Origin of the sequence: Arthrobacter sp. B3I4, from assembly GCF_030816855.1 — a bacterium.
GTDB lineage: Bacteria > Actinomycetota > Actinomycetes > Actinomycetales > Micrococcaceae > Arthrobacter.
The window spans coordinates 1412071-1469441 of the sequence record NZ_JAUSYK010000001.1; the positions used below are offsets into that span (position 1 = coordinate 1412071).

Annotated in this window: 49 protein-coding genes and 2 pseudogenes (2 of these 51 only partly in view); 35 read left to right on the forward strand and 16 right to left on the reverse strand. The window is 67.1% G+C overall.

Annotated features, from left to right (window positions below; all coding sequences use genetic code 11):
- On the reverse strand, nt 1-243 hold the start of the coding sequence (locus QFZ61_RS06645) for a LysR family transcriptional regulator (RefSeq protein WP_307034478.1). 690 nt of this gene lie to the left of the window's left edge; only the first 243 of its 933 coding nucleotides appear in the window; the start codon lies at nt 241-243; the stop codon falls past the left edge of the window.
- A 205-nt stretch (nt 244-448) separates the two neighbouring features.
- On the opposite strand from QFZ61_RS06645, the gene hisD reads away from it, so the two are divergent.
- The 8 genes from hisD (at nt 449) to QFZ61_RS06685 (ending at nt 8659) form a co-directional block, all read left to right on the forward strand.
- On the forward strand, nt 449-1702 hold the full coding sequence (hisD, locus tag QFZ61_RS06650) for a histidinol dehydrogenase (RefSeq protein ID WP_307034480.1): 1254 nt from the start codon (nt 449-451) through the stop codon (nt 1700-1702).
- 26 nt (nt 1703-1728) lie between these two features.
- On the forward strand, nt 1729-2550 hold the full coding sequence (locus QFZ61_RS06655; protein WP_307034482.1) for an ABC transporter substrate-binding protein: 822 nt from the start codon (nt 1729-1731) through the stop codon (nt 2548-2550).
- A gap of 88 nt (nt 2551-2638) precedes the next feature.
- A complete protein-coding gene (locus QFZ61_RS06660; RefSeq protein ID WP_307034484.1) occupies nt 2639-3292 on the forward strand; it encodes an amino acid ABC transporter permease in 654 nt (217 codons plus the stop codon).
- A gap of 61 nt (nt 3293-3353) precedes the next feature.
- Complete coding sequence (locus QFZ61_RS06665) at nt 3354-4121, forward strand: amino acid ABC transporter ATP-binding protein (RefSeq protein ID WP_307038036.1); 768 nt, start codon at nt 3354-3356, stop codon at nt 4119-4121.
- A 132-nt stretch (nt 4122-4253) separates the two neighbouring features.
- Nucleotides 4254-5069: an MBL fold metallo-hydrolase gene (locus QFZ61_RS06670; RefSeq protein ID WP_307034486.1), complete on the forward strand. Its 816-nt coding sequence runs from the start codon at nt 4254-4256 to the stop codon at nt 5067-5069.
- A gap of 167 nt (nt 5070-5236) precedes the next feature.
- On the forward strand, nt 5237-6598 hold the full coding sequence (locus QFZ61_RS06675; RefSeq protein WP_307034488.1) for a MinD/ParA family protein: 1362 nt from the start codon (nt 5237-5239) through the stop codon (nt 6596-6598).
- 15 nt (nt 6599-6613) lie between these two features.
- Entirely contained in the window at nt 6614-7348 is a 735-nt protein-coding gene (locus QFZ61_RS06680; protein WP_307034491.1) for a GAF and ANTAR domain-containing protein, read from the forward strand.
- Nucleotides 7349-7444: 96 nt separating this feature from the next.
- On the forward strand, nt 7445-8659 hold the full coding sequence (locus QFZ61_RS06685) for an MFS transporter (RefSeq protein ID WP_307034493.1): 1215 nt from the start codon (nt 7445-7447) through the stop codon (nt 8657-8659).
- Here QFZ61_RS06685 and QFZ61_RS06690 read toward each other — a convergent pair.
- The gene (locus QFZ61_RS06690) at nt 8561-9727 is read right to left on the reverse strand and encodes an NAD(P)/FAD-dependent oxidoreductase (RefSeq protein ID WP_307034494.1); all 1167 of its coding nucleotides are present in this window, start codon (nt 9725-9727) and stop codon (nt 8561-8563) included. The two genes, QFZ61_RS06685 and QFZ61_RS06690, sit on opposite strands and share 99 nt — an antisense overlap.
- A gap of 72 nt (nt 9728-9799) precedes the next feature.
- Here QFZ61_RS06690 and QFZ61_RS06695 point away from each other — a divergent pair, with 72 nt between their 5' ends.
- The gene (locus QFZ61_RS06695; RefSeq protein WP_307034496.1) at nt 9800-10414 is read left to right on the forward strand and encodes a TetR/AcrR family transcriptional regulator; all 615 of its coding nucleotides are present in this window, start codon (nt 9800-9802) and stop codon (nt 10412-10414) included.
- Nucleotides 10415-10459: 45 nt separating this feature from the next.
- Here the strand turns inward: QFZ61_RS06695 and QFZ61_RS06700 are convergent, their stop codons facing one another.
- Nucleotides 10460-11413, reverse strand: a complete 954-nt coding sequence (locus tag QFZ61_RS06700; protein ID WP_307038038.1) for a phosphatase PAP2 family protein — start codon at nt 11411-11413, stop codon at nt 10460-10462.
- Nucleotides 11414-11554: 141 nt separating this feature from the next.
- On the opposite strand from QFZ61_RS06700, the gene QFZ61_RS06705 reads away from it, so the two are divergent.
- The 4 genes from QFZ61_RS06705 (at nt 11555) to menD (ending at nt 18569) form a co-directional block, all read left to right on the forward strand.
- Entirely contained in the window at nt 11555-12565 is a 1011-nt protein-coding gene (locus QFZ61_RS06705; RefSeq protein WP_373427192.1) for an o-succinylbenzoate synthase, read from the forward strand.
- Nucleotides 12566-12724: 159 nt separating this feature from the next.
- Nucleotides 12725-14803, forward strand: coding sequence for a PhoX family phosphatase (locus QFZ61_RS06710; RefSeq protein WP_307034500.1), 2079 nt, complete (start codon nt 12725-12727; stop codon nt 14801-14803).
- 176 nt (nt 14804-14979) lie between these two features.
- On the forward strand, nt 14980-16746 hold the full coding sequence (gene argS / locus QFZ61_RS06715) for an arginine--tRNA ligase (RefSeq protein ID WP_307034502.1): 1767 nt from the start codon (nt 14980-14982) through the stop codon (nt 16744-16746).
- Between the two features lie 65 nt (nt 16747-16811).
- Nucleotides 16812-18569, forward strand: coding sequence for a 2-succinyl-5-enolpyruvyl-6-hydroxy-3-cyclohexene-1-carboxylic-acid synthase (gene menD / locus QFZ61_RS06720; protein WP_307038040.1), 1758 nt, complete (start codon nt 16812-16814; stop codon nt 18567-18569).
- Nucleotides 18570-18899: 330 nt separating this feature from the next.
- Here menD and QFZ61_RS06725 read toward each other — a convergent pair whose 3' ends face one another.
- From QFZ61_RS06725 to QFZ61_RS06740, 4 genes are all read right to left on the reverse strand, one after another.
- A complete protein-coding gene (locus QFZ61_RS06725; RefSeq protein WP_307034504.1) occupies nt 18900-19676 on the reverse strand; it encodes an amino acid ABC transporter ATP-binding protein in 777 nt (258 codons plus the stop codon).
- The gene (locus tag QFZ61_RS06730; protein ID WP_307034506.1) at nt 19673-20632 is read right to left on the reverse strand and encodes an amino acid ABC transporter permease; all 960 of its coding nucleotides are present in this window, start codon (nt 20630-20632) and stop codon (nt 19673-19675) included. The genes QFZ61_RS06725 and QFZ61_RS06730 overlap by 4 nt, the downstream gene beginning before the upstream one ends.
- Before the next feature lie 38 nt (nt 20633-20670).
- Entirely contained in the window at nt 20671-21627 is a 957-nt protein-coding gene (locus QFZ61_RS06735) for an ABC transporter substrate-binding protein (RefSeq protein WP_307034508.1), read from the reverse strand.
- Between the two features lie 183 nt (nt 21628-21810).
- Nucleotides 21811-23256 carry an isochorismate synthase MenF gene (locus QFZ61_RS06740; protein ID WP_307034510.1) on the reverse strand — a complete coding sequence of 482 codons (1446 nt, stop codon included), beginning with the start codon at nt 23254-23256 and terminating at the stop codon, nt 21811-21813.
- An 87-nt stretch (nt 23257-23343) separates the two neighbouring features.
- On the opposite strand from QFZ61_RS06740, the gene QFZ61_RS06745 reads away from it, so the two are divergent.
- The 4 genes from QFZ61_RS06745 (at nt 23344) to QFZ61_RS06760 (ending at nt 27356) form a co-directional block, all read left to right on the forward strand.
- On the forward strand, nt 23344-24147 hold the full coding sequence (locus QFZ61_RS06745; RefSeq protein ID WP_307034512.1) for a demethylmenaquinone methyltransferase: 804 nt from the start codon (nt 23344-23346) through the stop codon (nt 24145-24147).
- Nucleotides 24148-24159: 12 nt separating this feature from the next.
- The gene (locus QFZ61_RS06750; RefSeq protein ID WP_307034514.1) at nt 24160-25500 is read left to right on the forward strand and encodes a geranylgeranyl reductase family protein; all 1341 of its coding nucleotides are present in this window, start codon (nt 24160-24162) and stop codon (nt 25498-25500) included.
- The gene (locus tag QFZ61_RS06755; RefSeq protein WP_307034515.1) at nt 25497-26597 is read left to right on the forward strand and encodes a polyprenyl synthetase family protein; all 1101 of its coding nucleotides are present in this window, start codon (nt 25497-25499) and stop codon (nt 26595-26597) included. The genes QFZ61_RS06750 and QFZ61_RS06755 overlap by 4 nt, the downstream gene beginning before the upstream one ends.
- 357 nt (nt 26598-26954) lie before the next feature.
- Complete coding sequence (locus QFZ61_RS06760; RefSeq protein ID WP_307034517.1) at nt 26955-27356, forward strand: hypothetical protein; 402 nt, start codon at nt 26955-26957, stop codon at nt 27354-27356.
- A gap of 68 nt (nt 27357-27424) precedes the next feature.
- Here the strand turns inward: QFZ61_RS06760 and QFZ61_RS06765 are convergent, their stop codons facing one another.
- Nucleotides 27425-27853: a hypothetical protein gene (locus QFZ61_RS06765; RefSeq protein ID WP_307034519.1), complete on the reverse strand. Its 429-nt coding sequence runs from the start codon at nt 27851-27853 to the stop codon at nt 27425-27427.
- Between the two features lie 14 nt (nt 27854-27867).
- Nucleotides 27868-28539 (reverse strand): trimeric intracellular cation channel family protein, encoded by a 672-nt coding sequence (locus tag QFZ61_RS06770; RefSeq protein WP_307034521.1) that lies wholly within the window; start codon nt 28537-28539, stop codon nt 27868-27870.
- 206 nt (nt 28540-28745) lie between these two features.
- On the opposite strand from QFZ61_RS06770, the gene QFZ61_RS06775 reads away from it, so the two are divergent.
- Nucleotides 28746-29912, forward strand: a complete 1167-nt coding sequence (locus tag QFZ61_RS06775; RefSeq protein ID WP_307038042.1) for an RtcB family protein — start codon at nt 28746-28748, stop codon at nt 29910-29912.
- A gap of 224 nt (nt 29913-30136) precedes the next feature.
- The gene (locus QFZ61_RS06780; protein WP_307034522.1) at nt 30137-30433 is read left to right on the forward strand and encodes a putative quinol monooxygenase; all 297 of its coding nucleotides are present in this window, start codon (nt 30137-30139) and stop codon (nt 30431-30433) included.
- 44 nt (nt 30434-30477) lie between these two features.
- On the opposite strand, the gene QFZ61_RS06785 is transcribed toward QFZ61_RS06780, so the two are convergent.
- Nucleotides 30478-31047, reverse strand: coding sequence for a cupin domain-containing protein (locus tag QFZ61_RS06785; protein WP_307034524.1), 570 nt, complete (start codon nt 31045-31047; stop codon nt 30478-30480).
- Between QFZ61_RS06785 and QFZ61_RS06790 the strand changes: the two genes are divergently transcribed.
- The 3 genes and pseudogenes from QFZ61_RS06790 to QFZ61_RS06800 all read left to right on the forward strand — a co-directional run bounded on the left by QFZ61_RS06790 (nt 31046) and on the right by QFZ61_RS06800 (nt 34584).
- Nucleotides 31046-31657 carry a TetR/AcrR family transcriptional regulator gene (locus QFZ61_RS06790; RefSeq protein ID WP_307034526.1) on the forward strand — a complete coding sequence of 204 codons (612 nt, stop codon included), beginning with the start codon at nt 31046-31048 and terminating at the stop codon, nt 31655-31657. The two genes, QFZ61_RS06785 and QFZ61_RS06790, sit on opposite strands and share 2 nt — an antisense overlap.
- Before the next feature lie 313 nt (nt 31658-31970).
- Nucleotides 31971-33422, forward strand: coding sequence for an FAD-dependent oxidoreductase (locus QFZ61_RS06795; RefSeq protein ID WP_307034529.1), 1452 nt, complete (start codon nt 31971-31973; stop codon nt 33420-33422).
- Between the two features lie 171 nt (nt 33423-33593).
- Nucleotides 33594-34584: pseudogene (locus QFZ61_RS06800) on the forward strand (DNA topoisomerase IB).
- 14 nt (nt 34585-34598) lie between these two features.
- On the opposite strand, the gene QFZ61_RS06805 reads toward QFZ61_RS06800, so the two are convergent.
- Both QFZ61_RS06805 and QFZ61_RS06810 read right to left on the reverse strand, forming a co-directional pair.
- Complete coding sequence (locus tag QFZ61_RS06805; protein ID WP_307034531.1) at nt 34599-35180, reverse strand: hypothetical protein; 582 nt, start codon at nt 35178-35180, stop codon at nt 34599-34601.
- 189 nt (nt 35181-35369) lie between these two features.
- Complete coding sequence (locus QFZ61_RS06810) at nt 35370-36239, reverse strand: DUF1206 domain-containing protein (RefSeq protein WP_307034533.1); 870 nt, start codon at nt 36237-36239, stop codon at nt 35370-35372.
- Between the two features lie 161 nt (nt 36240-36400).
- On the opposite strand from QFZ61_RS06810, the gene QFZ61_RS06815 reads away from it, so the two are divergent.
- A complete protein-coding gene (locus tag QFZ61_RS06815) occupies nt 36401-36940 on the forward strand; it encodes a hypothetical protein (protein ID WP_307034535.1) in 540 nt (179 codons plus the stop codon).
- A gap of 120 nt (nt 36941-37060) precedes the next feature.
- Here QFZ61_RS06815 and QFZ61_RS06820 read toward each other — a convergent pair whose 3' ends face one another.
- Nucleotides 37061-38503 (reverse strand): PucR family transcriptional regulator, encoded by a 1443-nt coding sequence (locus QFZ61_RS06820; protein ID WP_307034537.1) that lies wholly within the window; start codon nt 38501-38503, stop codon nt 37061-37063.
- A 174-nt stretch (nt 38504-38677) separates the two neighbouring features.
- Between QFZ61_RS06820 and QFZ61_RS06825 the strand changes: the two genes are divergently transcribed.
- The 3 genes from QFZ61_RS06825 to QFZ61_RS06835 all read left to right on the forward strand — a co-directional run bounded on the left by QFZ61_RS06825 (nt 38678) and on the right by QFZ61_RS06835 (nt 42620).
- Nucleotides 38678-40108: an aminobutyraldehyde dehydrogenase gene (locus QFZ61_RS06825; protein WP_307034539.1), complete on the forward strand. Its 1431-nt coding sequence runs from the start codon at nt 38678-38680 to the stop codon at nt 40106-40108.
- Nucleotides 40109-40138: 30 nt separating this feature from the next.
- Nucleotides 40139-41494 carry a 4-aminobutyrate--2-oxoglutarate transaminase gene (gabT, locus tag QFZ61_RS06830; RefSeq protein WP_307034541.1) on the forward strand — a complete coding sequence of 452 codons (1356 nt, stop codon included), beginning with the start codon at nt 40139-40141 and terminating at the stop codon, nt 41492-41494.
- Nucleotides 41495-41747: 253 nt separating this feature from the next.
- Nucleotides 41748-42620, forward strand: a complete 873-nt coding sequence (locus QFZ61_RS06835; protein WP_307034543.1) for a universal stress protein — start codon at nt 41748-41750, stop codon at nt 42618-42620.
- A 22-nt stretch (nt 42621-42642) separates the two neighbouring features.
- Here the strand turns inward: QFZ61_RS06835 and rarD are convergent.
- A pseudogene (gene rarD, locus QFZ61_RS06840) lies at nt 42643-43699 on the reverse strand (EamA family transporter RarD).
- A gap of 162 nt (nt 43700-43861) precedes the next feature.
- On the opposite strand from rarD, the gene QFZ61_RS06845 reads away from it, so the two are divergent.
- The 9 genes from QFZ61_RS06845 to QFZ61_RS06885 all read left to right on the forward strand — a co-directional run bounded on the left by QFZ61_RS06845 (nt 43862) and on the right by QFZ61_RS06885 (nt 54698).
- Nucleotides 43862-45307: an FAD-dependent oxidoreductase gene (locus QFZ61_RS06845; RefSeq protein ID WP_307034545.1), complete on the forward strand. Its 1446-nt coding sequence runs from the start codon at nt 43862-43864 to the stop codon at nt 45305-45307.
- A gap of 296 nt (nt 45308-45603) precedes the next feature.
- Nucleotides 45604-47025, forward strand: coding sequence for a GAF domain-containing protein (locus tag QFZ61_RS06850; RefSeq protein WP_307034547.1), 1422 nt, complete (start codon nt 45604-45606; stop codon nt 47023-47025).
- 132 nt (nt 47026-47157) lie between these two features.
- Nucleotides 47158-48681, forward strand: coding sequence for an aldehyde dehydrogenase family protein (locus tag QFZ61_RS06855; RefSeq protein WP_307034549.1), 1524 nt, complete (start codon nt 47158-47160; stop codon nt 48679-48681).
- Nucleotides 48682-48767: 86 nt separating this feature from the next.
- Nucleotides 48768-49175: a DUF779 domain-containing protein gene (locus QFZ61_RS06860; protein WP_307034551.1), complete on the forward strand. Its 408-nt coding sequence runs from the start codon at nt 48768-48770 to the stop codon at nt 49173-49175.
- Nucleotides 49176-49392: 217 nt separating this feature from the next.
- Nucleotides 49393-50955, forward strand: a complete 1563-nt coding sequence (locus QFZ61_RS06865; RefSeq protein WP_307034553.1) for an amino acid permease — start codon at nt 49393-49395, stop codon at nt 50953-50955.
- A 246-nt stretch (nt 50956-51201) separates the two neighbouring features.
- Complete coding sequence (locus tag QFZ61_RS06870) at nt 51202-52188, forward strand: ABC transporter substrate-binding protein (RefSeq protein ID WP_307034555.1); 987 nt, start codon at nt 51202-51204, stop codon at nt 52186-52188.
- An 83-nt stretch (nt 52189-52271) separates the two neighbouring features.
- Nucleotides 52272-53027: an ABC transporter permease gene (locus QFZ61_RS06875; protein ID WP_307038044.1), complete on the forward strand. Its 756-nt coding sequence runs from the start codon at nt 52272-52274 to the stop codon at nt 53025-53027.
- The gene (locus QFZ61_RS06880) at nt 53024-53797 is read left to right on the forward strand and encodes an ABC transporter permease (protein ID WP_307034557.1); all 774 of its coding nucleotides are present in this window, start codon (nt 53024-53026) and stop codon (nt 53795-53797) included. Before QFZ61_RS06875 ends, QFZ61_RS06880 begins: the two co-directional genes overlap by 4 nt.
- Nucleotides 53787-54698 (forward strand): ABC transporter ATP-binding protein, encoded by a 912-nt coding sequence (locus QFZ61_RS06885; protein WP_307034558.1) that lies wholly within the window; start codon nt 53787-53789, stop codon nt 54696-54698. The genes QFZ61_RS06880 and QFZ61_RS06885 overlap by 11 nt, the downstream gene beginning before the upstream one ends.
- Here the strand turns inward: QFZ61_RS06885 and QFZ61_RS06890 are convergent.
- Together QFZ61_RS06890 and QFZ61_RS06895 are read right to left on the reverse strand one after the other, a co-directional pair.
- Entirely contained in the window at nt 54695-55888 is a 1194-nt protein-coding gene (locus tag QFZ61_RS06890) for a polysaccharide pyruvyl transferase family protein (RefSeq protein WP_307034560.1), read from the reverse strand. The two genes, QFZ61_RS06885 and QFZ61_RS06890, sit on opposite strands and share 4 nt — an antisense overlap.
- 106 nt (nt 55889-55994) lie before the next feature.
- On the reverse strand, nt 55995-57371 hold the 3' portion of the coding sequence (locus QFZ61_RS06895; protein WP_307034561.1) for a catalase. It continues 135 nt past the right edge of the window; 1377 of the gene's 1512 nt are visible here — the last part of the coding sequence; its start codon lies off the right edge, out of view — the gene reads right to left on this strand; its stop codon occupies nt 55995-55997.

Genomic DNA, 57371 nt, shown 5'->3' on the forward strand with positions numbered 1-57371 from the left:
GGCCTCCGTGCCGTTATCGAAGGAGGTGACGGACTGCAACGCGTGCACCTGCAATTCCACAGCCGCAGCGGTGGGGATGAGCCGCCGGCCCCCGCGGATGAAGAGGTTGTGGTCGAGTTCGTGCTCCAGCCGGATGATCAGCTCGGACACGGCGGCTTGGCTTGTCTTCAGCTTTCCGGCCGCGGCCGTGAAGGAACCGAGTTCATAGGCGGCTAAGAAGGCCCGAAGTTGCGCGAGTGTCATGGTCCACCCTGGCTCTCAGAAGAGGCTCGGCCGAAGTCCCGAAAGCGGTTTCGGCCAGCGGAAGCATAGGGCAAACCTGTGCCTGACACCGGTCTGGCCCCCGTTGTGCGATGTTAAGGCCGTCAGTAGCTTTTAGTCCATGCACCTCAGTGAACATGACGCATCTCGCCTCCGGGGCAGTTTTGTGACGCTTAAAGGACCTGAAGTGGACGAAGTCCCGGCCCAGCGACTTCCAGAGGTCGTCGCGACCGTTTCCGCCATGCTCGCCGAGATCGAAACCAACGGCATGGACGCGGTTCTTAAGTACGCCAAAGAGCTGGACCGGTGGCAGGGAGGGCCGGTCGAAATCAGCCAGGAGCAGCTGGCCAAAACCGGTGACTCGCTCTCCGGCGAGCTGCGGGAGGCGCTGATGGCAAGCGCCGAGCGGACCCGGCTTTTCGCTATCGAGCAGCGCGAGCACCTGACCGATTTCGAGGTGGAGCTCATCCCAGGGGTCTTCACCGGACAAAAGTATGTTCCGGTGTCGCAGGTGGGAGCCTACCTTCCGGCGGGCCGGTTCCCGATCCTGGCCAGCGCGTTCATGACAGTGGGGGTCGCGAAGGCTGCGGGCGTCCAGAATGTCCTGGCCTGCAGCCCGCCCACCGCTCAGGGACGGCCGGACGACGGCGTGCTGTACGCCGCCTACCTCGCAGGGGTGGACCGGGCGTTTGCGCTCGGCGGTGTGCAGGCGGTCGCCGCCATGGCTTTCGGGCTGCTGGACGAACAACCCGCGGACATCCTTGTCGGCGCTGGAAACGCCTATGTCACCGAGGCCAAGCGGCAGCTGTTCGGACGCGTCGGCATTGACCTGTTGGCGGGACCGTCCGAGGTTGCGGTGATCGCCGACGAATCCGCTGATGCTGAGCTCGTCGCTGCTGACCTCCTCGGCCAGGCCGAGCACGGCCCGCAGTCGCCGGCGTCGCTGGTGACCACTTCGCGCCAACTGGGAGAAGAAGTCATCCGCCACATCAACAGGCAACTGCGGGCGCTGGCCACCAGGGAGATTGCCGGAGCGGCGTGGCGCGATTACGGCACCGTCTATGTCGCCGACAGCCGGGAAACTGCCGTTCGCATCATGGACCTGCTCGCGCCGGAACATCTGGAGATCCAGACTTCCGACGACAGCTACTACCACGAAAACTTGCAGAACTACGGGTCCATCTTCTTAGGTCCCTGGTCCACGGTGGCCTACTCGGACAAAGGATCCTCCGGGACGAACCACGTGCTTCCAACCGGAGGGGGTGCCCGGTCCTCGGCGGGGCTGTCCGTGTCCCGGTTCCTCAAGCCCTTAACTTTTCAGCGCGTCGAAAAAAATGCCACCCCGCGCCTGGCCAACTACGTCACCACGATCTCGGACACGGAAGGAATGGCGGCCCACAAAGCGACCGCCGTCCTCCGCCTTGAGCGCTTTAACAGGTAGAAATCCATCTCTAGCAAAGGCACCTCATGATGACTAGAAAGTTCCTCCGCAAGCGTTTCGCTGCACTGGTGCCCATGGGCGTCGCCGTGGCCCTCGCCATGACAGCCTGTGGTTCAGGGGGTGGTAGTTCAGGCGGTGGCGGGGCCAGCGGCGGCGACCAGAAGACCATCACAATCGCCACTTCCAACGACGCGCCCTTCTCCTTTACCGAGCAGGGCTCCGGCGAACTCAAAGGCATTGACGGGGAGATGATCAACGCCATCGCGCAGGCCAAGGGCTGGAAGATCAAGGTCTTCACCTCGGAGTATGCGACGTTGATCGCCGCACTCAACGCAAAGAAGGCCGATGCGATCGTCGACGCCATGTACATCACCGACGAACGGAAGAAACAGATCAACTTCACGGACCCTTGGTACACCGAGGGGGAAGCCATGGTGGTCCCGGCCGATTCAACGCTGGCGTCCCGTGACGACGTGAAAGGGAAGGTTCTCGGCGCTCAGACCGGCACCGTGTTCAAGGACCTGGTTGACAGCCTCGGCGGCAGCCAGGTGAAGCTGTTCGACTCCCAGGCTGCCCTGCTCGCCGCCGTCGAAAACAAGCAAGTCGACGCGGTGTTCACCGACAGTGCTGTTATCGGTTACAGCCTGGTCCAGAAGCCGAACCCGAAGCTGAAAGTCGTCACTCCTTACAAGCCCTTCTACCCGGGCATCATCGGCGCCGGTGTGCGTAAAGACGACACGCAACTGCTTCAGGATCTGAATTCCGGTCTTGCGGACCTGAAGAAGACGCCCAAATACGTCGAGATCCTCAAGAAGTACGGGTTGACGGAAGACAACGCCATCAAGTGAGTACCGGACTCTTCAGGGACCGGCGGGCATGAGGCTCGCAGCCGCCATGCCGGCCGGTCCGTGCCCGACCCGAGCGTAGGGATATCCAGTGGACTTCATTACTAACACCCTGGCGGTGTTCCCGGCCCTCCTGCAGGCCGTTCCCGTCGTCGTCCAACTCGCGCTCGGGGCCATGGCGATGGCCCTCGTGCTGGGTCTCCTGGTGGCCCTGGCCCGTATCTCCTCGAGCAAAATCCTCCGCGGCATTGCCACGTTCTACCTTGAGGTGATTCGCGGTACTCCGCTGCTGGTGCAGCTCGTCTATATCTTCTTTGTCCTTCCCAGCATCGGCGTGAGTATCGAACCCGTGCCGGCCGGCATCCTGGGCCTGGGCCTCAACTACGCCGCATACCTCTCGGAAGTTTTCCGGTCGGCGATCCTCTCCGTGGAACATGGCCAGACCGAAGCGGCCTTGTCCCTCGGCTATACACCGAGCAGAACCCTGTGGAAGGTGGTAATTCCGCAGTCCTTCGTGGTCTCCATGGGGCCCATCGGCAACTACTTCATCGCCATGATCAAGGACACCGCACTGACATCGGTGATCGCCGTAACCGAGATCCTGAAGACCGCCAACATCCTCAACAGCCAGACCTTCCAAACCACCGCCATCTATACGGCGGCAGCGGTTCTTTATCTCATCATCAGCCTTCCACTCTCGCGCGTTGTGGTTGTGCTGGAACGAAAGGCACGGGCCAGTGGCTGAGGAAACAATTATCGACGTCCGGGACGTCCACAAAACGTTTGTCTCCCAGACAAAGCCGGGCCTGTGGCGGAGGCTTCTCGGCAAGCCCCACGTGCAAAAACGGGTGGAGGTCCTCAAGGGCGTAGACCTCGTAGTCCACCGTGGCGAGACGATCGCGATTCTGGGGTCCAGCGGGTCCGGCAAAAGCACCCTGCTGCGCTGCATCAACAAGCTTGAAACCATCGATGCCGGCCGCATCTACGTCAACGGCCACCTGATCGGCTACGAGGAGCGTGGCGGTGAACTGTTCGACGAGAAAGCGTCCATCACGGCCCAGAAACGAACCGACATCGGGTTTGTCTTCCAGCACTTCAACCTGTTCCTGAACAAAACGGCACTGGGCAATGTCATGGCGCCGTTGCGGGACGTAAAGAAACTCTCTGCGGCGGACGCCAGGAAGGTCGCCGTTCCCAACCTCGAAATGGTGGGCCTCGGGGACAAGATGGATAACTTTCCCAGCAAGCTTTCCGGAGGCCAGAAACAACGCGTCGCCATCGCCCGTGCGCTCGCGATGGAGCCCAGCGTCATGCTCTTTGACGAGCCAACCTCGGCCCTGGACCCGGAGCTGGTGGGTGAGGTCCTGTCCGTCATCAAGAAGATAGCCCAGCAGGGAACCACCATGGTGATCGTCACGCACGAGATGCAGTTCGCGCGGGACATCGCCGACCGCATCGTCGTCATGGACCAGGGCGTCATCGTGGAAGAAGGTCCACCCAGCCAAATCTTCACCACTCCGCAGCACCCGAAAACGCGGGCGCTGCTGAGCCGCTCGGGAATCCTGCCGGCATAACAGGGGACCAATGGGTGACCGCGACGCCGTACCGGTGCCGTTACCGGGGATTCACTGGTCCCGGTAGGTAGAATCGAGGCCTGAACATCGCACCAAGGACGGCGGCCAAGCGCGCCGGAATACGGAGATTTCATGTCACGATGGCTCGAAGTCGGCCAGGGCAACTATGTGCTGACCACCCAAGGCTCCCTGCTCAATACCGGGCTGATTGTGGGCACCGAGCGGGCCATGGTGATCGACACCGGCGGCGGGCCTCGACAGGGCCGGGAGATCCTCGCCGCCGTGCGGGAAAAGACGCAGCTGCCGCTCGTGGTCGTCAACACGCACGCCCACTATGACCACTTCTTCGGCAACGCCGTGTTCGCCGACGACGGCGTGACGGAATTCTGGGGGCATGAAAACTGCGCGGCGGAGATCGAGGAGAACGGGGACGGCCAGCGGCGGCTCGTGACGGCGGACGAGCCCGAGATGGCCGCCGGTGAAGGCGACGGGGTGGACCTCGTGGTACCCAACGCCATCGTCAGGGACCAACCCGTCCTGGTGGATCTGGGCGGCCAGAGCGCCACCTTGTTCTATCTCGGACGCGGCCACACTGACGGTGATCTGCTGGTGGGAACCGGCACCACCTTGTACGCCGGCGACCTGGTGGAACAGGGGGCGCACCCGTCCTTCGAGGACTCCTTCCCGGAGGAATGGGCCGGTGCCCTGCGGCATATTTCCGCACTGCGGCACCGCTACGAATTTCTGATCCCCGGCCACGGGGAACCCTGCAGCGACCAGTTCGTCAAGACCATGGCCAGCACCATGAACACTGCGGTCCGGCAGGCCACCCAGGCAACCCGGGAAACCCCGGACGACGCCACCAAGGCCATCCCGATCCTGCCCTATGGGCCGGAGCAGTCCCGGTGGTTTATCCGGCGCCTGCAGGAGACCCGCGCGCATCAGTAAGCATGGTCAGGACTGGCGGCGGAACCGCGGCCCACTCCCGCGCGGACGCAGTGCAGAAGTGGCCAAAGATAAGGGTGCTCCCTACTGCGCCTAGACTTGGTCCTTGAAAGAAGTTCCATCAAGCGCCGCAGCGTGCTCCGCTGTGAGTCCTGGGGGAGAACCAACACATGCCCGAACCGGTGGAAGACAACGCAGCTGCCACTGCTGAACACTCAGGACAGCCTGAACTCCGCCGCCGCCGCGACTTGCGTCGCGTCGACGGCGAGGACCCGGCTGCCCGGACAGGAACCATGCCGGTCATCAACCCGCGCAGCGTCCCGGCGGACGCTGCCGAACCGCCCGCCCGCCCCACACAACGCAGCAGTTCCTGGGCGCAGGCCGCCGAAGCCGCCGACGAGCGGTTCGGCAACCCCGCCACCGGCACCACGCCGGTGATCAGCCAGGTGCCGGCCGCGCCCCCGCAGCCCGCCGCTGCGCCGGCCTCGGAGCAGCCCGCCCGCCCGGACCGCCCGGCTGCCCCCGGATCGGCGCCCTCGGTCCCGGCCCTGCCTACCCGGTCCGCCCGGTCGGCGACCCGGGCCGCGGCCCTCAGCGCGCCGGCACCGGATTTCATCAGCTCACCGGGGCTGTTCGTCCGGGAGCAAAAGCCGCGCCCGGTCGGCGGCCTTCGGGGCGCGCTCTACAAAATGACGGGCGGCAGCCTGAACCTCGGCCCCAGCGCCCGGCAGCGCGAAGAGGACGAGCTGGCCCGCCGGATCTCCCGGCAGCTCCAGGGCAGCTACAACACCGCCGTGTTGAGTCTCAAGGGCGGCATCGGTAAGACTTCCACCACCGTCGGCGTCGGCCTGACGCTGGCCGAATACCGGGGCGATCCGCCGTGCGCCATCGACGCGAACCCGGATTCCGGGGACCTGGTGGAGCGCGCCCTCGGGGAGGGGATTTACCAGCAGCAGGCTCCGAGGACCATCAGCGACCTGCTGAAGAACGTTGACTCCATCGACTCGCTGACCGCGCTGGCCCGCTACATGCACCACGCGGGCCGGCTGCACCTGATCGCCGGAGAACAGGATCCGGAGGTGTCCGATTCGCTCACCGCGGAAGAGTACCTGCGCATCCGCAAGCTAATTTCGGGCTACTACTCCGTGGCCCTCACCGACTGCGGCACCGGCGTCACGCACAACGCCATGAGTGGAATTCTGCAATCCGCGGACAACCTCATTATCGCCGCAGGCTATGCCGTCAGCGGGGCCAAACGGGCCCGCAGCACCCTGCACTGGCTCGCAAGCCATGGTTACGAGGACCTGGCGCGCAACGCCGTCGTCGTCATCACCGACAAAGATGAAGTCTCCTCCCGGGTGGACAAGGACGCCATCGAGGACCACCTCGCCGGCATCTGCCGCCAGCTGATCGCCGTCCCGCACGACCGCGGGGTGGCCGACGGCGACCTCGTCACGCTCGACGCGTTGCGGCCGGAGACCCGGCGGGCGTACCGCGAAATTGCCGCCGCAATCGTCGATGGCTACGTTTAGGCGCTACCTTTAGGGATGAGCAATTACACCGCGGACGACGCTGCCCTTCAGCTGCAAGACCTCATTATGGGCACAGACAGCGTCGAAGACTTCCTTGCCCGCCTGGCGAAATTCTCTGCAGCGACCCTGAGCCACTCCATCGGGCAGGACATCGAATGCGGTGTGACGCTCCAGCGCCGGAAGAAATCCACCACCGTGGCCGGCAGCAGCGATGACGCCGTGATGCTGGACCGGATCGAACACCTCATGGGTGACGGGCCCTGCATCGAGGCCCTCCGAACCCAGGCGGTCGTGCTCCTTGCCGATGTCGGCACAGACCCGCGCTGGCCGAAATACCAGGCCGAACTCGCCACCCACGGCTGCCGTACCACCCTGGGCGTTCCGCTGGTCATCGGCGACGGCTCCGCCGCGGCGCTGAACTTCTTTGCCTTCGCACCCGGGGTGTTCACCCCCGACGTCGTGGCCGAAGCCGCTGGGTTCGCCGATCTCGCCGGGCGGGCCCTACGCCTGGCGGTGCGGATCGGCACCGCCCAGACACGCGCCGAAGACCTGCAGGCGGCCATGGAACACCGCACCACCATCGACCTGGCCTGCGGAGTCGTGATGGCGCAGAACCGGTGCTCGCAGGACGAAGCCATGCGCATCCTTACCAGGGTTTCCAGCAACCGGAACCAGAAGCTCCGGGTGGTGGCCGGGGATATCCTCGCCAACCTCACCGCCGGGGAAGTCCGCACCCACTTCGACGCCTGATCCTTCCGGCGGCTGCTGCTGGCGCCGGCTTTCCCGGCCCGACGTTCCCGGCCCGGCCTGCTCCGGCGCTCCCCGCCCGGCCCTAGGATAAAGGGGATGACCACCACAGACACGGCTGCCTTCAGCCTCCGCAGTATCGCCGTCCCCGCCTTCGGCCCGGCGCTGCTGTTCAGCATCGGCGAGGGCGCCATCCTTCCTGTGGTGGCCCTGTCCGCCCGCGACCTCGGTGCCTCCGTGGCCGTCGCCGCGCTGATCGTCACCCTGATCGGCCTGGGCTCGTGGTTCTTCAACCTCCCTGCCTCGGTCATCACCCTGAAGTTCGGCGAACGCTGGGCGATCGTAGGCGCGGCAGCCGCGAGCGCCGTCGCCCTGGCCGCCGCGGCAGTGGCTCCGCTGATACCGGGGGGGATCTGGCTGCTGGCCGCGGCGATGGTCGTCGTCGGCATGGCCGCGAGCGTCTTCAGCCTGGCCCGGCAGAAGTACTTGACCGAAGCCGTGCCGGTCGCCCTCCGAGCGCGGGCACTGTCCACGCTGGGCGGAGTGAACCGGATCGGCATCTTCATCGGTCCCTTCATCGGTGCGGCCGCGATGCATTTCGCCGGGCTGTCCGGCGCGTACTGGGTGGGCGTTGTCGGCATGGCTGCGGCCGCCGTCGTCTCCATCCGCATCCCTGACCTCGTGGCCAGGCCGACGGCAGACGGCGGCGTGCCCGTCCAGCAGGCCACGTTGCGCAGCGTCGCCGTCTCCCACGCCGGGGTGTTCCTGAGTCTGGGCATGGGGGTGCTGCTGCTGAGCGCGCTGCGGGCTTCCCGGCAGGTGGTGATCCCGCTCTGGGCGGATCACCTCGGGATGGACGCGACGCAGGCGTCCCTGATTTACGGGCTCTCCGGCGCCATCGACATGCTCGTGTTCTACCCGGCCGGCAGGCTGATGGACCGCAGGGGCAGGCAGTGGGTGGCCATCCCGTCAAACCTCATCATGGGCGCGGCCATGCTGCTGATCCCGCTCAGCACCGGCTTTGTCGGCTTGTTGCTCGCCGCCCTCCTGATCGGGTTCGGCAACGGCATCAGCTCCGGGTTGAACATGACCCTGGGTGCGGACTTCTCGCCAGACAACGGCCGCAGCCAGTTCTTAGGGCTCTGGCGGTTCCTGGCCGACGCCGGGGCCACCGGCGGCCCGGTGCTGCTCTCCGGCGTCACTGCCGCCGCCTCGCTAGGTGCCGGGGTAGCCGCCACCGGGGTGCTGGGGTTTGCCGCCGCCGTCGTCTTCGCGGTCACCATTCCCCGCCTTAGGCACCGCCGCAACTACTGAGCCGGCGCCGGTACGTCCTGCGAGATGCCGGACCACGTAAGCCGCGTCCCGGCCCACCCCGCCGATGAGGCCTGAAGTGAGGGCGTACTGGAAGGGCATGCCGACGAAGTACAACCCCGGTATCCGGGGGACAACGCCTCTTTTGGTCTCTGGCCAGCCCCATGGCGTCAACTCCAGCCCTTCGATCCAATCCAGGTCCGGGCGGTACCCAGTGGCCCAGATAACGGTCCGCACGGACGCGGGCCCGCCGCCATCGACCATGGGCCGACCCCCAGTTGTGCCAGACAACCGCGGAACGCGAACCACGCCGGCCGCGTCGAGGTCCTTCGGAGAAATCCGGATAAGGGGCGCTCCACGCTTGTGGAACTCCGATGCCACCTTGCGCCCAACGGGCGTGCGAAGCGTCAGGACTGAGTGGAGGAAGCTCCAATACACCCCGCCGGCATAGCGGAGCAGCAGGTCCGGAATGTGCGGGGTGGGCCGGCCTGAAAGCAGCACCCGGTGCGTCGCGGAGAGCTCCAGGGCGATCTCGGATCCTGAGGTTCCCGCTCCCACCACAAGCACCTCACCGTCTGGCACGTCGTCCGGGCCGCGGTAATTGGAGCTGTGAAGCTGTCGAATGGCGGGCTCCAGCCCGACCGCAGTCGCAGGAATCCGGGGGAGTGCGTTGGCGCCGGTGGCCACGATCACGTTGGCCGCCCGCACACTGCCTTTCGAGGTGCTCAGGGCAAATTCGTCCCCCGCCGAGGCGACTGCCTCCACCCGGATGCCGGTCCGAACCGGCAGGCCGAAATGCGCGACGTAGCTCTCGAGGTAGTCCGCGAAGTCGTTCTTGCCCGGGTACGTATTACGCGCCGCCGGGTAGGTGAGCCCAGGGAGTGCGTCGTGCTGCGCAGGGGTAAACAGGCGCAGGGATTCCCAGCGGTGGCGCCAGGACTCGCCGACCCGCGGGCCGGCCTCGAGGATCTCAAAGCGCTGACCAGTCCTGTTGAGCTGGTAACCGGCGGCAAGGCCGGCCGCACCTGCGCCGACAACCACGGCATCGAGACTTTCGCTGGACTGGTTCATCGTGGGCTCCTAGTAGTCTGCCCCCCAGTAATTAGAATACCGTTCTAATGACTGGAGCGGTAGTCTACCTTTATGGAAAGGACCACGAGGCGGGCGGTTCAGGCGGCCGCCACCCGGGCCGCCGTCGTCCAAGCAGCGGGACGACTGTTCGCCGCTGATGGGTACGTCCGCACGACGGTGGACGCGGTCGCCGCCGAAAGCGGCGTCGCCGTCCAGACCATCTACAACTCGGTGGGAAACAAGGCGGCGCTCCTCTCCGCAGTGCTCGACGAAGCCGCGGCAGGGCCGGGCGCGCGGGCCAGCGTGCTGGAACTCATGCGAGAGCGAACTCGGAACGCCGCCGACCTTCCCGCCCTGATCGCCGTGCTCGCAGACTGGTTCGTCGAAGTGCACCCGCGTACCGCCGGTATTAACGCGGTCATTGCCCGGGCAGCGGCTCTCGACGACGCCGCCGCGCGTCTGGAGAAGGAACGCGGGCAACAGCGGTTGCGGCGCTACGAGGAGGCCGCAGCGGCAGCAAGGGCGCGCGGCGGGCTCAGTTCCGGAATGACCGACGCCGAGGGGGCTGCCGCCATCTGGTCGCTCGGGCACCCGCAGGTCTACCGTGCCATGGTGCAGGACACCGGCTGGCCGGTGCCGGCCTACCGTGACTGGATGGCCGCAGCCCTTGCCGCCGTCCTTGCCTAACGGCACCGGCCTCAGGCGCCTCTCCCAGGGAAGCGCTACCGGGAGCTACCGGCGCCGTCGGGCGGCGTGGCCGAACAACCACACGCCGGCAACGGTGGCCAGGTAGCCGGTAATGACGATGAGCGAGGTGCCGGCCCAGAAGTAGTTCGTCGTGCTGCCCTCCTGCCAGGGTCCCGGCGCAATCTTCAGCAGCGAGTACGCGGCCACAGCAGCGGAGGCAAGGCCCGCCAGCACCGGGAGGGCAACCCACAGCCGGGCGGACGCCCAGTGCCGGTTGTAGCCCTCCCAGACATTCCAGCGCTGGCCGGAGCGCATAATCAGCCAGCCCGCGGGGAGAGTGAATGCTCCCACCATAAGGAAGGCGGCCACGACGTCGGCGGGACGGTGCCACTGATTGATGAGCGTTGACACCCCAGTGGCGACGGCGAAGCTGCCACCCAGGAAGCCGGCCAGCGGACGCCAGCGCGGTGAGACCATCAGGAAGACCGCCGCCGCGGCAGACGCAGCCAGGGTGGTGTGGCCGGAGGGAAGGGAGTTGAGTTCCAGGGTTTCAATTCCGCGGAACGGCCGGTCCGGGACGAGGTTCTTCAGGAGCTGGGTGGCAATGTTCGCCCCGGCAGCGGCCGCGACGGCGATCCCGGCCGCAGCCCAGCGGCGCTTAACCACGGTGACAACGGCGACCACCAGTGTGCCGATCAGCAGGGACAGCGCTGGCAGCCCGTCGAGGAGCTCGGTAGCGGCCTTGCCCGCGGTGCCATACATCCCAACGGCCTCCACCAGCGCCGATTCATCAATGAACTGGCCCGTGGTGGTGCGCACGAAGAAGTAATAGGTGGCAGCGACGCCCACAATGCAGCCGAGGGTGCCCAGCAGGAAAAGCAGACCGGAGGCCCAGCCCGGTCCGCGAGGGCCCGAAACCGGGCTCGCTGCGGCGCGGCCCCGGGGGTTCCGGTCCGGTGGCGCCTGTCGGGTGCTGCGTTCTTCTTGCCGAGAATTCATCGTCATACAGGGTCCCACAGAACACTGCGAGCCTGCTGAAGGGCCCGCGGCTTCGGTCCGTCTGCCACTGGTCATCCGATACCGCCTGTGCGCCGCAGGTAGAGTGAATCCATGCCACCCAGTGTCCGTCCTTTGCTCCCGATGCTCCCGACCGGGGCGCTTCCTGGCATTCAGGAAATCCTGGACACAGCCCGCGTGGTCAGCCTGCCGATGCGGGTAAAGTTCCGCGGCATCACCCGGCGCGAGGCCCTGCTGCTGGAGGGCCCGCTGGGCTGGGGCGAGTTCTGCCCGTTTCCCGAGTACGGCGACGCTGAGGCTTCCCGCTGGCTGGCCGCCGCCGTCGAGGCCGGCTGGCAAGGCTTCCCCGAGCCCCGGCGCTCGGTGATCCCGGTCAACGCCACCGTTCCCGCTGTCGCCGCGGACCGGGTCCCGGAGGTACTGGCACGTTTCGGCCGGGTGGATGCCGTCAAGGTCAAGGTTGCCGAGGCCGGACAGACGCTCGACGACGACGCCGCCCGCGTCGCCGCGGTGCGCCGAGCCCTGCCGGACGCTGCGATCAGGGTCGACGCCAACGGCGGCTGGGACGTTCCGGCGGCCGTGGAGGCGCTGACCCGGCTCGCCGCCGTCGGACTCGAGTATGCCGAACAGCCCGTGCCGGACATTACCGGTCTGGCCGAAGTCCGGCGCCTGCTGCGCGCCGCCCGCGTGCCGGTGCTGATTGCCGCGGACGAAAGCGTCCGCAAGGAGGACGACCCGCTCAAGGTGGCCCGGGCCGGCGCCGCCGACCTCATCGTCGTGAAGGTGGCGCCGCTGGGCGGAGTGCGCCGCGCCCTGGACATCGTGGCGCAAGCCGGCCTGCCCGCCGTCGTCAGCTCCGCGCTGGACACCTCCGTGGGCATCCGCGCCGGGCTGGCGCTCGCCGCGGCCCTGCCGGACCTGCCCTACGCCTGCGGGCTGGGCACCGTGTCCCTGTTGGCCGCCGACGTCACCCGCGACTCCCTGGTGCCCGACGACGGCGCGATCCGGCTCCGCTCCCTGACCGCCGACCCGGAGCTGCTCGCCGAGCACGCCGCCCCTGGCGAACGCCGCGACTGGTGGCTGGACCGGCTGCGGCGGGTCCACGCCGTCCTCGCCGCATCGACTGCTCCGTAACGGCCCCTCTGGACGCCGAGAACGGTGTTTACGGAGCAATGGATGGGTTTGAGCGGCATTCCTGGCGTTCACCCGGTCTTCATCTGGGGGACCGCTGTGCGTCGTCCGGCGCTGTCAGGGTGGCGGGGAAGCATCCCTCTGCCTTGGAAGGTCTCACCCATGTCTGTCTCCTCCGGACGCAAGTTCTCCCTGTTGCCCATGTTGGGCCACACCAAGGGCAAGCGCAGCCCTGTGACCTGCGCCCTCAAGTGCGACAACGCCTGCTCAGGTGAGGTCTGCAACAGCAGCTCCAACGGCTACTTCCGTGACATCGCCTCCGCCACCATGTCCCGCCGCACCGCCCTCGGGTTCGGCGCCGCCGGTGCGCTCGCCGTCGTCTTCGGCAACGCCGTGACCTCAGCGGAACCGGCAGCCGCGGGCGGCGCGGGCCTGTCCGCCGCAGCGAAGACCGGCTTTGGCAAGTCCAAGCTGAAGTTCACCGCGATCGCCCCGGTCGATGCCGCCGTCGACGCATTCAGCGTCCCGGCAGGCTTTGCCTGGCATCCGGTTATCCGCTGGGGCGACCCGCTCTTCAGTGACTCGCCTGCCTTCGACGTGGACCGGCAGAGCGCCGCCGCGCAGGCCCGCCAGTTCGGCTACAACAACGACTACACCGACATCCTGCCGCTGGACGGCAAGGACCGCCGGGCCGTGCTCTTCACGAACCACGAATACACGAACGAAGACATCATGTTTCCGGCCGGCTTCGACCCCGCGGAAACCCGGGCCATCGGCCGCGCCGCGCACGGCCTCACCGTCGTCGAACTGGAACGCAAGAACAAGAACAAGCCGTGGAATTACGTCCAGGGCGCGGCGCTGAACCGCCGCTTCCTGACCGACACCAGCTACGAACTGACCGGCCCGGCCGCAGGATCCGCCCTGGTCAGCACCGTCGCCGATCCGTCCGGCCGGACGATCAAGGGCACGCTGGGCAACTGCTCCGGCGGCACCACCCCTTGGGGCACCATCCTCTCCGGTGAGGAAAACTTCAACGGCTACTTCGTCTCGGCCGGAACCTCCGCCGCGGACAGGCGCTACGGCCTGACGAGCAAGCCCACCGCCCGGCAGTGGGAGCTTGATGACCCCCGCTTCGATACCCGCAACCCCGGCTACGCCAACGAAAGCAATCGCTTCGGCTGGATCGTGGAGGTGGATCCGTTCGACCCGACCTCGACGCCGCTGAAGCACTCCGCGATGGGGCGCTTCAAGCACGAGGGTGCCAACGTCATCGTGGCAGCGTCCGGACACGTCGTCGCCTACATGGGCGACGATGAGCGCTTCGACTACCTTTACAAGTTCGTCTCCGCCGGCAAGTACCGTGAGGGCGACCGGAAGCACAACATGACGCTGCTCTCCGAGGGTGACCTGTACGTCGCCAAGTTCACCGGCGACTCGCCCGCGGCGGACATCGACGGTTCCGGCAAGCTGCCCGCCGACGGCGCGTTCGACGGCGCCGGGGAATGGCTCGCGCTGACGGCGGGCGGCCGGTCCATGGTTCCCGGCATGTCGGTCGAGGAGGTCCTGGTCTACACGCGGCTCGCCGCGGACAAGGTCGGCCCCACCAAAATGGACCGCTGCGAGGACGTCCAGCCCAGCCTGCACACCGGCAAGGTCTACGTGGCCTGCACCAACAACACGGACCGCGGCAAGACCGGCAAGGAAGGCGCCACCGAGGTCAACCCGCGCACCCTGAACCGCGACGGCCACATCGTGGAAATCACCGAGGCCGGCGACCAGACCTCCACCAGGTTCAACTGGAACCTGCTGATGGTTTGCGGTGATCCGGCCAGGAACGCCTCGACCTACTTCGCAGGCTTCCCGGCCGACAAGGTCTCGCCGATCTCCTGCCCGGACAACGTGGCGTTCGACTCGGTGGGCAACCTGTGGATCTCCACGGACGGAGCCCCCTCGAGCACCGGCTACGCGGACGGGCTGTTCAAAGTCACGCTGGACGGGCCGGAGCGGGGCCGCGTGGAGCAGTTCCTCGCCGTGCCGCGCGACGCCGAAACCTGCGGGCCGGTCATCCACGATGAGGACCGGCACGTCTTCGTCGCGGTCCAGCACCCGGGCGAGGAGGGCTCCTTCGAGGCCCCGCACTCGGCCTTCCCTGACTACGTGCGCGCCGGGGCGACGCCGAAGCCGGGGCAGGCCCGCATCCCGCGCCCGTCCGTAGTCCAGGTCTTCCGCGCCGGCGACTAACCCGTCTCCTTTCCTGACGCTCTCGCAGATTTGGCGGCTTCCGGATCGACGCTCCCGCACATCTCGCCGCCGGACGGTGAGAGGTGCGGAGCGTTTCCGTTGTGGCGGCAGGAGCTGAGGGAGCGTCGGGGGTGGGCGGAACTGATAATTTGAACAGTGTGAATAATCCGGCTGAAATGGTTGTCCCCAGAGTCCAGGAAGCTATCGCGTCCGCGTTCGGCGAGGAGTACCGCCACACGGATCCGGTGATCAGGCCCTCGCAGTTCGCGGACATCCAGATCAACGCGGCCATGGCGCTCGCCCGGAAGGTCGGGCTGCCGCCTCGCGACGCCGCAGCCAAGATTGTGGAGGCCCTGGACCTCGACGGCGTCTGCAGCCTCGTGGAGATCTCCGGCCCCGGCTTCATCAACCTGACGTTCGACGGCACTTGGATCGAGGAACTGCTGAATGCGCCCGAGGCTGCCGGTGCCCAGCCGGGGCCGCTGCACCGCGTCGTCGTCGACTATTCCTCCCCGAACGTGGCCAAGGAAATGCACGTCGGGCACCTGCGCACCACTGTTGTCGGCGACAGCATCGTGCGGGTCCTCGAGGCGACCGGCCACACCGTCATCCGGCAAAACCACATCGGCGACTGGGGCACCCCGTTCGGCATGCTGATCGAGCACTGGCTTGAGGTGGGGGAGGACTCGCCCGAGGCAGCCCTGCTGGTCGATGACCCCAGCGCGTTCTACCAGGCAGCGCGCGCCAAGTTCGATGCCTCCGCCGAGGACCCGGACGGTTTCGCCACCCGGGCCAGGCTGCGCGTGGTGGCGCTGCAGGGCGGGGACCCGGAAACCTTCGCCGTATGGGAGCGGCTCGTGGCCCAGTCCAAACGTTACTTCAACGCGATCTACACCATGCTCGGGATCAGCCTCACCGACGACCACATCGCCGGCGAAAGCTCCTACGACGCGCATCTGGCACAGCTGTGCCAGGAGCTGGAGGAACGCGGCATCGCCCGGATCAGCGAAGGCGCGCTCTGCACCTTCCCGGCCGGTTTCACCGGACGCGACGGTGACCCGCTGCCGCTGATCATCCGCAAGTCCGACGGCGGCTACGGCTACGGCACCACCGACCTGGCCACCATCCGCTACCGGGTTCGCGACCTGCGGGCCGACCGGGTGCTCTACGTGGTGGGCGCGCCGCAGAACGTACACCTGCGGATGGTGATGGCCACCGCCCGCGACGCCGGGTGGCTGCCGGAGACGGTGGAAGCCACGCACGTGCAGATCGGCAACGTGCTCGGCGAAGACGGCAAGATCCTCAAGTCGCGGGCCGGGAACCCGGTCAAGCTGATGGCGCTGCTCCAGGAGGCCGTTGACCGGGCGCGGTCCGTCATCGACGCCAGCCGGCCCGAGCTCAGCGAGGAGGAACGGGCGGTCACGGCCCGGCAGGTCGGCATCGGTGCCGTCAAATACGCGGATCTCTCAACCGGCCACGACACCGAATACGTTTTTGACTTCGACCGGATGCTTGCGCTGACCGGCAACACCGGTCCATACGTTCAATACGCGGCTGCGCGGATCCGTTCCATCCTGCGTAAGGCAGGGACGCTGGAACAGCATCTCGCGGCGGCCCCGGGCAGTACCGCCGCGGCCCCCGCCGCCGGCGCGGTGCCCGCCGCGGTGATCGCCGTCGTTGAACCCGCCGAACGCGCGCTGGCGTTGCACCTGCTCGAGTATGACGCCACGCTGCGGAAAGTCGGTGAACTGCTCGAACCGCACCGGCTCTGCGCCTACCTGTTCGAACTCGCGCAGCTGTTCACCTCCTTCTATGACCAGTGCCCCGTGCTCAAGGCCGAGGAGACGGTGCGGGAGTCCCGGCTCGCGCTGTGCGGGCTGGTCCTGCGCAGGCTCTCCAGCGGCCTCGACCTGCTGGGCATCGAGACGCCGGAGAACATGTGAGCTCCGACGAGCCGTCCGCAGCCCGGACCCGGGACGGGGGGCTCGGCGCCGTCGAGGCCGCCCGGATGGCCGTCGCGGCGCTGATCGGCGCGGGGGTCCGCTACGTGGTGGTGGCCCCGGGATCCCGGTCGGCGCCGATGGCCTACGCCCTCGCCGAAGCCGACGCCTCCGGCCGCGTTGAACTGCTGGTCCGGATCGATGAACGCGACGCCGGTTTCACCGCGCTGGGTCTGGCCTTGGCCACCGGTGGCCCCGCGGCTGTGCTGACGACGTCGGGTACCGCCGTCGGGAACCTGCTGCCGGCCGTGATGGAGGCCAACCACGCCGCCGTGCCGCTGGTGGTCCTGTCCGCGGACCGGCCCGAGGAACTGCGCGGTACCGGCGCCAACCAGACCACCATCCAGCCGGACCTTTTCGGCGAACACGTCCGCTTCGCCGTCGACGTCCCGGCCGGCGAGAACCCGGTGCGGGCCGTCGAGACCGCGCTGAGCGCCGCCACGGGTGCCTTCGAGGACATCCCGCCAGGACCGGTGCAGCTGAACCTCGCCTTCCGCGACCCGCTGGTTCCCGCAGCCGCTGAAGGCCTGAACGACGCTGCCGGCCGCCGGGTCCACCACGCGCCGCGGCAGCCGCTCGTGCTGGACTTTCCCGCAGCGTCCGCCGCGCTGCCCGAACGGCGCACCGTGGTCCTCGCCGGGCACGACGCCGGGCCTGTCGCCGAGGCCTTCGCGCGCGCGCACGGCCTGCCGCTGCTCGCGGAGCCCTCCTCCAACGCCCGCTTTGGCCCCAACGCGGTGGGCCCGTACCGGCTGCTGCTCGAGCACTTCGGCCCCGAATCCGGCCAGCCGATCGAACGGGTGGTGCTGTTCGGCCGGCCCACCCTTTCCCGCCCGGTGTCCGCCCTGCTGGCCCGCGCCGACATCCCGTCCGCCCTCTACCAGCCGGTCCCGGTGGCCTGGTATGAGCCGGGCCGGCGCACCGAACTGCCACTGGAAACCCTGGCGGACTTGGCTGACTTCGCCGGCCGGGGCCCTGCGGCGTGGCTCGATGCCTGGTTGCTGGCCGGCGCTGCGGCCCAGCACGCCCTGGACCAGGTGCTGTCCGGGACGGCTTCAGGGCCGGAGACCTCGGGGCCGGAGACCTCGGGGCCGGCCGCCTCCAGCCCGGAGGCGCAGGCGTCCGCAGGGGCCTCGGCTTCAGGACCCGCCGCTTCCGGGCCCGCGGTAGGTGCGTTGGTCTGGCAGCACGCGCGCGGGCAGCTCGTCCTGGGCTCGTCCAACGGAATCCGTGACGTCGACTTGGCCGGAGCGCCGCCGCAGGAACCGCAAGCCACCGTCTTCGCCAACCGGGGACTGGCCGGAATCGACGGCACCCTGGCCACGGCCACCGGCATCGCCGTCGGCGGCCGGCAGGAAACCACCGTGCTGCTGGGCGACGTCACCTTCCTGCACGACGCCGGCGGCCTGCTGCTGGGCGCGGGGGAAGCGGATCCTCCGTTGCGGATCGTGGTCCTCAACGACGCGGGCGGTGCGATCTTCGGGCTCCTGGAGCACGGCGCCGTCGAACAGTCGGGCCGTTACGGCACCGCCGTCGAACGCCTCTTCGGCACTCCGCACACCGTGGACCTCTCCGCGCTGGCCGCCGCGTACGGCGTCGGGCACCGCGCGGTCAACAGGACGGCGGAACTCGCTGCAGCACTGGCCGAACCGGTGCAGGGGCGCAGCATCATCGAGGTCCGCACGGAGCGGCAGGGCCTGCGGGAGCTGCACGGACGGATCCGCGCCGCCGTGGCGGCCGCCGTCACCGGGGCCCCCGGCGGCTAAACCCAGCGTCGCCGCCCGGTCGACTGGCTCAGCGCTTCGTCGCGGGATAGGTCCGACGCTCCTGCCCAGTTACCTCGCCGGAACCGCCGCCCGGCCGCCCGGCACACCGGGCTTTCCCGCGTGTCGGTCCACCCTCGGCCGGAGGAACTGGGCGGGAGCGTCCCGCCCGGCCGTCTCCGCTCCCAGTCCGTCCTGCCGGCGCCGCTTTCCACGCCTGGCCGTCTCCGCGCCGCACCTGGTCTCCGCGCCGCACCTGGAATCTGGGGCGCAAAAAGACAGCCGCTACGTGGATCCACGTAGCGGCTGTCTGAAGTCGGTGCAGTCCCGACTCTAGAGCACCCGGCTCAGGAACTCCTTGGTGCGGGCGTGCTGCGGGTTGGACAGCACCTCGCGCGGGTCGCCGGACTCGACGACGACGCCGCCGTCCATGAACGTCAGCCGGTCCCCGACCTCGCGGGCAAAACCGATTTCGTGGGTCACCACGATCATCGTCATGCCGGACTTCGCGAGGTCCTTCATGACGTTCAGGACGTCGCCCACCAGCTCCGGGTCGAGGGCCGAGGTCGGCTCATCGAAGAGCATCAGCTCCGGATCCATGGCCAGGGCCCGGGCGATGGCGACGCGCTGCTGCTGCCCGCCGGACAGCTGTGAGGGGTAGTGCCCGGCGCGGTCCGCCAGACCTACCCGGTCCAGCAGCTCAAGGGCCCGTTTCCGGGCCGTTTCCTTTGACTGGCCCTTGACCTGGACCGGGGCTTCCATGATGTTCTGCAGCGCGGTCTTGTGCGGGAACAGGTTGAAGCGCTGAAACACCATGCCGATTTCGCGGCGCTGGGCCGCGATCTCCTTGGTCTTAAGGTCATGCAGGCGGCCGTTGACCTCACGGTAGCCGATCAGGTCGCCGCCCACCGAGATCCGCCCGGCGCTGATGGTTTCGAGCAGGTTCACGCAGCGGAGCATGGTGGACTTGCCGGAACCGGAGGGCCCGATGACCACCGAGACTTCGCCTTGGTTGACGGTCATGTCGATGCCGCGCAGCACATGGTGCTGGCCATAGAACTTGTGCAGGCCTTCGATCTTGACCAGCGGCTTTTCTGCGGTGATCGTCATCGTGCACTCTCCTCGGGGAAGTCCGTCTCAATCGAGCGCTTGACGTCAGCGCCTCCACCGGCGGCCTTGGCGGCACCGGGGTTCACCGCCGCCGGAGCCAGGTTGTCCACGCCCTTGCCGTAGTAGGCCTCAATGAAGTGCTGGCCGACCATCAGGATGCTCGTGATGACCAGGTACCAGATGGCGGCCACGATGAGCAGCGGTACCGGCAGGTACGTCCGGTTGGCCAGCGTGTTGGTGGCGAAGGTCAGGTCCAAAGTGAACGGCACTGCCAGCACCAGCGAGGTGGTCTTCAGCATGCCGATGGTCTCGTTGCCGGTCGGCGGGACAATGACACGCATGGCCTGTGGCAGGATGATCCGCCACATGATCTTGGTCTTACCCATGCCCAGTGCCTCGGCAGCTTCCATCTGGCCGCGGTCCACGGACTTCAGGCCTGCCCGGAAAATTTCCGCGAGGTACGCGGACTCGTTCAGGCCCAGACCAAGGATGGCAGCGACCGTGGCGGTGACGATGACGCTGGTGTCCACGCTGAAGAGCTCGGGCCCGAACGGGACGCCCGCGCTCAGCTTCGGATAGAGGACCGAGATCAGTCCCCAGAACACCAGCTGCGTGTACACCGGAGTGCCGCGGAAGAACCAGACCCACACCCAGCTGGACCAGCGGAAGACCGGGTTGTCGGACTGCCGCATGAAGGCCAGCAGGATCGCCAGGATGATGGCCAGGACCATGGACGCAACGGTCAGCAGCAGAGTCCAGCCGACACCCTGGACAACCTTGACATCCAGAATGTAGGTGCCGACGATGTCCCAGCGGAAGTTGGTGTTCGTGAACAGAGACTGCAGGAACACGGCCAGGAAGCCGAGGATGATGACCGCGCTGAGCCACCGGCCGGGGTGCCGCACCGGAACCGATTTATTCAGTACCGGCGCGCCGTTGCCCTGGTGGCCGTTCATCCCTGTTGCACCTGAGGAGCGGTCGGTGGCGGGGAGACTCAAGACCCGGCCGCCGGGTTAACTTCGGAGTTCGTGATGGCACCTTCAGCGTTGCCCCAGCCTTCGAGGATCTTCTTGTAGGAGCCATCCTCAATCAGCTTCGTCAGGGTCTTCTGGACGACGTCGGCCAAGGCAGTATCGGACTTGGCCACCGCGATGCCCTGGGGAGCGGCGTCGTAGACGTCGCCGAGCTTTTCCAGCTGTCCGTTGGTCTGGGTCAGTGCGTAGCCAATGATGGGGGAGTCAGCCGTCATGGCATCGATGCTGCCGTTCACCAGGCGGGTGGTGACATCCGTCTGGTTCTTGAGCGTGACGATGTCGATCGGCTTCTTGCCTTCGGCCGTGCACTTCTTGTTCCGGTCGGAGAGATCCGGGTCTTCCTGCACGGTGCCGGTCTGGACACCGATGGACTTGCCGCAGACGTCATCCAGGGAGAACTTCTTCGGGTTGCCCTTCTGGACGGCCCAGGTGGTTCCGGCGTTGAAGTAGCTGACCATGTTTACCGCGCCGAGGCGCTCCTTGTTGATGGTGAAGGAGGAGATGCCGAGGTCGTACTTGGGGCCGAGCGCCGGAAGGATCCCGGTGAACTCCGCGGTCTGGACCTGGACCTTCAAACCTAGGGTCGCGCCGATCGCCTTGGCGATGTCGACGTCGTAACCCACCGGGGTCTGGCCGTCGGTACCGAGGAACTCGGCAGGGGCGTAGCTGGTGTCCGATCCGACGGTCAGGGTGCCCTTGGACTTGATGGCCGCCGGGACCATGGCCGCGAGCGAGTCGTCCTTCTTGACGGTCGTGGGGTCGAAGCTTGCCTTGCTGCTGCCGGAGGGAGCAGCGCCGCCGCCGCCCGTGCCGGTTTCGGAAGCATTGGTGCAGGCCGAGAGGGCCAGGGCGCCGACGGCGAGCACGGTGGCAGCCTTGAGCTTGGAGCTGCTCAGGAGCGTACGGGAGATCTGCATTTTTCTTACCTTTTGTTGCAGGGGACGCGAAGACTAAGTCGGGTTATAGTGTATCGCCGAACAAGAGATGTACATCACAGAAAACTAAGTTTCACTATTGGATAACTAAACAGCTGCAGAATGCAAGACGGGGCCGAGGCCCGGTGTCTGACATACCGGACCGCGGGCGGGGTCAGTAAGGGATCAGCTGCTGATGCCGAGAGACTCAAGCATGGGGCGGAATTTGGCCCACGTTTCGGCCAGCTCCGACTCCGGCACAGAACCCTCTACGACACCGCACCCGGCATACAACCGTACGGTGTCCGGTCCTTCGATGACGGCTCCGCGCAGAGCGATGCCCCACTCGCCGTTGCCCGCCGCGTCCAGCCAGCCGACCGGGCCGGCGTAGGGGCCGCGGTCGAGGTGCTCAAGCTTGCGGATCAGCGCCCCGGCCACCTGGGTGGGCGTGCCGCAGACCGCCGCGGTGGGGTGCAGCGCATTGATCAGGGCCAGGCAGGTGGGCACGTGGCCTTCGACCTCGGTGAGTTCGGCCTTCACGTCCGAGGCCAGGTGCCAGACGTTCGGCAATTCCAGGATAAACGGCTCGCTGTGCGCGTTCATCGCCTCGGAGAAGGGCGCCAGCTGTGTGGTGAGCGACTGGATGGCAATGTCGTGTTCGTGCCGCTGCTTCTCGGATCCGGCCAGCGCACGCTCGGCGAATTCCATCGGTGAGCCGGCCATGCCGTCGGCGTCGCGGCGGTCCAGGGTTCCGGCAAGGACACGCGCCTGCGCCGTGCGGCCTTCCACCTGGATCAGCATCTCCGGGGTGGAGCCCACCAGGCCGTCGACGCCGTAGGTCCAGCACTCCCGGTACCGGACCGCGAGCTGGCGCAGGATTTCGGCAGCGTTCACGCCGTCGGGCACGGTGGCCACGATGTCCCGGGCCAGCACCAGCTTCTCCAGCGCGCCGGTGCGGATTTCCGTGACACCCTCGGCGACGGCGGTCATCCAGTCAGCCTCGCTGAGCGAGCCGGTGCTCAGCTTGGCCTCCCGGGCCGGTTGCTGCCCTGCCGACGCCGGGGCCGCCGACGCCGGGGCCGCGGCGACGCCCCCGGGGGCTCCCGAAGACGCTGCCGCCGACGACGGCGCTACTTCCGCCGGCGCTGCGGCGTCGACCCGGATGATGCCGGAACCTTCGGCGTCGGGTACGTCCAGCCAGCGGCGCAGGGCGGCGCGGGCGCCTGCCTCGGTGAGTTCGGCGCCGTCGAAGGTGAGCTGCGTCAGCCAAGCCGTGCCGTCGCGCAGGCCCACCACGACCTCGGGAACCACCAGGCGGGACTCGTGCGCCGACGTCTTGGAGAAGGCGAAGGACCCGAAGGCCACCGGACCGGTGCCGGGGCACCCGACGGTGTCCGCGACCTCGGCTTCAAGGACCAGGTGGCGCCACCAGATATCCGCCTCGAGGAACCGCTCCGGTCCGGTGGCGGTGAACCGGGCCACTTCACCGAAGCCCACCAGTCCGGCCTCGCGGCGCGTCCAGCAGAATACGTCGTCGCGGACCAGGAACGACGGCAGACCCCCAGGGAACGAATCTGCATCGAGGGGGACTGTCAGTGTCCGAATAATTCTGGTATGGAACGCGCTCGTCATGATGAGACAACACTACTCCCGACGTCCCCCGCGGCTTGGCCGGTCCGGCGGTTAGGGGGTGGCTCGAAGTTTTGAGACAATAACGGGGTGAACCGAGCATCCTTGGATAAGCGTCCGGACGAAGTAGCGACGATGTTTGACGACGTCGCCCCCAAATACGACGTCGTCAATGATGTCCTGTCGATGGGGCAGACGCGGCGCTGGCGCCGGATTGTCGTGGAGGCCATGGATGTGAAGGCCGGACAGCGCGTGCTCGACCTGGCTGCCGGGACCGGAACCTCGAGTGAGCCGTACGCCGACGCCGGGATCGACGTCGTCGCCTGCGACTTCTCGCTGGGCATGCTGAAAGTCGGCAAGCGCCGCCGTCCCGACATCAATTTCGTCGCCGGTGACGCCACCCGCCTGCCCTTCGCGGACAACACCTTCGATGCCAGCACCATCTCCTTCGGCCTGCGCAACGTCAACGAGCCCAAGAAGGCTCTGGCGGAGATGCTGCGGGTTACCAAGCCGGGCGGCAGGCTGGTCATTGCCGAGTTCTCCCAGCCGGTGGTGCCGCTTTGGCGCACCATGTACACCGAGTACCTGATGCGCGCACTTCCCGCGATCGCGGTCAAGGTCTCCTCCAACCCCGACGCCTACGTCTACCTCGCCGAATCCATCCGCGCCTGGCCCGACCAGGACCACCTCTCGGCCTGGCTGCAGGAAGCAGGCTGGGAAAGCGTGACCTACCGCAACCTCAGCGGCGGCATCGTGGCGGTGCACCGCGCACAAAAGCCCGGCGCTCCGGCTGCGGGCCCGGCAGCCGGTCCCGCTGCGGGCGCAAAGGCACTGGCGAACCACACCGGCCCCGTGGCCAAACTGCGGCGCAACATCACCCGGCCCGAGCGTTAGCCACCAGCTGCCGTGAAAGTACTGATCGTCGGGGCGGGGCCGGCCGGATCCACCGCCGCGTTCTACCTTGCGCAGGCCGGCCTTGACGTGACGGTGCTGGAAAAGACCAGCTTTCCCCGGGAAAAGGTCTGCGGTGACGGACTCACACCGCGTGCCGTCCGGGAAATCCAGAAGCTGGGCCTGCCGCATCCTGAAAGCGACGGCTGGCGGCGGAACAAGGGACTGCGCCTCATTGCCGGCGGCCGCACCATCGAACTGCCCTGGCCCGAGGTCTCCGACTTCCCGCAGTACGGCCTGATCCGGACGCGCCTCGGTTTCGACGAGGAGCTGGCCCGGCATGCCCAGTCCGCGGGCGCCGTCGTCCTGGAACGCCACAGCGTGACCGAGGCGCTCCGCTCCGAGAACGGCCGGGTGACCGGCGTCCGCGCCGCGCTGCTGGACGACGCCGGGCGCAAGACCGGCGAGACCCGCGACTTCGACGCCGACGTCGTCCTTGCCGCCGACGGGAACTCCTCCCGCACGGCCGTGTCGCTCGGCATCCAGAAACGCGACGACCGGCCGCTGGGCGTGGCCGTGCGCACCTACTTCACCAGCCCCCGGCACGACGACGACTGGATGGAAGGCTGGCTGGAGCTTTCCGGCCGCGACGGCAAACTGCTGCCCGGCTACGGCTGGATCTTCGGCGTGGGCGACGGCACCTCCAACGTAGGCCTTGGCATCCTGAACTCCTCCAAGGAATTCGGCAAGCTGGACTATAAGCAGGTCCTGCGCGAATGGACCGCAGCCATGCCCGCGGACTGGGGCTTCACCCCGGAAAACCAGGTCGGTGAGATCCGCGGCGCCGCGCTGCCGATGGGCTTCAACCGCACCCCTCACTACGCGCCGGGACTGCTGCTGCTCGGTGACGCCGGAGGCATGGTGTCCCCGTTCAACGGCGAGGGCATCTCCTACGCCATGGAGTCCGCCCGGTTCGCAGCCGAGTTCATCATCGACGCTTCGTCCCGTTCCGCTTCCGCCGGCTGGGGCGTTTCCGAAGCCGACGCGCGGCTCGCGGGCTACGCGGACTATGTGCGGGAGCAGTGGGGCTCGCATTTCACCCTGGGCCGCGCCTTCGCCGCGGTGATCGGCAAGCCCGCGGTGATGAAACTGGCGCTTCGAACGGGCATGCCCCTTCCGGTGCTGATGAAGTTCGTCGTCCGCTTGCTGGCCAACCTGACAGACCCCTCGGCCAAGGGGATCGAGGACCGGATGATCAGGGTGCTGGAAGCCCTCGTCCCGGCAACCTCCAATACCGGGGCCGTACCAGACTCAAATCCGCGGATTCCGCAACAAAAAGTTAGGGTTAACCCGTGACCAACTCTGCAGACCAAAGCTGGACGCACGCCGGACACGGCCTGCCGGGCGCTGAACCTGACCTCAACACCACCGCAATCGCCACCGGCCTCCAGCTGCCGGCCGGTTTCGCGGCCATCGCGGGCGACCCGGAACTCGGCCCTGCCATCACCACGAACCTGGCCCGGGTGGAGAAGAAGCTGCGCGAAGCCATCGCCAACTCTGATCCGCTGGCTGACGCAACATCACGGCACCTCGTCGAGGCCGGCGGCAAGCGTATCCGGCCGCTGCTGACCCTGCTCTGCGCTCACCTTGGCGACGCGTCGCTGCCGGCAGTGGTGCAGGCCGCCGTCGTCGTTGAACTGACCCACCTGGCCACGCTCTACCACGATGACGTGATGGACTCCGCCCCGTTCCGCCGCGGCGCCCCGACGGCGCACGAGGTGTGGGGCAACTCGGTGGCCGTGCTGACCGGCGACCTCATCTTTGCCCGCGCCTCCATCCTGGTCTCCGAGCTCGGTTCCCGAGCGCTGGGCATCCAGGCCCGCACCTTCGAGCGGCTCTGCCTGGGCCAGTTGCATGAGACCGTAGGCCCGCGGCCCGACGAGGATCCGGTGGAGCACTACCTCTCAGTCATCGCGGACAAGACCGGCTCGCTGGTGGCGGCGTCCGGCCAGCTCGGCGCGATCTTCTCCGGTGCCGATGAATCCTACGAGGCGCTCCTGGTGGAGTACGGCGAAAAGGTCGGCGTCGCGTTCCAGCTCGCCGACGACGTCATCGACGTCACCGGCGTCAAGGTCAAGTCCGGCAAATCGCCCGGCACCGACCTGCGTGAGGGCGTGCCGACCCTGCCGGTGCTGCTGCTGCGCAAGGCCGCGTTGGCTGGCGATCAGTCGGCAGTGCAGCTGTTGACGCTGATCGACGGCGATCTCAGCTCGGACGAAGCGCTCGCGGCCGCCGTAGCCGGACTGCGCGAACACCCGGTCACCGCGGAGTCCTGGACCGTGGCCCGCGCCTGGGCCGCTGACGCCGTCGCCGCACTCGCGCCCCTGCCCGAGGGAGTGGTCAAGGATTCGCTGACCAGCTTCGCGCACGCCGTGGTGGACCGCAGCAGCTAGGTTTCCGCGCGGGCGGCCCGGTTCTGGGGCTACGTGCGCCGGCCCCGTTCTTAAACGGTATGGCCCCGGTCCTTCACAACGTTTCGAGTCGACCGTTGTGCGGGGGCCGGGGCCATTTCTCCGTTCGCATCAGATTCACCGGAGGCATTTAGTGAACCCGTGAACCAGCATATGACAGGTGTGTCATGCTGTCTAGAGATTCTGTAAATCTGCTGTCATGAACTTAGCCAGTGCGGAACCCAGACCATCACCGCCCCGGCTATTGCCCGGCGCTGCCGCGCCTTGACGTTCGCGTGCCGTGGCCACCGTCAATATGCTGGATGGGTTGGAAGAGCTGATCATCAGAAAGGCGTGACCATGAGTGAAGAGAACCTTCCGGACGAAGAACTTGAGGTTGTCCAGGACGACGACACCCTGCTGGACCAGACCCCGGGCGGCGCGTCGTCCCTGGAGCTGGACCCGGTTTTTGGGAAGCCGGACAGCTATCCGGGGGCCGCTGAAAACAACCCGGACCGGTGGCAGGAGGATCCGCTGCTGCAGGAGGAAGCCGTTTCGGGAGAGGAAGAGGACTTCCTCAGCGAACAGACCCTGCGGGATGAAACGCAGGCAACGACGGCGGTGCCCACCATCGGTGAGGCGGCCGCCGACGTCGACTTCGGCGAAATGCCTCCGGGCGAGGAAGCGGACGCCAGCGATGACCCCTCGAACTTCGGCGGGGCTCCGCTCAGCCAGTTCGACCCCGACGATCTCGAAGACTGACTTTAGCGGGTGCTGCCGTGCCGGAGCGGATGCCCGCTCCGGCACGGCAGCAGTAGAACCGGGGCTCTTTAGTCCTCGTCCTCGTCGTTGAAAGCCCACTCGAACATGTCGAAGACGAACTCCGAGAAGGTGCCTTCCTCGCTCTTCCACTGGCCGCGGGCGTTGTTCCGGCGGTACACGATGGGATCGGGGATGCTGAGGTCGCCCACCCGGAAGCCCCAGGTGAACTGCTCCTCCTCGTCCTCGAGGAACATCAGGAAGCCTTCGTCGTCGACTTCAAGCTCCTCCGGGTCCCAGAAGTAGTGGTAGGCCTCCATGAGGTCCTCGCAGCCACCGAGGGCCAGGTAGAACTCCCGCAGGACCAACGGGATCTGGAACTGGTGCTCGGCGAGGGCCTCATCCAGGTCGCCGGCCGGGAGCCCGTCCTCTTCCTGCCATTCGTCTTCGAGATACTTCGGAACAAGCGCGCGGAACTTCTCGAGGAACATGTCAGTCATGGGTCTTATCCTAGCTAATCCTTGGGTCCGCTTTCGGCGCTGCCTAGGCCCAGGCGGTGCCAGCCGCGGACGGCCAGCGGCACCTGCCAGTGGCGCCGCCAGGCTGTGACCCGGAAGGCGAAAACCAGGGCCGCCACAGCACTGGCGGTGAACGCGTTGAACGCCCCCGTAACGGACAGTGCCACCGTCAGCACGGCCCCGGCAAACGCCGGCAGGGCGTAAAGGTCCTTGGGGTCGAAAAGCTGCGGCACCTCGTTGGCGGTGACGTCGCGGAGCAGTCCGCCGCCCACCGCCGTCGTCACACCCAGGAGCAGCGCGGCCACCGGATGCATGCCCGCGGCAAGGGCCTTCAGGCTGCCGGTGATGCAGAACAGGGCCAGGCCGCCGGCGTCGAACAGGACCAGCAGCGAGGTGAAGCGCTGGACACTGGAGAACAGGAAGTACACCAGTACCGCGGCCAGCAGCGGGGGAGCGAGGTACGCCGGGTTGGTGAAGGCGGCCGGCGGGCCTGAGTTGATGATGATGTCGCGGATGACGCCGCCGCCCAGGCTTACCAGTGAGGCCAGCAGCAGGGAACCGACGATGTCGAACTGCTTCCGTGCCGCGAGCAGCGAACCGGACACCGCGAAGAAGAAGACGCCGGCCAGATCCAGCCAGACCAGAACGAGGCTGAGGGAGAAGGTCATGGGCGTTCCGGTCCGTAGCAGGGGAGGGATGGGGCGGAACCAAGGTTACGCTAAGCGCTGCCAGCGTCCCGTGTTCCAGCAACGGGGGTCACTTACAGCCCGTGGCAACCGCTCTGCGGGACCAAACGACGCGGCCGGCGGCAGTCGCCGTCGTCCTTGCCACCGGGGCCACCGGCCGACGATCATCGTTCCGGGAGGTCGGATCCATGGAAGTCATCAACAGCCGGCTCATGAACTGGGCATCCATCCTGGATGACGAGACGCGCCGGCAGGCGCTGGCCACGGCCGCGCTGCCCATCATCTACCCGCACCTTGCGCTGATGCCGGACGCCCATCTGGGCAAGGGGGCCACGGTGGGATCGGTGATCCCCACGGTGGGCGCAATCATCCCGGCGGCCGTGGGCGTGGACATTGGCTGCGGCATGATCGCCGTGCGCACCCAGTATCTTCTCAAGGACCTGCCCAAGGGCCTGAAACGGCTGCGGGAGGGCATCGAGCGTGCCGTTCCCTTATCCGCCGGCCACGCCAACCGCCGGGTCCTGGCCACCGCCGTTCCCCGACTAGCCGAGCTGCGGACCATGGCGGCCAGGGCGGGTTTTGACCCCGGGCAGTATGCGCCGAAGTGGGAGCTTCAGCTCGGATCGCTGGGCTCGGGCAACCACTTCATTGAGGTTTGCGCGGACGAGGACGCCGCGGTGTGGCTGTTCCTGCACTCGGGTTCCCGCGGGGTGGGGAACAAGATCGCGCAGCGCCACATTGCCGTTGCGCGCGACCTGGCCCTGCACCGGAAGATGGTCCTGCCAGACCGGGACCTGGCCTACCTGGAGGAAGGGACCCCCGAATTCCAGCGCTACATCCGGGAGCTCCGCTGGGCCCAGCATTTCGCCCTCTTGAACCGTGAAGAAATGATGGACCGGGTGGTGGAGCAGTTCGAGGCCTGGGTGGGCGGCACCGTGCGGGAGCTGGAACGGATCAACTGCCATCACAACTTCACCGCGCAGGAAACGCACTACGGCAAGTCCGTGTGGGTCTCACGCAAGGGCGCCATCAGGGCCCGGGCCGGGGAGCTTGGTTTGATTCCCGGCTCCATGGGCACGGCGTCCTATGTCGTCGTCGGGCTGGGAAACCGCGCGTCGCTGAATTCGTCGCCGCACGGTGCCGGCAGGGAGTACTCCCGAACCGCCGCCCGGAAGAGGTTCTCGCTCGCCCAGCTGAAGGCCGCCATGGAAGGCATTGAATTTCGGGCGCGGGAGGCCTTCATCGATGAGATCCCCGCGGCATACAAGCCCATCGACCAGGTAATGAGGGATTCGGCGGACCTGGTCAGGGTCCGGCACAAGCTCCGGCAGTTGGTCAACGTTAAGGGCGACTAAGCCCCGCTGTCGGCGGAGGCGTGGCCGGCGCTGGTGCTGGCGCTGGATCACCCCACCGCGGCCGCCGCGCCCCCAGCAGCGCGGGGTCACTTCCGGCCGGTTAAGCGGGGGTTTATGGGCCGTAAATGGCCCCGCCTTGCTGTTGTCTGCGGGGGTGCGCAGGCCTACACTCACGGCTACAGGCCGGTAGGCGGCCCATCCATCCCCTTTCCAAGGAGGCAGCCATGGCGCCAAAATTTGGAGTGCTGGCACTGGTCGAAGCCAAAGCAGGACACGAGCAGGAGGTCTGGGACTTCCTCGACGGCGGCCGCGAAATCGTGCTCGGCGAACCCGGCACCCGGACCTGGTATGCCTTCCGGGTCAGCGAAGGCACTTTCGGCATTTTCGACACCTTCGACACCGAAGAGGACCGGCAGGCCCATCTCAACGGCGCCATCCCTGCCGCTCTCGGCCAACATGGGCCGGCGCTACTCGCCAAAGATCCCGACATCAAACTGGTCGAGGTCATTGCTGCCAAGTAAGGGCTGCGACTGCCGGCACCCCGCTGCCCCGGCTGTAACGGTCCCTAGTCGAACGGCGGGGGTCCCACGATCTCGATGCCGCCGTTCACGCGGCCGGACTCGCGAATCCGGGCAAAGTCCACCAGCCGCGCACCATCATCGCCAGCGCCAAGGGGATCGCTCGCGCCGAAATAGAAGGCCTGCGCGCCGCCGGGAGTGTGCAGGCACAGCATCCGGGTGCCCTCCTGCAGCACCTTGAACGCGTGGGGAACGCCGCGGGGGGCGATGGCCAATCCGCCCGCGGCGAGGCGGTGCTCGGCACCGTCCATGTTCAGCAGGATCTCGCCGGCCAGGACGTACAGCGTTTCCTCGGAGCGGGGATGGGTGTGCATGGGGGTAACCTTGTCCCGCGCCATTTCGTCTTCAAAGAGGAGGAATGATCCTCCTGTATCTTCCTCGGTGGCTTTCCAGGTCTGCACCCCGCCGCCGTAAAACCAGCGGGCTGGGTCCTTCGCCCGGTTGCCGGACAATTGCGGATATAGCGTTTCTCGTCTCCATGATGGTCGCCTCGATGCCTGCCAGTCTTGTTGTGGGACTGCTGTCCCATAACAAGACTGGTGTACCATAAAGCCCATGTCGAGACCCTACGTGGAGGCCGGGCGCACAGGCCAGAAGCGACGGACGTTGGACGCGCTGGTTGCCGCCGCCCGCCAGCTCGTTGCGGCAGGCACCTCGCCGACTGTGGACGAGGCCGCGCTCGCCGCAGGAGTGGCACGGAGCACCGCCTACCGGTACTTCCCTGGACAGCGGGAGCTGCTGGCAGCCGCCCACCCCGAAACCGGGCGCGCGTCGATGCTGCCCGACGATCCCCCTGAGGATGTGGGGGCGCGGCTGGATGCCGTCGTGGTTGAGTTCACCAAAATGATCGTCGAAACCGAGGCGCAGCAACGGACCATGCTGCGGCTCTCCCTGGAGCTCCCCGACGGCGAAGAGCGCAGTCTGCCGCTCCGGCAGGGCCGGGCCATCGCCTGGATCGCCGAGGCGCTGGCTCCGCTGCAGAAGCAGATGTCGGAGAAGGAAATCCACCGGCTGGTGCTGGCGATCCGGAGCGCCATAGGCATCGAATCCCTGGTCTGGCTGACCGATGTGGGCGGCTTGAGCAGGGACGCGGCCGTCGCCTCCATGCGTTGGAGTGCCGGCGCGCTGCTCAGCCAAGCCCTGTCGGTCGGGGTGTCGAAAAGCTGACCCGGCAAGCCCCCTGGGACCGGAGCGCTCCGACTGACCGCCCACGCCGCCGTCGTGATCCTGCTCACGGACGTGGGCCTGTTGCCCGGCATCGTAGATAATGGATAGTTGTGAACCGGCGGCTGACCGTCGGAACGCTGGGAATCATGGCGCACCGGCCGGAGTCGGCGGGCGTCGCGGTCCCTGTCCTGATCAGGACTGGCGACGCGGCGCGCTTAGCCCGTCACCGCCGTCGTACATCAAAACCGCGGACCTCCGCCCGCAAGTTTCGCCCGCACCACCCAACTGGGAACGACCCCGAAGGAACACAGCCGTGTCAACGAACACCCCCGTAGGAACCGCCGCACGCCCGCTGCGCGTCGCCGTCGTCGGCTCCGGCCCCGCCGGCGTCTACGCGGCGGACCTCCTGACCAAGAGCGAGGCCGTCAAGAGCGGCGAGCTCACCGTCAGCATCGACCTCTTCGACCGCTACCCGGCACCCTACGGCCTGATCCGTTACGGCGTGGCCCCGGACCACCCGCGGATCAAGGGCATCGTCAACGCCCTGCACAAGGTCCTCGACCGCGGCGACATCCGCTTCTTCGGCAACGTCGACTACGGCACGGACCTCACCCTTGAGGACCTCCGGACCCACTACGATGCCGTCATCTTCGCCACCGGTGCCATCAAGGACGCCGACCTGAACATCCCCGGCATCGAACTCGAGGGCTCCTTCGGCGGCGCCGACTTCGTCTCCTGGTACGACGGCCACCCGGATGTGCCGCGCGACTGGCCGCTGGATGCCAAGGAGGTCGCCGTGATCGGCAACGGCAACGTCGCCCTGGACGTGGCCCGGATGCTCTCCAAGCACGCCGATGACCTCCTGGTCTCCGAGATCCCGGACAACGTCTACGCCGGCCTGAAAGCGTCGCCGGCCACTGACGTGCACGTCTTCGGCCGCCGCGGACCGGCGCAGGTGAAGTTCACCCCGCTGGAACTGCGCGAGCTCTCCCACTCCAGGGACGTCGACATCATCCTCTACCCCGAGGACTTCGAGTTCGATGCCGAATCCGACCGGCAGGTCCAGAGCAACAACCAGACCAAGACCATGGTGGGCACCCTCACCAACTGGATCGCCGAACAGCCCGAGGACCCCGCCGAGTTCACGGCCTCGCGCCGGCTGCACCTGCACTTCCTGCACAGCCCGGTAGAGGTCTACGACGACGCCGAGCGCCCCGGCCACGTTGCGGGCATCAAGTTTGAGCGCACTGAGCTGGACGGTACCGGCAATGCCCGCGGCACCGGCGAGTACGTCGACTACCCGGTGCAGGCCGTCTACCGGGCCATCGGCTACTTCGGCTCGTCCCTACCGGAGGTCGAATTCGACCATGCCAAGGGTGTCGTCCCCAACGACGGCGGCCGGGTCCTGGATGCTGCAGGCACCCACGTGCCGGGCCTGTACGCTACTGGCTGGATCAAGCGAGGACCTGTGGGGCTGATCGGCCACACCAAGGGCGATGCGCTGGAAACCGTCACCTACCTGCTGGAGGACCGCGCCAGCCTGCCGCTCGCCGCGGCGCCGGCGCCGGAGGCAATCGTCGGCCTGCTGGACAGCCGCGGCGTCCGGTACACCAGCTGGGAAGGCTGGCTGGCCCTAGACACGCACGAACGCTCCCTCGGAGAGAAGGCCAGCGCCGGAGCAGATATCCAGCGTGAACGCATCAAGGTGGTTCCGCGCGAGGACATGGTGGACATTTCCCGCGGCGGAGTGGCTGCGGAGGTCTAACCGCTCAAAGCAACAGCACCGCCGGTCACCCCGCGCACCAATCCCGGCCGCGGTTGGGCGTGGGTGTAACCCGCGTTGTGTCTGAGGGACGCAATTCCGGCGGGTAGTCAGTAGGCTTAGCTTTATGGATGAGCAGCCCACACCACACGCCTCCGCGCCGGGACCCCGTCGATGAGGCTCCGTCACAGCAACGCCTCCGGCCGTGGTTACCGCCGGGTCGCGGCCGGGACCGGGTTCAGCTACAAGGACCTGGACGGTTCCACCCTGCCGGCCGGTCCGGTTCGTGACCGGCTGGAGGCCATCGGGATTCCCCCGGCCTGGACGGACGTCTGGATTGCACCGTTTGAGAACGGGCACATCCAGGCCACCGGAGTGGACGGGGTCGGCCGGCGCCAGTACATCTACCATCCCGGCTGGCGCGAGCGGAAAGACCGGGTGAAGTTCAACCGCTCGCTGCAGCTTGCCGAGACCCTCCCGAGCGCACGCCGCCGGGGTCACCATGGACTTGCGCTCGGACGGGCTTGCCCGGGAACGGGTACTGGCGGCCGCGTTTCGGATGCTGGACAGCGGGTCGCTACGCGTCGGCTCGGAGAGGTACACCAACGAGAACGGCAGCCACGGCCTGGCCACCCTGCTGTGCGCCCACGTCAAGGTGAGCAAGAACGAACTGCGCCTCAGCTTCCCCGCTAAGAGCGGCAAGACCTGGGATTCCAGGATCGACGACGCCGACCTGGCCGCCGTCGTCCGCTCGCTCAAGCGCCGCGGCGGCAATGCCCGGCTGCTCGCCTACAAGAACGGGCGCAGCTGGCACCCGGTCACCAGCGCCGAGATCAATGACTACGTCAAAGAGCGCACCGGCGGGGACTTCACCGCCAAAGACTTCCGGACCCTCCGGGGGACCGTCGCGGCGGCCGTGAGCCTGGCCAAGAGCGGCCCGCAGCCGAAGGTCTCCGCCCGGAAACGCGCGGTGAGCCGGGCCATGGTCGACGCCGCCGCGGTGCTGGGAAACACGCCCTCGATCGCCCGGAAGAGTTACGTGGACCCGCGGCTGCTGGATCACTACGCGGCGGGCGAGACCATCGACCCGAAGCGGCTGGACTCGGCCGAATCGGAGGTCCGGGCGCTGCTCTACCAGCAGGGCGACGTCGTCCCGCTGGCGTGACCTGGCGCCGGGGTCTAGAACTCGGCGTTGATGAAGCCGATGATGATTGCGGTCCACCAGCAGGCCTGCGAGATACCCAGGCACGCCAGCAGGTGGACCCGCTGCCCGACGCTGAGCACGCCGAACCCGGAGTTCGGCGCGAGGTGGGCCAGCCTGCGCATGAGCGGGATCAGCATGATGCCATTCAGGCTGAGCACCAGGACGGCCGCCAGCTTGACGTCCGTCATCGGGTTGTAAAGGTGTGGATTGAGGAACACCCCGGTGGCCAGCATTCCGGCCAGGCCGCCCCAGATCAGGGGAGTGGCGGCGCCGTCCAGCCTGATGATTTCGGCCAGGGTGCGCCGGCCGATGAGCCACAGGAACCCGTGCCAGTCGACCAGGACGATCGCGCCGAAGGCCACCACAAGGGACAGGACATGCAGGACGACAGCGATGTAGTACGCCGAACCGCCGACGTGGACCACGGTCGACGTCGCAACCGAGAGCAGCCATGCCGCAGCGGCGGCCGCGGACAGGGCAATCACCAGGCGCCGTGTGGACCGTTCCGATTCCCGGTGCCGCCTGATCGTGCGCCTGCTGACTGGGACATAGCTCATTGCCTACCTCGTAGAACCTTCCGGGGCGAGGACAGGGCCGGCTCTGCTGGCTGTCCCCACGCGGCCCTTCTGGTCTTCGGCGATGATCCAAGCCTTGATGGCACCGGAACAGCGGAAAGGAAGCAGTTCCGGGGCTTCCTAAAACGATAGCCCCGGGCGCCGTCCGGCTACAAGGACGGACAGGCGACCCTACATCCGTCCGAAGCGGGCGCGGACGAGTGCAAACGCCCCGTAGGCGATAAACCCCGCGCCGATGGCGAGGAGTACGTACGGCCCGAACGGGTGGTCCCGCAATGCCTTGAGGCTGCCGTCCAAGCCGGTGGAGGAGTCGGGGTCGTTCGTTGCCGCGGCCACCACGAAGAGCAGCCCGGTCAGGATGAGGGCGAGACCCTTAGCGATGTGGCCGGCCACGCCCAAGCCGCTGATGAGATGCCCCCGGTGGGTGCCCTCGAAGTGCCGCAACTCCTCCTTGAACTTCTTGCCCAGCCCCTTCACGATGAAGTACACGCCAATCCCGGCCACTGTCAGCCCCAGACCGATCAGCAACGGAGCGCCCAGCGGCCGGTTCAGCAGGTCCTGGCTGAAAGCTGCAGTGGAATCGCCTGAGTCACTCCGGACGCCCAGCGCAAAATTGGCAAAGGTCAACCCGACGCTGCCGTACGCAATGGCCAGAAAGCCCGACGAAACAAGCTTGCTCAGGCGCTCGCCCCGGGGCAGGTGGCGGGCGCGCAGAGTAGCTTCGCTCAGTTGCCAGAGGGCCAGCCCCGCGCAGCCGATAAAGCCGGACCACATCACCGCCGGGCCCCACGGGTTGGCAGCCAGTTGCGCAATCGCTCCGGTGGGTTCGGCCTCGCCCGATGCGCCAAGGACCAGTGCGACGGCGATCGCCCCGATCACAACGTGGAGCAGCGCCATCACCGCGAAACCCCAACGTGCCACGACGTCGAGCACCCGGCTGTTGGAGGCGGCCTCTGCTGCGTCGGCCGCCCCGCCGAGCACCGTTTGGGCAGTCACGGACGAGCTGCCCCTGCTGACGTCCCCGCGGGGCTGGTTTTCCATGGCCATGAGTTTACGCGCCCCGCGGGCTGTTTTAGGACGGCGTCAGCGGAGGAAACGGGGACTATGAACTTGTTGGTAAGTGTGCTTACTATATGAGGGGCACGGTGAGGTTTGTTGGTCGTGCCGTACCGGATTCGCAGACAGACGATAGGAAGCTCACCATGGCAGGAAATCTCGTTGCACGATCCATTCACGACTTGACCGCGGCAGCGTGGTTCGGCGGTTCCCTGATGGGCGCCATCGGCCTGAACGGCGCCGCGGCGGAAGCCAAGGAGCCTGCCGAACGCACCCGGCTTTCCAGTCTCGGCTGGAAGAAGTGGGCCCCCTACCAGACGGCGGCCTTCAGCGCCCACATCCTCGCAGGCCTGGCCGTGATCTGGGAAAACAAGGGCCGGATGGCCAAGCAGGAGGGCGTGACCGGGGCAACCATCTACAAGACCGCCGTCACCCTCACGGGCGCCGCCGTGACTCTTTACGCCGGCATGCAGGGCGCCAAGGTGGAGAAGCTGGCCGGCGAAGGCGCCGAGGGTGCCACCGAGCCGAAGCCGGGCAGCTCCGACGAACTGCGCTCTGCTCAGACGCAGCTCAAGATCCTGCAGTGGGCCATCCCGGTGTTCGCCGGGTGGGTTATTGTCCTGGGCGCGCAGCACGGCGAAATGCAGCGGCCGAAGAACGTTTTCGCGGGACTCACCCGCCAGTAAAAACCCTTACTCCCTCAGGAAAACCCGGCGGGGTCACCTCCCGCCTATCCGGACCGCCGGATGGGCGCGAGGTGACCCCGCTTCGCTGTCGTCCGGGCCGGCCGCGGGTGTCCGCGGCTCTCAACGCGGATGGCGGGCGCTGAGCCGCTGGACGGCCAGCGCCAGCCACAACTGCACCCGGTCGGCTGTTTGCGCGGCATCGTAGCCGGTCAGCTCGGTGATCTGCGCGAGCCGGTAGCGGACCGTGTTGCGGTGCAGGGTCAGCTCTTCGGCGACGGCGGCGACCGAGCCGTTGTTGCTCAGGTAGCTCTCGAGCGTGGTCATCAGCTCCGAACCGTGCGCGGCGTCAAACTGGCGCAGCGGGTTCAGCGACTCGTTAGCCATGTCCGCGAGCGGAACGTCCTCGCTGGCCAGCAGCAGCGAGGTCAGGCTCAGCCGCTCGGGTTCGTTCACCGGCAGGCCGTGGCTCGCGGCGTCCCGCGCTTCGAAGTAGCTCCAGCGCAGTCCGTTGGGCTTGGTGTAGGCACCGCCGATGCCGATCGTCGCGTGGATGCCCGCCTCGGCGAAGTGGTCGCTGAGGCTGCGCCCCAGGGCGCTGGCGCCGCTGCCGTCGTCGGGCACCACCGCCACCAGGTCCTTGCCGACGACGGCGGTCACCGCCGTCCGCAGTGGCTGCGGCAGGGAGGAACTCCCCAGCTGCTTGCCGTGCGCTGCCGATTCCGCGAGCAGGACGACGTTCTTGCGGGTGCTGTTGATGCCGATGCCGGCGAGGCGCCGGGTGGCCTCCGTAGTGTCGAGGGTGCCATGGATAACATCCTCAAGCACCTGCCCCGCCAGGGCGCGCTCTGACTGGCGCTGCTTGACCATGTTGTTGAGCTCAACGCTGATCAGGTTCTGGGCGTAGCCGACGATCCCTGAGTCTTCGAACGGGTGCTTCACCCACAGCGTGCAGGCGTCGCGGCGGCCGGTCGGAATCGGGTAGGACGCCCAACCGTCCGCTGTGGGGGAGGGGCTGCCGGCGGCACTGTTGCAGAGCTCCGCCGTGAACTGGGTCAGGACGATCTCGGTGCGAAGCATGGACCCAAGGTGCTTGAGTAGTTCGGCCAGTCCGCCGCCGGTCAGCAGCGCCCGGGCTAGCACCTGGTGGCCGGCGATCAGGCGCTCGAGCTTGGCGTAGTGGTCTGCGGACTGGGCATCGGCCACCAGCTTTCCGATCGCGATGAACGGGGTCTCGAACGGCACTTCCACCACCGGCAGGCCCCAGCGGTTCGCCTCGGCCACCAGCGCCGGCGGCACCGCCTCATGCGTCAGCCCGACGCCGAAGCCGATGCCCACCGCCCCGGCACGCTGGACCTGGCGGACGAATCGGCGCTGTTCCGGGGCGGACTTCAGCCGGATCCCGGTGGTGAGCACGAGTTCGCCGCCGTTGAGGAAACGTTGCGGATCCTCCTGCTCCGTCACCGCGACCCAGTGGATGTCCTGGTGCCAGGTGGTTTCTGCGAGGCCCGATTTCCTGAGTTTGAGGGACGGAACTCCCAGCAGCGCGGACAGTGAAATTGCCATGGAATCAGGATAACCGCGGGCTGGGCAGGCGCACTAAAGGAGGCCGGAGGGGGTGTGCAGCTGACTATTCCCTGCGGTGTGCGCCTGGCATAGGCTCGGAGCAATCGCAGGTCCTTAATCCCCGCCTCGCCAAGATCCCGCTGACCGAGGCCAGCACGAAAGAGGTTGTACACCGTGGTTCAAACCTTGCAGAACTTCATCAATGGTGAGTTTGTCACCCCCGTCGGCACCGACCTGCTGGACATCGTCAACCCGACCAACGGTGAGGTCGTGGCCAAGGCGCCCGTCTCCGTCCAGGCCGACGTGGACGCCGCCATGGCCGCCGCAAAGGATGCCTTCGCCAGCTGGAAGCACGTCACCCCTGGCCAGCGCCAGCTCATGCTGCTCAAGCTCGCCGACGCCGTCGAAGCCAACAGCGACGAACTCGTCGAGGCCCAGCACCGCAACACCGGCCAGGTCCGCTCCCTGATCGCCGCGGAGGAAGTGGCGGCGGGCGCAGACCAGTTGCGGTTCTTCGCCGGAGCCGCCCGCATCCTGGAAGGCAAATCTGCCGGCGAGTACTTCGAGGGGCACACCTCCTTCGTGCGCCGCGAACCGATCGGCGTCGTCGCGCAGGTCGCTCCTTGGAATTACCCGTTCCTGATGGCGATCTGGAAGATCGGCCCCGCCCTTGCGGCAGGCAACACGGTGGTGCTCAAACCCTCAGACACCACCCCCGAATCCACCCTTGTCCTGGCCCGCCTCGCCGGCGACATCCTCCCGGCCGGGGTGCTCAACGTGATCTTGGGGACCGGCGAGACCGGGGCTTTGATGGTGGAACACAAGGTGCCGGGACTGGTTTCCATCACCGGATCCGTCCGGGCCGGCATTGCCGTCGCCTCTGGTGCCGCCAAGGGCCTCAAACGCGCGCACCTGGAGCTCGGCGGCAAAGCCCCGGCGATCGTCTTCAAGGACGCGGACATCAAGAAGAGCGCAGCGGCCATCGCCGAGTTCGCGTTCTTCAACGCCGGCCAGGACTGCACCGCAATCGCCCGAGTGCTGGTCGAGGACGCCGCCTACGAGGACCTGCTGGATGCCCTGGTGGAGCACACCAAGACCCTGCGTACCGGTTCCCAGAACGACGAAGACAACTACTTCGGGCCGCTGAACAACGTCAACCACTTCAACGCCGTCAAGACGCTGGTGGAGTCCCTGCCGGCGAACTGCAGGATCGAAACCGGCGGGCACCAGGCCGGGGAGCAGGGCTTCTTCTTTGAGCCCACCATCGTCACCGGCGCCAAACAGACGGATGACATCGTGCAGAAGGAAGCCTTCGGCCCGGTCATCACCGTGCAGAAGTTCAGCACCGAGGCCGAGGCCATCGAACTGGCCAACGACGTCGACTACGCGCTCGCCTCCAGTGTCTGGACCACCGACCACGGCACCGCCATGCGCGTCAGCCGCGACCTGGACTTCGGCGCCGTCTGGATCAACACGCACATCATGCTCACCGCAGAGATGCCCCACGGCGGCTTCAAGCAGTCCGGCTACGGCAAGGACCTCTCGATGTACGGCGTTGAGGACTACACCCGTATCAAGCACGTCATGTCCGCTCTCGACGCTTAGCCGCGCTTCCACGCTTAGAAAGGCCTTCCCATGACCACCACCGCAAACGACATCACCTACCGCCTTGAGCAGAAGCGCCGCGTGCAGGCTGACTTCCCGGGCCCCAAATCGGTCGCCCTGACCGAGCGCCGCAAGGCCGTCGTCGCCTCTGGCGTCGCTTCCAGCGTCCCGGTCTATGTCGCCGACGCCGACGGCGGCATCATCCAGGACGTCGACGGCAACTCCTTCATCGACCTCGGCGCCGGCATCGCCGTGACCAGCGTCGGCGCCTCGGACCCCGCCGTTGTCGGCGCCGTGAAGGAAGCCGTGGAGCACTTCACCCACACCTGCTTCATGGTCACGCCCTACGAGGGCTACGTTGCCGTCGCGGAGCAGCTGAACCGGCTCACCCCGGGCGACCACGAGAAGCGGACGGTGTTGTTCAACTCCGGCGCGGAAGCGGTGGAGAACGCCGTCAAGGTGGCCCGCCTCGCCACCGGCCGCGACGCCGTCGTCGCCTTCGACCACGCTTACCATGGCCGCACCAACCTCACCATGGCCCTGACCGCCAAGGCGATGCCTTACAAAACCAACTTCGGCCCGTTCGCGCCCGAGGTCTACCGGATGCCGATGAGCTACCCGTTCCGCGAGGAAAACCCGGAGATCACCGGGGCCGAGGCTGCCAAACGCGCCATCACCATGATCGAGAAGCAGATCGGCGGCGACTCAGTAGCCGCCATCATCATCGAACCGATCCAGGGCGAGGGCGGCTTCATCGTCCCGGCCGAGGGCTTCCTCCCGGCCCTGGCCGCCTGGGCCAAGGAAAAGGGCATCGTGTTCATCGCCGATGAGGTCCAGTCCGGCTTCTGCCGTACCGGCGAGTGGTTTGCCGTGAACCACGAAGGGGTCATCCCGGACATTGTCACCATGGCCAAGGGCATCGCCGGTGGCATGCCGCTCTCTGCCATCACCGGCCGCGCCGAACTGCTCGACGCCGTCCACCCCGGCGGGCTCGGCGGCACCTACGGCGGCAACCCGGTGGCCTGCGCGGCCGCCCTCGCGGCGATCGGTTCGATGGAGCAGTACGACCTGAACGCACGTGCCCGCCACATCGAGGATCTTGCGCTGGGCAAGCTGCGTGAGCTCGCCGCGGAGACTTCGGTGGTCGGGGACGTCCGCGGGCGCGGCGCGATGCTCGCCGTCGAACTCGTCCAGGCCGGCTCCAAGGAACCCAACCCGGAACTGACTAAGGCCGTGGCCGCCGCCTGCCTGAAGGAAGGCGTCATTATTTTGACCTGCGGCACTTTCGGCAACGTGATCCGGTTGTTGCCGCCGCTGGTCATCAGTGACGCACTGCTGCTGGATGGCCTCGAGGTGCTCGCCGCGGCGGTCCGCGCTAACTCGTAGCCACGCTTCCCACCGGGGCCGGGCCCCGATGCCCCATAGCGAGCCGCGGACCGACTGGTCCGCGGCTCGTCTGCGTCGGGGGCGCATCCTCAGCCGACGCGCGCGCCGCAGGGCCAAAAGTCACCGCAAACCAGTGCAGCGCTGAGTTAGAGTCGTTCTACCACTGCAGGAACGCAGGCCGGCCGACGTCGTCCGGGCCACCACCGGAGAGCGCCGCGCTGGACTCTGCCCGAAACCCATAAGGGGTTCTTAGATGCGATACGTAGTTGGCTACACACCCAACGACCGCGGCGCCGACGCTGTCGCGCTTGCTTCGGCCATGGCCCGCGCCCAAGGCGCCCACCTGGACCTCGTCCATGTCGTGGACCGCAGCACCCCCTACGTCGCACTCAACCCGCAGGGAAACCGGGTCAGCGTCGCGGAACAGGCCGTGCTCACCGCCGAACGGCAGGGTCTTTCGCTGGTTCCGGAGGGCCTGCCGGCGAGGTTCCATGTGCGCCAGGCGGATTCGTTCGCCGCCGGCCTGATCGACGCCGCGCGGGAGTACCGCGCAGGCCTTATCGTCGTGGGCGCCGCCCGGAACGGGCTGTTCAAGCGGTACAGCATCGGCAGCGTGGCCAACGCCCTGCTGCATGCGTCCCCGGTTCCGGTCGCGCTCGCGCCGCGCGGCTACCGCCGCACCGAGCCGGTCAGCCGGCTGACACTCGCCGTCGGCCAGCGCACCGGAGCGGAGGCTGCGATCGACGTCGCGATTGAATCCGCTGAGCGCCGGGGCGTGCCGCTGCGGCTGGTGTCCCTCGTGGAGTTGGATGCTGAAGGCACCAGCGGCGAGAACGTCAACGCCGCGCACGTCCACGCGAACACTGTACTCAGGGCCGCGGCAGCCCGACTGCCGGAAGGGCACCACGTGAGCGTGGAGGTTGCCCATGGCCGGACCATCGAGGAGGCCATCGACGACCTCGACTGGGACGACGCGGAAATTCTGATCGTCGGCTCGTCACGGCTGGCGGAGAAGAACAAGCTGTTCCTCGGAAGTACGGCCAACAAGGTTCTCCGGGCCCTGCCCGTGCCGATGGTCGTCGTTCCGCGCGACTACGTCCGCGTCGACAGCAACCCGGAGGACTAGGGGCGCCCTTACGGGCCGCCGCTTAGGCGGCGGCCCGGGCCCGGCTCCGCGTCACCGAGTTCTTCCGGGCGATCCGCAGCATGTCCGCCGTCAGCAACAGCAGCGCAAGCCACACGACGCCGAACCCGACCCAGCGCTCCGGGGTCATGGCCTCCTTGAACACAGCCAGCGCCACGATGAACTGCATCACCGGGGCAAAATACTGCAACAGACCGATTGTCGTCATCGGCAGCCGGCGGGCGGACGCACCGAAAAACAGCAGCGGAACGGCGGTGATGACGCCGGAGGCGACCAGCAGCCAGAAGTGCCCGGTGCCGTTGCTGGTCAGCGTCGCGGCCCCGGTGAGCGCCAGGACGATCATGGTGGCCCCCGCGATGGGGGCGAGCACGATGGTTTCTACGGTGAGGCTGGTGACCGCGTCCGCCCGCGGGCCAACGCGTTTCTTGACGAAGCCGTAGAGGCCGAAGCTGAATGCGAGGGTGAGCGCGATCCAGGGCAGCTTGCCGTAGGAGTAGGTCAGTACCCCCACGGCGATAAAACCGACGACGACGGCGGCCCACTGCAACGGGCGCAGCTTCTCCTTCAGGACGAAGACGCCCAGCAGCACGGAGACGAGCGGGTTGATGAAGTAGCCAAGGGACGCTTCGACGGCCTGGCCGGTGGTGACGCCGTACGTGTAAGTCAGCCAGTTAACCGCAATCAGGCCGGCGGCGACGGCCAGGGGGCCGATCACGCTGCGGTTCCGGAAGGCGGCACCGAGGACCCGCCAGGAGCGGGTGACGGTGATCAGCAGGACCACAGAAAATCAGGGACCACACCACGCGGTTGGCGACGATTTCGACGGCGCCGGCCGGCTGGAGCACAAAGAAATACAGCGGAAGCAGCCCCCACAGGCCGTACGCGCCGATGCCGAAGAGGATGCCCGCCGTCGTATCCTTGTCCACTGCCTTGAGCCCCGCTTCGGTCCCGGCCTGCGGTCCGGCGGCCGGGGAAGCCGCGGCAACGGCGCCCGGGCTGCTCCCCGGGGACGTCAGGGCAGTGGGAGCGGGGGATCCTTCAGAATTAGGCACAAGACCCATAACACCGCCCTGCGAGCGACTATTCCTGCTTTCAAGGCGCTGCTGACCGGCCTCGCCCGCGATCCACGCCACCGGGGCACCCGCGGAGTCGGGCTGACATTTAGAATTGGGAACTGTGCGCTGTATCTGCCGGCGCACCCGCACAGCTAAGAAGGGTTCCCGGTGTCCAACTCGGCCGAAGCTTCGCCAATCCGTCCGCTCCGCGTCGCGATCGTCGGCGCCGGCCCGGCCGGCGTCTATGCCGCGGACATCCTGACCAAGTCCACCGGCGTCAAGGACGGCGACTTCGCGGTCAGCATCGACCTGTTCGAGGCCTACCCGGCACCCTACGGTCTGATCCGCTACGGCGTTGCCCCGGACCACCCGCGGATCAAGGGAATCGTTAACGCACTGCACAAGGTCCTGGACCGCGGTGACATCCGTTTCCTCGGCAACGTCCGCTACGGCCGGGACCTGACCCTGCATGACTTCCGCGCCTTCTACGATGCGGTCATTTTCGCCACCGGAGCCATCAAAGATGCAGACCTCAACATCCCGGGCATCGATCTTGAAGGCTCCTTCGGCGGCGCCGACTTTGTTTCCTGGTACGACGGCCACCCCGACGTGCCCCGTGACTGGCCGCTGGACGCCAAGGAAATCGCCGTGATCGGCAACGGCAACGTCGCCCTGGATGTGGCGCGGATGCTGGTCAAACACCCCGACGAACTGCTCGTCACGGAGATTCCCGACAACGTCTACCAGGCGCTGAGGAACTCGCCGGTCACCGACGTGCACGTCTTCGGCCGCCGGGGCCCGGCGCAGGTGAAGTTCACCCCGTTGGAATTGCGCGAGCTGTCCCATGCCAGGGATGTCGACATCGTCCTCTACCCCGAGGACTTTGAATTCGATGAGGCATCCGACGAGGCTATCCGCACGAACAACCAGATCAAGACCATGGTCAACACTCTGGGTAACTGGCTCGTGGAGGAGCACGCCGAGGCAGAGGAACCCTCGTCGCGCCGGCTGCACCTGCACTTCCTGCACAACCCGGTGGAGATCATGGGAACACCCGGCGACGCGGCGCGGCCAGGCAAAGTCACCGGCATCAAGTTTGAGCGCATGCAGTTGGACGGCACCGGCAACGTTAAGGGCACCGGGCAGTTCGTGGATTACCCGGTCCAGGCCGTCTATCGGGCCATCGGCTACCACGGCTCGGCCCTGGAGGAACTGTCCTACGATCCCCGCCGCGGCGTCATCCCCAACGAGGGCGGCCGGGTGCTGGACGCGCAGGGCCAACCCGTGCCGGGCATCTACGCGACCGGCTGGATCAAGCGCGGACCCGTCGGGCTGATCGGGCACACCAAGGGAGACGCGCTGGAGACCATCGGCTTCCTGCTCGAGGACCGTCTGACCCTGCCGCCGGCGCAGAACCCCGATCCGCAGGCCATCATCGACCTGCTCGACGAGCGCGGCATCGAATACACCACCTGGGAAGGCTGGAACAAGCTGGACGCACACGAACTGGCCCTCGGCGCTGCCTGGTCCGCTGCCGACGGTGCCGGCGGGATTGTGCGCGAACGCATCAAGGTCGTGCCGCGGGACGAAATGATCCGGATCTCGCGGGGCTGACCTGCGCCCGCCCGCCCGCCCGTCTGCCTCCCGCCCGCCCGCCCGTCTGCCTCCCGCCCGCCCGCCCGTCTGCCTCCCGCCCGCCCGCCCGTCGCGGCGCAAAATTCCTCGCGACGCGGAAAAACGCTGTCGCGGAGGGTATTCCGGCGTCGACAGTGATTTAGCGCCTCGCAGGGTAAATAACGCGACGCGAAACGGCCTAGCCCGCGCCCGGAACGCCCCGTAGACTGGCCCGACAAACGCCGCTTTCCGGTGCACCGTCGTGCGCCAAGAGGTGCCAGCCAGGTGGAGGTTCAGTGAGGAATCCGGTCGAGCAGGCCGTCCCGCGCCATCACGGTCCGGACGCGAACCCGGAACTGCGTCAGAAGTATGCCACCGCCGGACATGAACAGCTGGACAGCAAGCGGTTTGCCTTTGCGGCGGACCTGCAACTGCCCGGGCTGCGCACCCTGATCCGGGAGTCGTGGCAACGGTCCGTGCAACTGCATGCCAACCCGGACAACCCGGAGGCCCCGCTGGCGATGGACCGGGAGGAACTCGAGGAGTACCGCCGGCAGCACCCTCTCGCCGCGATCATGCCCGTGATCCACAAGCTCCTGGTCCTGCCCAGCCATGACAGCGGCATGCTGGTGGCAGTGGGGGACGAGGTGGGCCGGCTGCTTTGGGTCGAGGGCGATCCGGCGATGCAGCGGCGCGCCGAGGGGATGATGTTCGTCCCCGGCGCCGACTGGTCCGAGGCGACCGTCGGCACAAGCGCCCCCGGCACCGCGCTGGCCCTGGGGCGCGGGATCCAGATCGCCGGCGCCGAACATTACAAACGCTCCGTGCACCCCTGGAGCTGCACGGCGGTGCCGTTTCATGATCCGGACTCCGGTGCGCTGCTGGGCGTCGTGGACCTCACCGGAACCGAATCCGCCGTCGCCCCGCATACCCTGTCCCTCGTCGAGGCAACCGTCGCAGCGGCGCAGGCGCATCTGCGGGTGGAGCGGCTGCAGCTCGCGGCCGCCCGCCACGCCGCGCCCGCACGGCGCCGGACGGCCATGCCCCGCACCACCGGTGACAAACCCGGCGGTGCGGGCACGACGGCGGGCAAGGCCGCGGCGTCCCGGCCGGGGAGCCTCTACCGCAACAGCCTGCAGCTGCTCGGCCGCGATCAGGCCGTGCTGAGCCTGGACGGCCGCACCGTTACCCTGTCCGCCCGGCACAGCGAAATCCTGGCCCTGCTCAGCACCCATCCGGAAGGACTGACTGCCGAGGAGCTCAGCGCGCTGCTCTACCCGGGAACCGGATCCACCATGACGCTGCGTGCCGAGATGGTGCGTCTGCGCAAGGTCCTGCAGCAGCTCAACCCGGAAGCGGTTCCGGGGTCACGGCCCTACCGCCTGCCCGTGGACCTGGTGCCGGACTCGGGCCAGGTGCTCAGCTGCCTGCAGCGCGGCGCCCACCGGATCGCGCTTGAAATCTACCGCGGAGCCGTCCTGCCCCGCTCCGAGGCCCCGGGAATCGTCGGGCTCCGCAACCGCGTCTCCTCCCTGCTGCGTGAGGCCGTCCTGACCGACGGCAGCGCGGAGTCGCTGCTGAAATACGCGCAGCTGCCGGAAGCGCGCGACGACGTCGAGGTCCGCGCCGCTGCCCTGAAACTGCTGCCGCCGCGCTCGCCGAAACGCGCGGCCGTCGTCGTGGACCTGGAAAGGCTGGAGACCGAACTCAGCGCCTGAGCCGAGCTGTCCGTGACCCGCCTCACACCCCTGCAACCTGACTGCAACCTTCCCGCTTCTAGGCTGATGCCAGCAGCGGCCGCAGAAACCCGGCCGCGATGCCACCAATGTTGCACAGCAAAGGAGCTAGCAATGACTGTTTATGCGCAGCCCGGCACCGAGGGCTCGAAGGTCACCTTCAAGGACCGCTACGAGAACTGGATCGGCGGCGAATGGGTCGCCCCGGTCAAGGGCCAGTACTTCGAAAACATCACCCCGGTGACGGGCAAAGCGTTCTGCGAGGTCGCCCGCGGCACCGCAGAGGACATCGAGCTGGCACTTGACGCCGCGCACAAGGTGGCGCCGTCTTGGGGCAAGACCTCCGTCGCCGAGCGGGCCGCGATCCTGAACAAGATCGCGGACCGGATCGACGAGAACACCGAAATGCTCGCCGTCGCCGAATCCTGGGACAACGGCAAGCCGATCCGCGAGACCCTCAACGCCGACATCCCGCTCGCCGCGGACCACTTCCGCTACTTCGCGTCCGCCGTCCGCGCCCAGGAGGGCCGGCTGTCCCAGCTCGACGACGATACCACCGCCTACCATTACCACGAGCCGCTCGGCGTCGTCGGCCAGATCATTCCCTGGAACTTTCCGATCCTGATGGCCGTCTGGAAGCTGGCCCCCGCACTCGCCGCCGGCAACGCCGTCGTCCTCAAGCCGGCCGAACAGACTCCCTCCTCGATCCTGGTGCTGATGGAACTGATCAGCGACCTGCTTCCAGCCGGCGTCATCAACGTGGTCAACGGCTTCGGCGTCGAGGCGGGCAAGCCGCTCGCCTCAAGCCCGCGGATTCGAAAGATCGCCTTCACCGGTGAGACCACCACGGGCCGGCTGATCAGCCAGTACGCGTCCCAGAACCTGATCCCGGTCACTCTGGAACTGGGCGGCAAGAGCCCCAATATCTTCTTCAATGACGTCGCGGACAAGAACGACGCGTTCTACGACAAGGCCCTCGAAGGCTTCACGCTGTTCGCCTTCAACCAGGGCGAAGTGTGCACTTGCCCGTCCCGCGCCCTGGTCCAGGAAGGCATCTACGACTCCTTCATGGCTGATGCGCTGGCCCGCACCCAGAAGATCATCCAGGGCAACCCGCTGGACACCGACACCCAGCTGGGCGCCCAGGCCTCCAACGACCAGCTCGAGAAGATCCTCTCCTACATCGACATCGGAACACAGGAGGGCGCCAAGGCGCTCACCGGCGGCGCCCGGGCGGAGCTCTCCGGCGACCTGGCCGGCGGCTACTACGTCCAGCCCACGATTTTTGAGGGCCACAACAAAATGCGGATCTTCCAGGAGGAAATCTTCGGCCCGGTGGTCTCCGTGACCCGGTTCAGTGACTACAACGACGCCATGGGCATCGCCAACGACACCCTCTACGGTCTCGGTGCCGGCGTCTGGTCCCGCAACGGCAACGTCGCTTACCGTGCCGGCCGCGAAATCCAGGCCGGCCGGGTGTGGGTCAACAACTACCACGCCTACCCGGCAGGAGCGGCGTTCGGCGGCTACAAGTCCTCCGGCATTGGCCGCGAGAACCACGCCATGATGCTGGACCACTACCAGCAGACCAAGAACCTCCTGGTCAGCTACAACGAGAACAAGCTCGGCTTCTTCTAGACCGCGGCGGCGGGGCGGACCGGATCGGTCCGCCCCGCCGTGCCGTTTCGCCGTGACAGCCCGCCCCATTGACAGGAGAAGCCCCGATGACCCAGACCCGGCTCGATGCCGCCGTGACCCTGCCCGGTGAGGACTTTTCCCGGGTGGCGCTCACTCCCGAGGCCGTGGAGCTGCTGCGCAAGCTCTGGCTCCAGCACGGTCCGCTGATGTTCCACCAGTCCGGCGGCTGCTGCGACGGCTCTTCCCCGATGTGCTACCCGGCAGGGGAGTTCCTCACCGGCGACTCCGACGTGCTGCTGGGCCTGTTCGACATCTCGGACGGCCTGCAGCCGCAGCCGCTGGAGTTCTGGATGTCTAGGGAACAGTTCAACTACTGGAGCCACACCCACCTGACGGTCGACGTCGTGCCCGGCCGCGGCAGCGGCTTCTCGGTCGAGGCGCCGGAAGGAAAGCGCTTCCTGATCCGCTCCACGCTGATGGACTGGCCCGCCTGACCCCGCCCCTGCCCCCCGCCCCCAAGGCGCGAACGTACACTTGACGCCCGCCCCCAAGCGCGAACGTACACTTGACGCCCGCCCGGCGGGGCGCCGAGTGTACGTTCGCGCTTAAGGGGTTCGTCTCACCATGCGGGATTAAAGCGGCCGTCCAGTGGATGGACACTACTATGGATAGGTCTGTTTCCAACCTGTTACCGAGACCTTGGACTTTCCTATGAACCTTTTCCGGACCAAAACCATCGAGCAGTCGATGGCCGACGCCGATGAACCCGGACGCAAGCTCAAACGTTCGCTCAGCACCTGGGACCTGATGATCATGGGCGTCGCCGTTGCCGTCGGCGCCGGCATCTTCTCCGTCGGTGCGAAGGCTGCCGCGAACTTCGCCGGCCCCGCCGTCACCATCTCCTTCGCGATCGCCGCCGTCACCTGCGCGCTGGCGATCATGTGCTACGCCGAGTTCGCCACCGCCATCCCGGTTGCCGGCTCCGCCTACGTCTTCACCTACGCCACCATGGGCGAGGTCCTCGCCTGGATCATCGGCTGGAACCTCATCCTCGAGCTTTTCACCGCCGCCGCCGTGATCGCCAAATACTGGGGCATCTACCTCAGCAAGGTCTTCGCGCTGATGGGGCTGGACGTCCCGCCGTCGATCTCCGTGGCCGGCGTCGACCTCTTCTGGGGCGCCTTCCTGATCGTCGCCGTGTTCACCGTGCTGCTGGTGCTGGGAACGAAGCTGTCCGCCCGCGTCGGCAACGTCTTCACACTGATCAAGATCGCCGTCGTCCTGTTCGTGATCGTGGTCGGCTTCAGCTACGTGAAGTTCGAGAACTACGCACCGTTCGTCCCGACCTCCCAGCCCACCGGCGGCACCGGCACCACGGATGTGCTCAAGCAGTCCTTCTTCGGCTTCCTTACCGGAGCCGCGCCCGCGCAGTACGGCACGATGGGCATCTTCGCCGGTGCCGCGCTGGTCTTCTTCGCCTTCATCGGCTTCGACGTCGTCGCGACCTCGGCAGAGGAAGTCAAGAACCCGCAAAAGACGCTGCCCCGCGGCATCTTCGGCGGCCTGGCCATCGTCACGGTGCTCTACATCCTGGTCTCGCTCGCGCTCACCGGCATGGTCTCGTACACCAAGCTCGCTGAGGCCGAGAGCCCCACGCTCACCACCGCCTTCGAAGCGGTCGGGAACACCGACGCCGCCAAAGTCATCGCGTTCGGTTCGCTGGTGGGCCTCACCACGGTGATCATGGTGCTGCTGATGGGCCTCTCCCGCGTGGTCCTGGCCATGAGCCGCGACGGCCTGCTGCCGCGCTCGCTGTCCAAGACCAGCACCATCCGCGCGACTCCCGCACGCCTGCAGATCATCTGCGGCTCGGCCGTGGCTGTCGTGGCCGGTGTGACCAAGGTGGACCTGCTCGAAGAAATGATCAACATCGGCACGCTCTCGGCGTTCGTGATGGTCAGCCTCGGCATCCTGGTGCTGCGCAAGAAGCGCCCGGACCTCAAGCCGGCGTTCCGCGTACCCTTCGGCAAGGTGCTCCCGGTCGTTTCGGCCGTGTTGTGCCTGTACCTGATGACCAACCTCGCCGTGGAAACCTGGATTTTCTTCGCCATCTGGCTGGTCATCGGCATCGTGATCTACTTCGCCTACGGCCAGCGGCACTCCCGCCTCAACGAGCGTTTCGCCGAGGCCCGGGCCTCGGTCAACGCCCCTGCGGGGGAGCGGTTCGACGACGTCGACGACGCCGAGGAGAAGGACGCGCTGACCCGCTCCTAGCCGCTCCAGCCATCAACGCGGGGTCACCTGCGGTCCGTCCGGTACTTCCGGAGGAGCCGCGGGTGGCCCCGCGTTGTTGTTTGCGCAACGTCTTCCCCCGTCGTCTCGGTGCTGTAACAATGCAGCCAGTGTGGTTGACCTCACAGTACGCTTGAGTCAGACTTTATTTTGAACGTCTGTTCGGATCGCGAACAAGTAGGGCTGGAGGCACGTTCCTCCCAAGCCACTGTGCACATAGGAGTGAACATGAAACGTCGATTTATTACCGCGCTTGCTGCCGCGTCGGTACTGGCACTGTCGGCCTGCGGCGGCGGCTCGCCCAGTTCCACCGGCGGCGGCTCGGCATCCGGCGGGGCCTCCGGGGGCGGCGACCTGACCAAAGTCAGCGTCGGCGTCATCCCCATCGTGGACTGCGCCCCCATCTACCTGGGGAACAAGCAGGGATTCTTCAAGGACGAAGGTCTGCAGCTGGACATCCAGACCGCCACGGGCGGCTCGGCGATCGTCCCCGGTGTGGTGAGCGGCAGCTTCGACTTCGCCTTCTCCAACCTCATCTCCGTCATGGTGGCCAAAGACAAGGGCCTGGACCTGAAGTTCGTCGCCAACGGAGCCTCCACCACCGGCGAAAAGGGCAAGGACATCGGCGGCGTCGTCGTCCCGGCCGGTTCCGCCATCCAGTCCCCAAAGGACCTGGCAGGCAAAACCGTCTCCGTCAACAACCTTTCCAACATCGGCGACACCACGATCAAGTCGGTCGTCGAAAAGGCCGGCGGCAACCCCTCGGACGTGAAGTTCGTGGAGGTGGCCTTCCCCGACGCCCCGGCAGCGCTCGCGAACAAGCAGGTCGACGCCGCCTGGATCCTGGAACCCTTCCTGTCCAAGGCGCTTGCCGACGGCGGCAAAATCATTTCCTCGAACTTCGTGGACATGAGCCCCGAGCTGGACATTGCCGGCTACTTCACCAAGACGGACACCGTGAAGGGCAAAGCCGAGCTCACCCAAAAGTTCACCCGGGCGATGAACAAGTCCCTCGAATACGCCCAGGCGCACCCCCAGGAAGTCCGCGACATCGTCGGTACGTACACCAAGATGGATGAGGCCACCCGCGCCAAGATGATCCTGCCGCGCTACCGGGTGGAGTTCAACAAGGACGCCTTCAAGACCCTCGGCGACGCAGCCGCCAAGTACGGCACGCTCACCAAGGCCCCGAACGCAGCCGACCTGCTGCCGTGAGCCAGGACACTGCAGTAGCCGTCGGATCCGTCCCTGCTGCGGGGCGGAACCGGCGGCCTGGCCGCAAGGCACCGACGCAGAGGCTGCTCGGCCTCGCGGGCATCGTCGGTTTTCTGCTCACCTGGGAACTCATACCCCGGCTTGGCATCATCGACGCCCGTTACCTGCCGCCGGCCAGTGAGGTCATCGCAGCCCTGGCCCGGGACTTCACGCTGACAGCGTTCTGGGTCTCCGTGGGGGAAACCATGAAGGCCTGGTTCCTTGGGCTGCTCATCGCTGTTGTCCTCGCGGTGCTGCTGGGCTTCATCATTGGCTCCAGCAACTTCCTGCGCAAAGCCACAAACTCAACGATTGAGTTCCTGCGCCCCATTCCGTCGGTGGCCCTGATTCCGCTGGCAGTGCTGCTCTTCGGCGTGAAAATTGAATCGTCGCTGCTGCTGATCGTCTACGCCTCCTTCTGGCAGGTGCTGATCCAGGTCCTCTACGGCGTGGCCGACGTCGACATGGTCGCCAACAACACCGCCAAGACCTACGGCCTGGGCACCATGGCGCGGATCCGGTACGTCGTGTTCCCCACCGCCCTGCCGTACCTGATGACCGGTGTCCGGCTCGCCGGCGCCGTCGCACTGGTACTCGCCATCACCGCGGAACTTGTCATCGGGTCACCTGGCCTCGGCCGGGAAATCGCACTGGCCCAGTCCGGTGGCGCCATTTCCGGGATGTACGCCCTGGTGCTCGCCACCGGCCTCATCGGTGTCCTGATTAACCTGCTCATGCGGTTCATCGAAAAGCGGGCGCTGTCCTGGCACTCCTCCGTCCGGTCCGAGGTGATCGTATGAAATCCGTCAAAACTCTGGGCTACGTGCTGGCACTGCCTGTCCTGCTCGTTCTGGCCTGGTGGGCCTCCACCCTGGGCACGGTCAACTTCTTTGTGCCCACGCCGGCCACGCTGGTCAAGAAGTTCGCCAACGTCTGGTTCAGCGAGCGGTTCTTCACCGACGTGCTGCCGAGCATCGGCAGGCTCCTGGTCGGCGTCGTGGCCGCAATCCTGATCGGCGTCGTGGGCGGAGTCCTGATCGGCTCGGTGAGATGGCTGCGCGCGCTGCTGGAGCCCACACTGGAGTTCTTCCGCGCCATCCCGCCGCCGGTGCTCGTTCCCGTGCTGATGCTCCTGCTGGGCATCACTGACACGATGAAGGTCGTCGTCATCATTTCCGGCTGCGTCTGGCCGGTCCTGCTGAACACCATCGAAGGGGTCCGGGCCGTGGACTCCGTGCTCTCCGATTCGAGCCACACCTACGGCATCGACGGCTGGGCCAGGGTCCGCTACCTCGTATTGCCGTCCGCCAGCCCGCAGATCATGGCCGGCGTGCGCCAGTCGCTGTCCCTGGGACTGATCCTGATGGTCATCTCCGAAATGTTTGCCTCGTCCTCCGGGCTGGGCTTCACCATTGTCCAGTTCCAGCGGTCCTTCGCCATCCCGGAAATGTGGTCCGGCATTGCAGTGCTCGGCCTGCTGGGCGTGGCCATGTCATTCATCTTCCAGTGGGCCGAGCGGAACATCCTGCGCTGGTACCACGGCCAGAAAGAGGTAGAAAATGCAGCCTAATGCAACGCCGGCAGCCCCGGACGCGATGCTTTCCGTCCGCGGCCTGAAAAAGGTCTACCAGACCGACGGCGGGGACATCGAAGCGGTGCGGAACCTCACCTTCGATCTCCGGGCAGGGGAGCTGGCCTGCCTGGTGGGTCCTTCCGGGTCCGGCAAGACCACCCTGCTGAAATGCATCTCCGGCCTGATGGCCCCCACCGAGGGCGAAGTGCTGCTCGACGGCAAGCAGGTCTCCGGACCGCCGAAGAAAATGGCCGTGGTCTTCCAGGAATACGGACGCTCGCTCTTCCCCTGGATGCGGGTCCGCGACAACGTCGAGCTGCCGCTGAAGAACCAGGGCATGCCCAAGGCTGAACGCGACCGGCTGGTCGACGAAGCCCTCGAGGCAGTCGGCCTGTCCCACGTGCCCCGGTCCTACCCCTGGCAGCTCTCCGGCGGCATGCAGCAGCGCGTCGCCATCGCGCGGGCCATCGCCTACCAGCCCGAGGTCCTGCTGATGGACGAACCGTTCGCGGCCGTGGACGCCCAGACCCGGGCTGACCTTGAGGACCTGATCCGCGTGGTGTGGAAGAAGCTAGGCGTGACCGTGCTCTTCGTGACCCACGACATCGACGAGTCCGTCTACCTGGGCGAGCGGGTCATCATCCTCTCCAGCTCCCCGACGGTGGTGCAGGAAGACATTACGATCGACCTCCCGGCGGAGCGCGACCAGCTGGAAACCCGTTCGATGCCGCGTTTCACCGAGCTGCGGCACCACGTCTACGAGCAGATCCAGCTCGCAAAGAAGGGTCACCGCCCCGCCGCGGCCGGCGCATCCACGGCGGCTCCGGCAGCGGGGGCCGCGGCCCCAACCGAGGGCGCTGCCGTGGCAGACAGCGCCGCCGGCCGCCCCCGGACTTAGCCTCTGGCTTTGCGGGAAACTCCGCTGCGCGCCCGCATTAACAACTTGGCCGCGGTGGATGAAGCAGGGGCAGGCCCGCCGGGAGCTGGCGGATAGAGCGTCGCCGCTTCGGCCCGTTTCCGGGCCGCCAGCGCAGCCAGGTTCGCCGCCAGCGGGCCCGGCCGCGCCGGCAGCCCGGGCCGCTCCTCGTCCAAGGCGAGCGGCCAGCCGCTTCCGAGCGCCGTCACGGATTGGTGCTTGACGTCGTAATACCCCTGCTTCATCCCGACGGCGATTCCGCGCGCCCCGGCGGCGGCCGCCAGCAGGTGCAGGTGGAAGCGGCTGGTAACCCAGGTCTGACGGTCGGAGAGCGGAAGGCCGTGGGTCCAGACGTGGACGAACGGAATGAACCGTTCCTCCGGAATGAGGTCAGCCAGCTGGTCGTAGGCGGCCCGGTCAAAACCGGGTATGGCCTCCACATAATGCGCCTCGATGCCCTCACCGGCGGCCCGAACGACTTCTTCCCGTGCCAGGGCGACGGCCGCGCTGAACCGGCCGGGATCCACCATGTCGCTCTGGATGCAGACATAGAGCCCCGGTGCCGCAGCGCCGCGCGAGATTTCCGCTTCGGCCCCGAGGAAGGCGTCGTCAAGGCCCAGTTCCAGTCCGTGCGCGGCCGCGCTCGCGTCATCCCGTGCGCGGGCGTAGTCGAATCCCCGAAACAGCGGCGTTTCTCCGGCCGCGGGTTGCAGAGCCGGCATGAGACCCTGGCCGGTCGCGAAAAGCCGTGCTCCGCTGACTTCGCTGACCGCCCGCATGGCGACCACCAGGCCGGCATGGTGCGGCCAGGTGTCATTCACATAGCCGCCGCCGATCAGGTGCAGCGACTCTGCCTCCCGGGCCTTCAGCAAGCCCAGGTCATAGGCCGGGGTGCCGAGACCGGCCACGCGTTCCCGGATGTTTTTGGCGGCCGCATCGGCTGGCAGCTCGGCGTTCTCGTGCACCAGGCGCCAGAGCGTGTTGGTGACGCGGAGCCGCGGGTGCATGCCGTCAAAGAGGACCTGCGCCATGCCGGGCTGCGGGCTGTCCAGCCATACCTCCGCTTCGGGCCGGGCCACTGCCAAATACTTGAGCCAGGCAGCGGCAATGAACTCGTCGCCGAAATTGGGGTGGCCGGAGGTGCCGACCAGGTAGATAATTCCCGGATTCATGCACCTGACTATAGCGGTCCCGGCGAAGACTTCAGGGCACAAAAAACACCCCGCCCGGAGCGTCAATTTAGCCGGGCGGGGTGTTCCTTTTGGGTGCAGGGGCCAGCTAGCCGATCTTGTTGGCAGCCTCGGCGTCCGAGGTCACCAGGCCTGCTGCAGCGGCACCGAGGTTGGCGCGCAGCTTCGCGCCGAGTTCGGCGTCGACGTTGGTCCAGTACTGGATGGCGCGTTCCTTGATCGCAGCGTTCTTCACGCCGCTCACGGCGCCGGTGATGGTCTCCAGCAGGCGGGCCTTCTCGCCGTCGTCGAAAACCTCGCGGTACAGCGTGCCGGCCTGGCCGAAGTCGCCGTCCTCAGCGTGCAGGGAATGCGCCGAGAGCGTCAGCTCGCCGTCGTTCTCCCAGCCGCCGGCGGGGCTCTGCGGCTCCACGGCAGCCGGGCCGCCGAAAGAGTTCGGCGCATAGACCGGCACGGAGGGGGCGTTGAAGTTGTAGCGCCCCTGGCCGTCCTGGCTGTAGTTGTTGATCTGGTTCTTGGGCAGGTTCACCGGCAGTTGGGCGTGGTTGGTGCCCACGCGGTAGCGGTGCGCATCCGCGTAGGAGAAGATGCGGGCCTGCAGCATCTTGTCCGGCGAGGCGGCGATGCCCGGCACGAAGTTCGACGGCGCGAAGGTGGCCTGCTCGATCTGCGCGAAGTAGTTCTCCGGGTTCTTGTTCAGCTCCAAGGTGCCGACCTTGATCAGCGGGTAGTCGCCGTGCGGCCACACCTTGGTCAGGTCGAAGGGGTTGAAGCGGTAGGTCTTGGCGTCCTCGTACGGCATCACCTGGACGTGCAGGTCCCAAGAGGGGAAGTTGCCCGCGGCGATGTTTTCGGACAGGTCGCGGATGTAGAAGTCAGCATCCGAACCGGCCAGCGCCTCGGCGTCGTCGCCGCTCATGGCCTTGACACCCTGGTTGGACTTGAAGTGGTACTTGACCCAGAAGCGCTCGCCGGCGGCGTTGATCCACTGGTAGGTGTGCGAGCCGTAGCCCTGCATTTCCCGCCAGGAGGCCGGGAGGCCGCGGTCACCCATCAGCCAGGTGACCTGGTGGGCGGATTCGGGGGAGAGGGTCCAGAAGTCCCACTGCATGTCGGCGTCGCGCAGGTGCGTGCCGGGAAGGCGCTTCTGCGAGTGGATGAAGTCCGGGAACTTGATGCCGTCGCGGATGAAGAACACCGGGGTGTTGTTGCCGACCAGGTCGTAGTTGCCCTCGGTGGTGTAGAACTTCACTGCGAAGCCGCGGGGGTCGCGCCAAGTGTCGGGGGAGCCGTTTTCGCCGGCGACGGAGGAGAAGCGGATGAGCATGTCCGTCTCGGTGCCCGGCTGGAACAGCGCGGCCTTGGTGTACTTCGAGACGTCCTCGGTGGTCTTGAAGGTACCGAACGCGCCGCCGCCCTTTGCGTGCACCACACGCTCCGGCACGCGCTCGCGGTTGAACTGTGC

Bases quoted from the DNA above. Each gene is read 5' to 3' on its own strand.
- QFZ61_RS06655 (WP_307034482.1), top strand. From the start codon at position 1,729: ATGATGACTAGAAAGTTCCTCCGCAAGCGTTTCGCTGCACTGGTGCCC.
- QFZ61_RS06670 (WP_307034486.1), top strand. From the start codon at position 4,254: ATGTCACGATGGCTCGAAGTCGGCCAGGGCAACTATGTGCTGACCACC.
- QFZ61_RS06675 (WP_307034488.1), top strand. From the start codon at position 5,237: ATGCCCGAACCGGTGGAAGACAACGCAGCTGCCACTGCTGAACACTCA.
- QFZ61_RS06680 (WP_307034491.1), top strand. From the start codon at position 6,614: ATGAGCAATTACACCGCGGACGACGCTGCCCTTCAGCTGCAAGACCTC.
- QFZ61_RS06685 (WP_307034493.1), top strand. From the start codon at position 7,445: ATGACCACCACAGACACGGCTGCCTTCAGCCTCCGCAGTATCGCCGTC.
- QFZ61_RS06690 (WP_307034494.1), bottom strand. From the start codon at position 9,727: ATGAACCAGTCCAGCGAAAGTCTCGATGCCGTGGTTGTCGGCGCAGGT.
- QFZ61_RS06695 (WP_307034496.1), top strand. From the start codon at position 9,800: ATGGAAAGGACCACGAGGCGGGCGGTTCAGGCGGCCGCCACCCGGGCC.
- QFZ61_RS06700 (WP_307038038.1), bottom strand. From the start codon at position 11,413: ATGAATTCTCGGCAAGAAGAACGCAGCACCCGACAGGCGCCACCGGAC.
- QFZ61_RS06705 (WP_373427192.1), top strand. From the start codon at position 11,555: ATGCTCCCGACCGGGGCGCTTCCTGGCATTCAGGAAATCCTGGACACA.
- QFZ61_RS06710 (WP_307034500.1), top strand. From the start codon at position 12,725: ATGTCTGTCTCCTCCGGACGCAAGTTCTCCCTGTTGCCCATGTTGGGC.
- argS (WP_307034502.1), top strand. From the start codon at position 14,980: ATGGTTGTCCCCAGAGTCCAGGAAGCTATCGCGTCCGCGTTCGGCGAG.
- menD (WP_307038040.1), top strand. From the start codon at position 16,812: ATGGCCGTCGCGGCGCTGATCGGCGCGGGGGTCCGCTACGTGGTGGTG.
- QFZ61_RS06725 (WP_307034504.1), bottom strand. From the start codon at position 19,676: ATGACGATCACCGCAGAAAAGCCGCTGGTCAAGATCGAAGGCCTGCAC.
- QFZ61_RS06730 (WP_307034506.1), bottom strand. From the start codon at position 20,632: ATGAACGGCCACCAGGGCAACGGCGCGCCGGTACTGAATAAATCGGTT.
- QFZ61_RS06735 (WP_307034508.1), bottom strand. From the start codon at position 21,627: ATGCAGATCTCCCGTACGCTCCTGAGCAGCTCCAAGCTCAAGGCTGCC.
- QFZ61_RS06740 (WP_307034510.1), bottom strand. From the start codon at position 23,256: ATGACGAGCGCGTTCCATACCAGAATTATTCGGACACTGACAGTCCCC.
- QFZ61_RS06760 (WP_307034517.1), top strand. From the start codon at position 26,955: ATGAGTGAAGAGAACCTTCCGGACGAAGAACTTGAGGTTGTCCAGGAC.
- QFZ61_RS06765 (WP_307034519.1), bottom strand. From the start codon at position 27,853: ATGACTGACATGTTCCTCGAGAAGTTCCGCGCGCTTGTTCCGAAGTAT.
- QFZ61_RS06770 (WP_307034521.1), bottom strand. From the start codon at position 28,539: ATGACCTTCTCCCTCAGCCTCGTTCTGGTCTGGCTGGATCTGGCCGGC.
- QFZ61_RS06775 (WP_307038042.1), top strand. From the start codon at position 28,746: ATGGAAGTCATCAACAGCCGGCTCATGAACTGGGCATCCATCCTGGAT.
- QFZ61_RS06780 (WP_307034522.1), top strand. From the start codon at position 30,137: ATGGCGCCAAAATTTGGAGTGCTGGCACTGGTCGAAGCCAAAGCAGGA.
- QFZ61_RS06790 (WP_307034526.1), top strand. From the start codon at position 31,046: ATGTCGAGACCCTACGTGGAGGCCGGGCGCACAGGCCAGAAGCGACGG.
- QFZ61_RS06785 (WP_307034524.1), bottom strand. From the start codon at position 31,047: ATGGGCTTTATGGTACACCAGTCTTGTTATGGGACAGCAGTCCCACAA.
- QFZ61_RS06805 (WP_307034531.1), bottom strand. From the start codon at position 35,180: ATGAGCTATGTCCCAGTCAGCAGGCGCACGATCAGGCGGCACCGGGAA.
- QFZ61_RS06810 (WP_307034533.1), bottom strand. From the start codon at position 36,239: ATGGAAAACCAGCCCCGCGGGGACGTCAGCAGGGGCAGCTCGTCCGTG.
- QFZ61_RS06815 (WP_307034535.1), top strand. From the start codon at position 36,401: ATGGCAGGAAATCTCGTTGCACGATCCATTCACGACTTGACCGCGGCA.
- QFZ61_RS06820 (WP_307034537.1), bottom strand. From the start codon at position 38,503: ATGGCAATTTCACTGTCCGCGCTGCTGGGAGTTCCGTCCCTCAAACTC.
- gabT (WP_307034541.1), top strand. From the start codon at position 40,139: ATGACCACCACCGCAAACGACATCACCTACCGCCTTGAGCAGAAGCGC.
- QFZ61_RS06835 (WP_307034543.1), top strand. From the start codon at position 41,748: ATGCGATACGTAGTTGGCTACACACCCAACGACCGCGGCGCCGACGCT.
- QFZ61_RS06855 (WP_307034549.1), top strand. From the start codon at position 47,158: ATGACTGTTTATGCGCAGCCCGGCACCGAGGGCTCGAAGGTCACCTTC.
- QFZ61_RS06860 (WP_307034551.1), top strand. From the start codon at position 48,768: ATGACCCAGACCCGGCTCGATGCCGCCGTGACCCTGCCCGGTGAGGAC.
- QFZ61_RS06865 (WP_307034553.1), top strand. From the start codon at position 49,393: ATGAACCTTTTCCGGACCAAAACCATCGAGCAGTCGATGGCCGACGCC.
- QFZ61_RS06870 (WP_307034555.1), top strand. From the start codon at position 51,202: ATGAAACGTCGATTTATTACCGCGCTTGCTGCCGCGTCGGTACTGGCA.
- QFZ61_RS06880 (WP_307034557.1), top strand. From the start codon at position 53,024: ATGAAATCCGTCAAAACTCTGGGCTACGTGCTGGCACTGCCTGTCCTG.
- QFZ61_RS06885 (WP_307034558.1), top strand. From the start codon at position 53,787: ATGCAGCCTAATGCAACGCCGGCAGCCCCGGACGCGATGCTTTCCGTC.
- QFZ61_RS06890 (WP_307034560.1), bottom strand. From the start codon at position 55,888: ATGAATCCGGGAATTATCTACCTGGTCGGCACCTCCGGCCACCCCAAT.